56 protein-coding genes and 1 tRNA gene (1 of these 57 only partly in view) are annotated in these 57,671 nt (G+C 40.0%); 25 read left to right on the top strand and 32 right to left on the bottom strand.

Annotated features, from left to right (window positions below; genetic code table 11):
* Window positions 1-167 carry the 3' portion of a hypothetical protein gene (locus tag GSQ74_RS03910; protein ID WP_158990274.1) on the top strand. Its footprint begins 547 nt before the window's first position, so 167 of the gene's 714 nt are visible here — the last part of the coding sequence; its start codon lies off the left edge, out of view; the stop codon is at window positions 165-167.
* A 46-nt stretch (window positions 168-213) separates the two neighbouring features.
* Here GSQ74_RS03910 and GSQ74_RS03905 read toward each other — a convergent pair whose 3' ends face one another.
* From GSQ74_RS03905 to GSQ74_RS03890, 4 genes are all read right to left on the bottom strand, one after another.
* Window positions 214-1,611: an IS4 family transposase gene (locus tag GSQ74_RS03905; protein WP_256366257.1), complete on the bottom strand. Its 1,398-nt coding sequence runs from the start codon at window positions 1,609-1,611 to the stop codon at window positions 214-216.
* Window positions 1,612-1,965: 354 nt separating this feature from the next.
* Window positions 1,966-2,745, bottom strand: coding sequence for a hypothetical protein (locus tag GSQ74_RS03900; RefSeq protein WP_158990270.1), 780 nt, complete (start codon window positions 2,743-2,745; stop codon window positions 1,966-1,968).
* 315 nt (window positions 2,746-3,060) lie between these two features.
* Window positions 3,061-3,137 (bottom strand) — tRNA-Arg (locus tag GSQ74_RS03895).
* An 84-nt stretch (window positions 3,138-3,221) separates the two neighbouring features.
* Window positions 3,222-4,073 carry a ThuA domain-containing protein gene (locus GSQ74_RS03890; protein WP_158990268.1) on the bottom strand — a complete coding sequence of 284 codons (852 nt, stop codon included), beginning with the start codon at window positions 4,071-4,073 and terminating at the stop codon, window positions 3,222-3,224.
* Between the two features lie 479 nt (window positions 4,074-4,552).
* On the opposite strand from GSQ74_RS03890, the gene GSQ74_RS03885 reads away from it, so the two are divergent.
* Window positions 4,553-5,413 (top strand): N-acetylglucosamine kinase, encoded by an 861-nt coding sequence (locus tag GSQ74_RS03885; protein ID WP_158990266.1) that lies wholly within the window; start codon window positions 4,553-4,555, stop codon window positions 5,411-5,413.
* Window positions 5,414-5,544: 131 nt separating this feature from the next.
* Here GSQ74_RS03885 and GSQ74_RS03880 read toward each other — a convergent pair whose 3' ends face one another.
* Window positions 5,545-6,234 carry an NUDIX domain-containing protein gene (locus tag GSQ74_RS03880; RefSeq protein ID WP_158990264.1) on the bottom strand — a complete coding sequence of 230 codons (690 nt, stop codon included), beginning with the start codon at window positions 6,232-6,234 and terminating at the stop codon, window positions 5,545-5,547.
* A 121-nt stretch (window positions 6,235-6,355) separates the two neighbouring features.
* Between GSQ74_RS03880 and pfkA the strand changes: the two genes are divergently transcribed.
* Genes pfkA through gap form a run of 3 tightly spaced genes read left to right on the top strand, consistent with a single transcriptional unit; the run spans window position 6,356 to window position 9,193 of the window.
* A complete protein-coding gene (gene pfkA, locus GSQ74_RS03875; RefSeq protein WP_158990262.1) occupies window positions 6,356-7,342 on the top strand; it encodes a 6-phosphofructokinase in 987 nt (328 codons plus the stop codon).
* On the top strand, window positions 7,343-8,191 hold the full coding sequence (locus tag GSQ74_RS03870; RefSeq protein WP_158990260.1) for a hypothetical protein: 849 nt from the start codon (window positions 7,343-7,345) through the stop codon (window positions 8,189-8,191).
* A 6-nt stretch (window positions 8,192-8,197) separates the two neighbouring features.
* Window positions 8,198-9,193, top strand: coding sequence for a type I glyceraldehyde-3-phosphate dehydrogenase (gene gap / locus GSQ74_RS03865; protein ID WP_158990258.1), 996 nt, complete (start codon window positions 8,198-8,200; stop codon window positions 9,191-9,193).
* A gap of 164 nt (window positions 9,194-9,357) precedes the next feature.
* Here gap and GSQ74_RS03860 read toward each other — a convergent pair whose 3' ends face one another.
* A complete protein-coding gene (locus GSQ74_RS03860; RefSeq protein WP_158990256.1) occupies window positions 9,358-10,299 on the bottom strand; it encodes an NADP-dependent oxidoreductase in 942 nt (313 codons plus the stop codon).
* A 179-nt stretch (window positions 10,300-10,478) separates the two neighbouring features.
* Between GSQ74_RS03860 and GSQ74_RS03855 the strand changes: the two genes are divergently transcribed.
* From GSQ74_RS03855 to GSQ74_RS22850, 5 genes are all read left to right on the top strand, one after another.
* On the top strand, window positions 10,479-11,756 hold the full coding sequence (locus GSQ74_RS03855) for a cellulase family glycosylhydrolase (RefSeq protein ID WP_158990254.1): 1,278 nt from the start codon (window positions 10,479-10,481) through the stop codon (window positions 11,754-11,756).
* 17 nt (window positions 11,757-11,773) lie between these two features.
* Window positions 11,774-12,382, top strand: a complete 609-nt coding sequence (locus tag GSQ74_RS03850; RefSeq protein ID WP_158990252.1) for a Crp/Fnr family transcriptional regulator — start codon at window positions 11,774-11,776, stop codon at window positions 12,380-12,382.
* A gap of 83 nt (window positions 12,383-12,465) precedes the next feature.
* Window positions 12,466-13,392 carry an NAD-dependent epimerase/dehydratase family protein gene (locus GSQ74_RS03845; RefSeq protein ID WP_158990250.1) on the top strand — a complete coding sequence of 309 codons (927 nt, stop codon included), beginning with the start codon at window positions 12,466-12,468 and terminating at the stop codon, window positions 13,390-13,392.
* 112 nt (window positions 13,393-13,504) lie between these two features.
* Window positions 13,505-15,205, top strand: a complete 1,701-nt coding sequence (locus tag GSQ74_RS03840) for a M3 family oligoendopeptidase (RefSeq protein ID WP_158990248.1) — start codon at window positions 13,505-13,507, stop codon at window positions 15,203-15,205.
* Window positions 15,206-15,295: 90 nt separating this feature from the next.
* Window positions 15,296-15,418: a hypothetical protein gene (locus GSQ74_RS22850; RefSeq protein WP_256366256.1), complete on the top strand. Its 123-nt coding sequence runs from the start codon at window positions 15,296-15,298 to the stop codon at window positions 15,416-15,418.
* Between the two features lie 153 nt (window positions 15,419-15,571).
* Here the strand turns inward: GSQ74_RS22850 and GSQ74_RS03835 are convergent, their stop codons facing one another.
* Complete coding sequence (locus GSQ74_RS03835; protein WP_158990246.1) at window positions 15,572-16,231, bottom strand: phosphatase PAP2 family protein; 660 nt, start codon at window positions 16,229-16,231, stop codon at window positions 15,572-15,574.
* Between the two features lie 80 nt (window positions 16,232-16,311).
* On the opposite strand from GSQ74_RS03835, the gene GSQ74_RS03830 reads away from it, so the two are divergent.
* A complete protein-coding gene (locus GSQ74_RS03830; RefSeq protein WP_158990243.1) occupies window positions 16,312-18,207 on the top strand; it encodes an amino acid permease in 1,896 nt (631 codons plus the stop codon).
* Complete coding sequence (locus GSQ74_RS03825; RefSeq protein WP_158990241.1) at window positions 18,204-18,458, top strand: SemiSWEET transporter; 255 nt, start codon at window positions 18,204-18,206, stop codon at window positions 18,456-18,458. Before GSQ74_RS03830 ends, GSQ74_RS03825 begins: the two co-directional genes overlap by 4 nt.
* Before the next feature lie 236 nt (window positions 18,459-18,694).
* Here the strand turns inward: GSQ74_RS03825 and GSQ74_RS03820 are convergent, their stop codons facing one another.
* On the bottom strand, window positions 18,695-19,495 hold the full coding sequence (locus tag GSQ74_RS03820) for a phosphatase PAP2 family protein (protein WP_158990239.1): 801 nt from the start codon (window positions 19,493-19,495) through the stop codon (window positions 18,695-18,697).
* A gap of 91 nt (window positions 19,496-19,586) precedes the next feature.
* Window positions 19,587-21,530, bottom strand: a complete 1,944-nt coding sequence (locus GSQ74_RS03815; RefSeq protein WP_158990237.1) for a KUP/HAK/KT family potassium transporter — start codon at window positions 21,528-21,530, stop codon at window positions 19,587-19,589.
* Between the two features lie 189 nt (window positions 21,531-21,719).
* Between GSQ74_RS03815 and GSQ74_RS03810 the strand changes: the two genes are divergently transcribed.
* The 9 genes from GSQ74_RS03810 (at window position 21,720) to GSQ74_RS03770 (ending at window position 29,221) form a co-directional block, all read left to right on the top strand.
* A complete protein-coding gene (locus GSQ74_RS03810; protein ID WP_158990235.1) occupies window positions 21,720-22,217 on the top strand; it encodes a T9SS type A sorting domain-containing protein in 498 nt (165 codons plus the stop codon).
* A 146-nt stretch (window positions 22,218-22,363) separates the two neighbouring features.
* Entirely contained in the window at window positions 22,364-22,975 is a 612-nt protein-coding gene (locus GSQ74_RS03805; protein ID WP_158990233.1) for a fumarylacetoacetate hydrolase family protein, read from the top strand.
* 2 nt (window positions 22,976-22,977) lie between these two features.
* Window positions 22,978-24,702, top strand: a complete 1,725-nt coding sequence (locus GSQ74_RS03800) for a M23 family metallopeptidase (RefSeq protein WP_158990231.1) — start codon at window positions 22,978-22,980, stop codon at window positions 24,700-24,702.
* Window positions 24,703-24,704: 2 nt separating this feature from the next.
* Window positions 24,705-25,163 carry a thioredoxin-dependent thiol peroxidase gene (gene bcp / locus GSQ74_RS03795; protein WP_158990229.1) on the top strand — a complete coding sequence of 153 codons (459 nt, stop codon included), beginning with the start codon at window positions 24,705-24,707 and terminating at the stop codon, window positions 25,161-25,163.
* A 28-nt stretch (window positions 25,164-25,191) separates the two neighbouring features.
* Complete coding sequence (locus GSQ74_RS03790; RefSeq protein WP_158990227.1) at window positions 25,192-25,515, top strand: hypothetical protein; 324 nt, start codon at window positions 25,192-25,194, stop codon at window positions 25,513-25,515.
* Window positions 25,516-25,752: 237 nt separating this feature from the next.
* Window positions 25,753-26,310, top strand: coding sequence for an RNA polymerase sigma factor (locus GSQ74_RS03785; RefSeq protein ID WP_158990225.1), 558 nt, complete (start codon window positions 25,753-25,755; stop codon window positions 26,308-26,310).
* A 50-nt stretch (window positions 26,311-26,360) separates the two neighbouring features.
* The gene (locus GSQ74_RS03780; RefSeq protein ID WP_158990223.1) at window positions 26,361-27,263 is read left to right on the top strand and encodes a hypothetical protein; all 903 of its coding nucleotides are present in this window, start codon (window positions 26,361-26,363) and stop codon (window positions 27,261-27,263) included.
* Between the two features lie 2 nt (window positions 27,264-27,265).
* Window positions 27,266-27,757 (top strand): hypothetical protein, encoded by a 492-nt coding sequence (locus GSQ74_RS03775; protein ID WP_158990221.1) that lies wholly within the window; start codon window positions 27,266-27,268, stop codon window positions 27,755-27,757.
* A 276-nt stretch (window positions 27,758-28,033) separates the two neighbouring features.
* Window positions 28,034-29,221, top strand: a complete 1,188-nt coding sequence (locus GSQ74_RS03770; RefSeq protein ID WP_158990219.1) for an aspartate aminotransferase family protein — start codon at window positions 28,034-28,036, stop codon at window positions 29,219-29,221.
* Here GSQ74_RS03770 and mtgA read toward each other — a convergent pair.
* The 13 genes from mtgA to GSQ74_RS03705 form a co-directional block, all read right to left on the bottom strand.
* On the bottom strand, window positions 29,218-29,898 hold the full coding sequence (gene mtgA, locus GSQ74_RS03765) for a monofunctional biosynthetic peptidoglycan transglycosylase (RefSeq protein ID WP_158990217.1): 681 nt from the start codon (window positions 29,896-29,898) through the stop codon (window positions 29,218-29,220). The genes GSQ74_RS03770 and mtgA overlap by 4 nt on opposite strands.
* Before the next feature lie 219 nt (window positions 29,899-30,117).
* Window positions 30,118-30,726 carry a YdeI family protein gene (locus GSQ74_RS03760; protein WP_158990215.1) on the bottom strand — a complete coding sequence of 203 codons (609 nt, stop codon included), beginning with the start codon at window positions 30,724-30,726 and terminating at the stop codon, window positions 30,118-30,120.
* 257 nt (window positions 30,727-30,983) lie between these two features.
* Entirely contained in the window at window positions 30,984-31,793 is an 810-nt protein-coding gene (locus tag GSQ74_RS03755) for an energy transducer TonB (RefSeq protein ID WP_158990213.1), read from the bottom strand.
* 84 nt (window positions 31,794-31,877) lie between these two features.
* Window positions 31,878-32,276, bottom strand: coding sequence for a biopolymer transporter ExbD (locus GSQ74_RS03750; RefSeq protein ID WP_158990212.1), 399 nt, complete (start codon window positions 32,274-32,276; stop codon window positions 31,878-31,880).
* Complete coding sequence (locus tag GSQ74_RS03745; protein ID WP_158990210.1) at window positions 32,273-32,983, bottom strand: MotA/TolQ/ExbB proton channel family protein; 711 nt, start codon at window positions 32,981-32,983, stop codon at window positions 32,273-32,275. Before GSQ74_RS03745 ends, GSQ74_RS03750 begins: the two co-directional genes overlap by 4 nt.
* Window positions 32,980-34,098, bottom strand: coding sequence for a hypothetical protein (locus tag GSQ74_RS03740; protein ID WP_158990208.1), 1,119 nt, complete (start codon window positions 34,096-34,098; stop codon window positions 32,980-32,982). Before GSQ74_RS03740 ends, GSQ74_RS03745 begins: the two co-directional genes overlap by 4 nt.
* A 250-nt stretch (window positions 34,099-34,348) precedes the next feature.
* Window positions 34,349-36,184, bottom strand: coding sequence for a hypothetical protein (locus GSQ74_RS03735; RefSeq protein WP_158990206.1), 1,836 nt, complete (start codon window positions 36,182-36,184; stop codon window positions 34,349-34,351).
* A gap of 31 nt (window positions 36,185-36,215) precedes the next feature.
* On the bottom strand, window positions 36,216-39,332 hold the full coding sequence (locus tag GSQ74_RS03730; protein ID WP_158990204.1) for a tetratricopeptide repeat protein: 3,117 nt from the start codon (window positions 39,330-39,332) through the stop codon (window positions 36,216-36,218).
* A gap of 230 nt (window positions 39,333-39,562) precedes the next feature.
* Window positions 39,563-39,970: a PleD family two-component system response regulator gene (locus GSQ74_RS03725; protein ID WP_254060806.1), complete on the bottom strand. Its 408-nt coding sequence runs from the start codon at window positions 39,968-39,970 to the stop codon at window positions 39,563-39,565.
* Window positions 39,971-40,472: 502 nt separating this feature from the next.
* Window positions 40,473-40,835 carry a PleD family two-component system response regulator gene (locus GSQ74_RS03720; RefSeq protein WP_158990202.1) on the bottom strand — a complete coding sequence of 121 codons (363 nt, stop codon included), beginning with the start codon at window positions 40,833-40,835 and terminating at the stop codon, window positions 40,473-40,475.
* A gap of 195 nt (window positions 40,836-41,030) precedes the next feature.
* Window positions 41,031-42,233, bottom strand: coding sequence for a hypothetical protein (locus GSQ74_RS03715; protein WP_254060805.1), 1,203 nt, complete (start codon window positions 42,231-42,233; stop codon window positions 41,031-41,033).
* Window positions 42,234-42,403: 170 nt separating this feature from the next.
* Window positions 42,404-42,883 carry a PepSY-like domain-containing protein gene (locus tag GSQ74_RS03710; protein ID WP_158990198.1) on the bottom strand — a complete coding sequence of 160 codons (480 nt, stop codon included), beginning with the start codon at window positions 42,881-42,883 and terminating at the stop codon, window positions 42,404-42,406.
* A 101-nt stretch (window positions 42,884-42,984) separates the two neighbouring features.
* On the bottom strand, window positions 42,985-44,301 hold the full coding sequence (locus GSQ74_RS03705) for a gluconate:H+ symporter (RefSeq protein WP_158990196.1): 1,317 nt from the start codon (window positions 44,299-44,301) through the stop codon (window positions 42,985-42,987).
* A 242-nt stretch (window positions 44,302-44,543) separates the two neighbouring features.
* Between GSQ74_RS03705 and GSQ74_RS03700 the strand changes: the two genes are divergently transcribed.
* Together GSQ74_RS03700 and GSQ74_RS03695 are read left to right on the top strand one after the other, a co-directional pair.
* Complete coding sequence (locus GSQ74_RS03700; protein ID WP_158990194.1) at window positions 44,544-45,074, top strand: VOC family protein; 531 nt, start codon at window positions 44,544-44,546, stop codon at window positions 45,072-45,074.
* A 55-nt stretch (window positions 45,075-45,129) separates the two neighbouring features.
* On the top strand, window positions 45,130-46,356 hold the full coding sequence (locus GSQ74_RS03695) for a multidrug effflux MFS transporter (protein WP_158990192.1): 1,227 nt from the start codon (window positions 45,130-45,132) through the stop codon (window positions 46,354-46,356).
* 57 nt (window positions 46,357-46,413) lie between these two features.
* Here GSQ74_RS03695 and GSQ74_RS03690 read toward each other — a convergent pair whose 3' ends face one another.
* The 6 genes from GSQ74_RS03690 to GSQ74_RS03665 form a co-directional block, all read right to left on the bottom strand.
* Window positions 46,414-46,953, bottom strand: a complete 540-nt coding sequence (locus GSQ74_RS03690) for a hypothetical protein (protein ID WP_158990190.1) — start codon at window positions 46,951-46,953, stop codon at window positions 46,414-46,416.
* 225 nt (window positions 46,954-47,178) lie between these two features.
* On the bottom strand, window positions 47,179-47,571 hold the full coding sequence (locus tag GSQ74_RS03685) for a hypothetical protein (protein ID WP_158990188.1): 393 nt from the start codon (window positions 47,569-47,571) through the stop codon (window positions 47,179-47,181).
* A gap of 42 nt (window positions 47,572-47,613) precedes the next feature.
* Complete coding sequence (locus GSQ74_RS03680; RefSeq protein WP_158990186.1) at window positions 47,614-47,769, bottom strand: hypothetical protein; 156 nt, start codon at window positions 47,767-47,769, stop codon at window positions 47,614-47,616.
* A 466-nt stretch (window positions 47,770-48,235) separates the two neighbouring features.
* Window positions 48,236-49,231 carry an MlaD family protein gene (locus GSQ74_RS03675; protein ID WP_158990184.1) on the bottom strand — a complete coding sequence of 332 codons (996 nt, stop codon included), beginning with the start codon at window positions 49,229-49,231 and terminating at the stop codon, window positions 48,236-48,238.
* A 17-nt stretch (window positions 49,232-49,248) separates the two neighbouring features.
* Window positions 49,249-50,022: an ABC transporter ATP-binding protein gene (locus tag GSQ74_RS03670; protein ID WP_158990182.1), complete on the bottom strand. Its 774-nt coding sequence runs from the start codon at window positions 50,020-50,022 to the stop codon at window positions 49,249-49,251.
* Window position 50,023: 1 nt separating this feature from the next.
* On the bottom strand, window positions 50,024-50,845 hold the full coding sequence (locus tag GSQ74_RS03665) for an ABC transporter permease (RefSeq protein ID WP_158990180.1): 822 nt from the start codon (window positions 50,843-50,845) through the stop codon (window positions 50,024-50,026).
* 201 nt (window positions 50,846-51,046) lie between these two features.
* Between GSQ74_RS03665 and GSQ74_RS03660 the strand changes: the two genes are divergently transcribed.
* Window positions 51,047-52,279, top strand: coding sequence for a sodium:proton antiporter (locus GSQ74_RS03660; RefSeq protein WP_158990178.1), 1,233 nt, complete (start codon window positions 51,047-51,049; stop codon window positions 52,277-52,279).
* Between the two features lie 59 nt (window positions 52,280-52,338).
* On the top strand, window positions 52,339-52,608 hold the full coding sequence (locus tag GSQ74_RS03655; RefSeq protein ID WP_158990176.1) for a hypothetical protein: 270 nt from the start codon (window positions 52,339-52,341) through the stop codon (window positions 52,606-52,608).
* Here GSQ74_RS03655 and GSQ74_RS03650 read toward each other — a convergent pair whose 3' ends face one another.
* From GSQ74_RS03650 to GSQ74_RS03635, 4 genes are all read right to left on the bottom strand, one after another.
* Complete coding sequence (locus GSQ74_RS03650) at window positions 52,609-53,775, bottom strand: MFS transporter (RefSeq protein ID WP_158990174.1); 1,167 nt, start codon at window positions 53,773-53,775, stop codon at window positions 52,609-52,611.
* A gap of 93 nt (window positions 53,776-53,868) precedes the next feature.
* Window positions 53,869-55,860 (bottom strand): type I pullulanase, encoded by a 1,992-nt coding sequence (pulA, locus tag GSQ74_RS03645; RefSeq protein ID WP_216846673.1) that lies wholly within the window; start codon window positions 55,858-55,860, stop codon window positions 53,869-53,871.
* Window positions 55,861-55,927: 67 nt separating this feature from the next.
* A complete protein-coding gene (locus GSQ74_RS03640) occupies window positions 55,928-56,626 on the bottom strand; it encodes a DsbA family protein (protein ID WP_158990173.1) in 699 nt (232 codons plus the stop codon).
* A gap of 77 nt (window positions 56,627-56,703) precedes the next feature.
* Window positions 56,704-57,588 carry a carbohydrate kinase gene (locus GSQ74_RS03635; protein ID WP_158990171.1) on the bottom strand — a complete coding sequence of 295 codons (885 nt, stop codon included), beginning with the start codon at window positions 57,586-57,588 and terminating at the stop codon, window positions 56,704-56,706.
* Between the last annotated feature and the right edge of the window lie 83 nt (window positions 57,589-57,671).

Below are 57,671 nucleotides of genomic sequence, written 5' to 3'. Positions count from 1 at the left end.
AACAATTAGCCTGGATCGATAACCATATGACTAACTACCATTTATATAGCCGACTGAGCAAACTAACACACGGTAACCGCTACAAAGGCTGGAAAGATGGCTCGGAAAAGCTAAAATATACTAACCCGTTGAAGAATAAACAGCATTGGGATATTTTGGAGTATTAGATTTGTTTTCGCAGGGTCTCTTTGGAATTTAAGTTAACCCACAAAATCAAGGGCTGTTATTCGCGTGTTTGTAACCGATAGCAATGGTTTGAAAGAAGGAATAGCCTTTCCAAAGTATTTGCCAGCCGGGTAGCCCTTTGCTTTTGTAGCCCTGATGCCCACCCATCCGACCTAATAATAACACCCACCAAAGTACAGAATAGGGTTCGCATAATTGTCTGTCAATTGGCATCAGGTATTTATCTGCAAGTGTTTTCGCTAACGCTTGCTCGTGTTTATCTGTTACAATTATTTCGAAGGGTGTATGATGTTCCAGTTTTGAAATATACCTGCTTCTTAGTAGAACAACAGCCGTTATTGCCAATAAACCGATGCCGGTAAGCAGTGATTTACGAGAGTTGAACTGCCGTTTTTCAATGCTGCACCCCGTTTTATAGCATTTGTGAAAGTCTTCAACCGTCCAACGCCTCGAATATATCTCGGGTACTTTTTCTGCATCCGCCTTATTACTAATTTCTTTGTTGGTGAGTAAAAACCACTCTGCCGGACGAGTACCTTCCGGGCAACCCCGTTCCCTGATCCATACACAATTTATAGGTTCATTAATACCTCTGAACTTAAAGGAGTGATAGCTCATATCGCATTCAGCTCTGTATTCCCTTCCTTTCTCATTTCTTAACGTCCTGTTAATGGTAATTGAATCGGCCAACGATGGCATAAGGCTGAACATCCTGAACAATTCAGGGCTCTCAGCTTTATCTTTTTGCGAAGTGGTTAAGATACTACGGTCATGCCTTGCTCTAATGATAAAGTATTGGTCTGTCTCGACACATTTATTGATCACATCTATAATATCCGCTTCACGATCCATTACATGGATCAATCCACGCCCCGTTTCTTTACTAAAACGGATACCCGTTTCTATGCCTTCCAGCCATTTATTTGACTCTTTCTCAGCAGTTGGTTTACTTTTCCACTTTGAAGCCTTCCCGAAATCACTTCGTTCGCGATGAATGATCTGTTGATGCAGCAGCCCTAAAGGCAGATAGTTCTCATCCAATAATAGGCCGTGGTGTAGTAAAAAGCCGTTTGACCGCTCGGTTTGTGTATAGCCTAAGTCGAGGTTCCGGCTATTATAATCGGTCAGCATCGTATCTTGCACCAATATCCAGGGATCATCAATGCTTTGCTCTTTCGAATAAGCGATCAAACCTGTTTGATACCCTGAAATAAAGGTGGAATGATGCACTGATTTATTATTCATTAACCGGTAAAAACCTTTTAATTGGTGTTGATTCTTGAAAAGATCGGGAAAACTTAACGATGCGTTAGATGTGTTTATTACCGAAATCACCTTGTTATATCGGTCTTTTCTGTCCAAATGGCCGAATTGAATTCCCTGAATCTGTAAAGTTATACACCTTGATTCTTCAAATATCCCCATTAGGGACACTAAGATAACTTTTTTATTTTATGGGTTAACTTAAACTTTGGAAAGGCTATGCCTTTTTTCGGTCCTTAATGATCGGCTACAAATACGCTAATAACAGCCCGTGATTTTATGGGTTAACTTAAACTTTCAGAAGACCCTGCGGGGACTGAAAATTTTGCGGGGACTGAAAATTTTTCAGCCCTTAATAGTTAATAGATTCATATAAGCCCTTTATTGCCGCATCTATACACCACTGGAGTGGGTCAAAAAATTATATTTCAAGGCCGTTATCCTATGAGTAGTTTATAAAGCACATACGGCATGCATACGCCAGCAATAGGGCAAATGCCTAACATTACCGCGCAACTATTTTACACGCATGGGCTGTTTCTTTGCCTTTCTGCCCCCGTACCATCGCATTATTATTGTAAAGATTAAAATACCTAAAATGGAAAAGCTGCTACCTATGTTTTTGCCACCGTTTTGCCATAACAAGATGATAGCGGAACATATATATAAGAATACGCCTGCTATACCTATGCCGCGTAATATTTGTTTCTTTAGCTTTTGTTTCTTTCGTTTTTTTTGCCACGCCTTATTATAGGCTTTGTTGATCATTTTTACATCAGCTTCTTTTTGTTTTATTATTTCTTCAACCCGTATGTTTATTTGCGGCCATTGCCAATGGTTGTGCAGGTTGAAAGCCCGGTAAGTATTTAAAAAAGCGTGCAGATCTTTTTCCCGTTCATCCTCGCTACGGTTGTAATATGGGTAATCATCTTCGTATACATAAAAATTGTCATGTTCAAATGATGTTAAGGGTTGGTTTTGTAAGGTGTAAACTAATTTTGACGCATCCTGAAACCTTATCTCACCATAAAACAACAGCTGATATATAAGGCCCAGTATTACCCGGGCAGGTATATAACTTTCCTGAAGGGGGATGTTGCGGTCTAATATTTCTATCAGCTCGTTCATAGTGCTGCTTAACGATAGCTCGATAAAAAAATAATCGGGGTCGTCGGTGCTTTTTATAATATCATCAGCCCAGGCAATAACTTCATCCCGGCTAACCAGCCAGCGCACCAGCCCCAACCGATATACTTGGAGCAATAATGTAAAATCTCCTGATTTAGGTGCTACCATGATTTATGTAAAGTAGTTAAATTTGTTAAAATATCGCGGATATCTGTTTCATTTTCCGCACAAAAAGCTGTAGAAACACTTCATTTTACATCAAAAACGGGCAAAAAATGATCAAAAATCAATGATTTTTAATTGTTTTTTACCATAAAACAGGTGTTTTCACATCAAAAATCACTGAAAAAGTGATGTAATAATGGCGTTTTCAGGAGGATTTCGGGCGTTTTTGGGGCTAAAAGTGTACCAGGTGTTTCACTTGTTTCGTGGTACAGTAAATAAAAAAGCCTCAAGTGTTAAATTTGAGGCTTTTGATTTAAGTGGTGATCCCATCTGGATTCGAACCAGAGACCTACAGATTAGAAATCTGTTGCTCTATCCAGCTGAGCTATAGGACCCCGCAATGCTTGCTGCTGCAAAGATGCAAATTTCTTGCAAAAAACTAAATTTTAAATACAAGTTGTTAATTAACGGGTTATAAACTACTTACCTATCTTTTCACCTTCGGCTACCCAAAACAAAGTATTTATAATGAGTTTATCTTCTATTGTATTATCTAAAGTATGCGATAATTCTTTATTGGTATGGTGGTCGTAGTCCATATCGTTATGGCCCATATTCATGTATACCATCTTGTAGTTTTTATTGGACCATACAACCGGATAATATCCACTATGCCATATTTCGCTTTGTTTGGGGCCTGTGCCCAGCGGGAAACTAGTTGAATCAATAGATAGCAGTATAGTAATATCAGGATTAGTACGCAGGTCTTTTTCCCAGCGATACCATTCGTTGGGCTGTGATTTCCATAGTGTTGGCAGGCCCTTAGTAACCGGATGATGCGGATCTTCGACCCTTAAAAATGCTGATGTAGGGTGCCAGGTATTACTTACATACTGCCCCGAACCTAAAAATACGTTATGGTACCAATCCCAATTCGCTGGTACATCAGACGGGGTTAGCGCGAATGCCGAGAAGTGAAACCCTATCCAACCGCCGCCGTTTTCCATATATTTTTGGAATGCTGCGCGTGCTGCCGGGTCTTCGGGGCGGGTGTCTAAAAATATTACTGCCTGGTAATGTGAAAGGAATTCGGCATTCATATTACTCCAGTTTGAGGTGGAATCGTAGGCGAAATTGTACTTCTTCGCCATCTTTGGGAACCACTTGTTAGCCTCGTGCACAAAACTGATGTGCGCCAGATCATTTTTGCCAGTATAAAAGGCTATTACATTAAACTTTGGCTTTTTGCCCTGTGCTTTAGCGCTTGTAAACGCAACTAATAACAGGCAAAGGCTTACTAATAATCTACTTATTTTTTTAGGTGACAACATAATTACAGGTAATGGTTTATGGAAGTAAATATAGGGGCTTATATAACCGAAACCATTTTTAACAGGCCCTACAAATACCCTACTGCAAACACAGTGCTAAAATAAATATCAAAGCATTCTGATGAATAATAAACCAATTGATAATTTATTCCATTCAACCCAAACAACTGATATTATATTTTGTCATAACTAAACAATTTCCGTTTGCTTAGGCTAAAAATATCAAGCCAAATACATATAATTGTATTTTAATAAAAACTGACCTGTACTAGTAAAACCAATTGTGAGCTATCTGAAAATCGATTTTGCAAATTGATGTTTGTTTTTAATAGCGATATTGTTGTTTTAAGTAACAATTTTATTGCTGATACCTATTACGAATATTTTTTTAGCTCCAATTTTTAATTTTAATAATACAAAGTGTTCTTTTTACAATAAGTAAATCATACTTTTAACCGATTTTTTTAAAAACATAATTTATGATCATAATTGCTGACGGTGGCTCAACTAAAACAAATTGGTGTTTAGTTACCGAGGAGGGGAAAAAAGTTTATTTTAATACAGAGGGTTATAACCCATATTTCTCAGACGAAGAATATATTATCCAGTCGTTAAAGGAAAACTTACCTACAGATCTGGATTTAACCGCCATAACAGAAGTGAATTATTACGGCGCCGGATGTTCAACTGCTGATAAGCGCCAGATTGTTGAAAATGCAATGCAGGCTGTTTTCACCTACTCGAAAATTAATGTAGGGCATGATTTACTTGCTGCCGCAAGAGCATTATTAGGTAATACCGAAGGTTTTGCCGCTATTTTAGGTACAGGTACCAACACTTGTATTTATGATGGAAAAGATGTAGCCAGCAATATTGATTCGGGTGCTTATATTTTAGGTGATGAAGGAAGCGGCTGCTATATCGGTAAAAAATTATTAACCGATTATATCCGTGGTTATATGCCTGAGGCTGTTCGTAAAAACTTTTGGGATACTTTTCAGCTTACACCTGATGATATAAACGAGCGTGTTTATACCCAGCCACGTGCAAATCGTTTTTGCGCAAGCTTCAGCAAGTTTGTTTATGATAACATTGTAAACATCGAATATTCAAGAAACATCGTTCGTACATCGTTCGAAGATTTCTTCCGCAACCTGGTAACACATTACCCTGATTATCAAAAATATACTTTTAACTGTATCGGTTCTGTGGGCTACAATTTCCGCAATGTGCTGGAAGAAGTTGCTACCGAAAACGGTATGGTCGTAGGCCGCATCATCCGCTCACCTATAGATGATCTGGTTAAATATCACTTAGAACTTGCTCCGTCGCATTCGTAGTTAGTTAACCAGAGATTAGAGACTGGAGATTAGTTTTCATGAAAAGAGCGATGAATAAATTCATCGCTCTTTTTTGTTTTTATAAAAGTTGAACATCCAATGCCTAATCTCTAACCTCCAGTCTCTAATCTCTAACTCGCTATTTCATTCTGAAATATCTTAGCATACTTGCGCCTGTCGAATTTATACAACTTGGCTGCACGGTATGATACGCCTTTTTGTTTCTCGGCCAGCTCCTTTAAAAAGCCATAGCTCAACATCTTTTTACGGAAGTTTCGCTTGTCGAGCTTTTTATCCAGCACCGCCTCATACAATAGTTGCAGCTGGGTAAGCGTAAATTTCTCAGGCAATAGCTCAAAAGCTATTGGCTCGTAATTTAATTTGGCGCGTATTTTTTTAAACGCCCTATTAAATATTACGGTATGATCGAATGCCAGTTTAGGCAATTCGTTTACCGGATGCCAGAATGCTTTGCTGGCAACCTGGGTTATCGGGTTTAATTCTTTTTGGCCGATGATACGTATCAATGCGAAATAGCCGATAGAAACCACCCTACCCTGCGGATGGCGGTTAACATCGCCAAAAGTGTGAAATTGCCTTATAGATATGTCGCGAAGCCCGGTAAGCTCATATAATATGCGCTCCGCGGCATCGTCAATGCTTTCATCGTGCTCAACAATATAGCCTGGCAATGCATAACTATCTTTAAAAGGTTCTTCGTTACGCTCAATCAATAAAACCTTAAGCACTCCGGCATCAAAACCAAAAATCACGCAATCAATAGAAAATACGGAGTCGAAATGAGGAAGTTGTAAGTCCAAAAGCTGTAAATTTTTAAATAAAATTAAATATATAGGGATATTTTCTAATCCAAAAATAAAATAAAATTTAATTGTGTAATTTATACACACTATCTTCGTCTTTATAATTGGTTTTGTAAAGATGCATAAAATTTCAAAACTTGCGGTTCTCACTTCCGGCGGCGACGCCCCCGGCATGAACCCTTGTATACGAGCAGTAGTAAGAACAGCCATATATAACAATCTTGAGGTTGTTGGGGTAAGGCAGGGTTATAAAGGACTTATTGAAAACGATATGTACGATATGGCTCCACGATCAGTAAGTAATATACTTAGCCTGGGCGGTACCATATTAAAAACAGCCCGCTGTTTAGAGTTCCGTACCGATGAAGGTATGGAAACTGCCTATCAAAATATAAAAGCCCAGGGAATTGACGCTATAGTTGTTATTGGCGGCGATGGAACTTTTACCGGAGCCTTGCGCTTCTCAAGGAAATATCCTGACATAGCCGTAATGGGTGTTCCCGGTACTATTGATAACGATTTGTGTGGCACAACCTACACCCTTGGTTTTGATACCGCTACCAATACCGTTATCGAGGCGATAGATAAAATACGCGATACTGCCGATGCGCATGATCGTTTATTCTTTATCGAAGTGATGGGGCGTGATTCAGGCGCGATAGCGCTACGTGCGGGCATTTCCTGCGGAGCGGAAGCTATTTTACTGCCGGAGAAAGAAACTGCAATCAGCGAGTTGATTGACGGTTTAAAAACAGGGCACCTTAACAAAAAATCATCAAGTATTGTGATTGTTGCTGAAGGCGATAAAAATGGTGGTGTTTATGATATTGCCAAACGTGTTGAACAAGAAGTAAAACATTACGATATTAAAGTTACCATATTAGGCCACCTGCAACGCGGTGGCAGCCCATCAAGCTTCGACCGTATTTTGGGTAGCAGACTTGGTTTTGCGGCGGTAAATGCCTTAATTGCGGGCGAAACACAAAAAATGGTGGGTTTAGAGGCCAACCACATAGTACTAACCAGTTTAGAAAAAGCATTGAACCAGCAGGAATTCAGGCTGGAATCGGACCTGCTACTAATGGCCGATATATTATCGATATAAATGATTGCAGTTGTATATAGCGGATCGCACTACGCGCATTGGCGTTTGGCTGATAAAGGCAGAACTATTGCTTCCTTTAAAACCAATGGCATCAATCCCTATTTTAATGATGAAAAATTCATCGTACAACTGCTTAATAAAAACATCAACCTCATCCATCATGCTGAAGAAATAAAACGCATTTATTTTTTTGGCGCGGGCGCTTCAACTGCTGATTTGAAACAGGTGATCCAAAATGCACTTTCAAACTTTTTTAGAAACGGAAAAGTTATTGTTGATCACGATATTATGGCTGCCGCTATTGCCTGCTGCAAAAATACGCCAGGCATTGTAAGCATTTGCGGCAGCGGATCAAACGCGGCGTGGTATGATGGCCGCAAGGTTAAGCCAAACAACTATGGTTTGGGTTATATCCTGGCTGATGAAGGATCGGGCAACTGGTTAGGCCGGGAACTTATAAAAGGTTTTATGAACGAAACGCTGCCTGTGCCACTCCGCAAAAAGTTTGTACATAAGTATGATGCTGATCGCAGTAATCTTTTAGAGAAGGTTTATCGCCAAAAGCAACCGGCTTTATTCCTGAGTTCGTTCAACGATTTTTACCTGGAGAACCGGGAAGATGTTTATCTACAAAATGTAATAAAAAAAGGATTTAGCAAGCTAATAAACACATATTTGTTACCTTTACATAAGCAATATCCCGAAGCTGCTGTTCACTTTGCAGGCTCAGTTGCAGCCAACTTTCAGGATCACCTTATAGAGGTTGCCACCGAATCAAAATTAACCATCGGAAACATAATTAAAGAACCTATAAATAATTTACTAACGTACTATTCTAACAAAAATTAAAAAATCATGAAAATAGGAATTAACGGCTTTGGCCGTATCGGTCGTTTAGCTTTCAGAGCTGCAATAGAAAGATCAGACATTGAAGTTGTTGGTATCAATGACCTTGTTGAGCCGGATTACATGGCTTACATGTTAAAATACGATTCAACTCACGGTCAGTTCAAAGGAACTATTGCTGTTGAAGGCGGCCACTTAGTGGTAAACGGTAAAACCATACGTGTTACTGCCGAAAGAGACCCTGCTAACCTTAAATGGAATGAAGTAGGTGCTGAAGTGATCATCGAATCAACAGGTTTATTCTTAACTCAGGAAACTGCTCAAAAACATATTGACGCAGGTGCTAAAAAAGTAGTAATGAGTGCGCCTGCAAAGGATGATACCCCTACTTTTGTAATGGGTGTAAATCATAAATTATTAAAAGCTGAGCAAACTATCGTTTCAAACGCTTCATGTACTACTAACTGCCTTGCACCTATCGCTAAAGTATTAAATGATGCTTTCGGTATCGAAGAAGGTTTAATGAGCACAGTACACGCTGTAACTGCAACTCAAAAAACTGTTGATAGCCCATCAGCTAAAGATTGGAGAGGTGGCCGCGGCGCTTACCAAAACATCATCCCTTCATCAACTGGTGCAGCTAAAGCAGTAACTTTAGTTATCCCTGAGTTGAAAGGTAAATTAACAGGTATGTCATTCCGTGTACCGGTTGCCGACGTATCAGTAGTTGATTTAACTGTTAAATTGGTTAAAGGCGCTACATACGAACAAATCAAAACTGCTATGAAAGTTGCTTCAGAAGGTGAACTAAAAGGAATTTTAGGTTATACCGAAGATGACGTAGTATCTGAAGATTTTAAAGGTGATGCACGCACATCAATATTTGATGCAAAAGCTGGTATCGCTTTAAATGATCACTTTGTTAAAGTGGTATCTTGGTACGATAACGAGTGGGGTTATTCAAACAAACTGATCGACTTAGTACAGGTTATCGGTAAGTTATAATCAAATTGCTTGTGAGGACACAAGCAATGGAAATAAAAAGACCTTTCTGTATATCCGAAAGGTCTTTTTGCTTTATCAAACTGGGATTTCTCTTATTTACTCCGTTGTTTGTGTCCTTACAAACAACTATTACCCATTAAATTATTCTATATTATTTCTTGAGCTTACGGAATCAACACAATTTTACCATGTGTATGATGCTTCTCCAACTCTATATAAGCATCCTTAACCAGGCTTAGCGGATATGTTTTTGCAATAGGTATTTCCAAGCCACCATCATTTACCATTTGTGCAAGTTCACCTAATACCTGAGCCGTTGATGCCGCTGCACTACCCTCGGCTTTTATCTTATATTTTTCAACCGCTGCAAAATCAATAATAGTATTGATCCTGTCAACAGAGATACCCAGCTTTATGGCTAATTCTACGTAACCTTTCCCGGAGGTATCGATAAATGCATCGGCTTTTGATCCGCTAAGGGCTATTTTTAAACTTTCTTCGATATTTCCATCATAACTAACAGGAATAACATCATGTTTTTTTAACCAATGATGATTAGGTGCACTGGCAATACCAATAACTTTGGCACCGCGTTTTTTAGCTATTTGAACTGCAAGAGATCCCACTCCACCTGCAGCACCCGATACGATTACAATATCTCCTTCTTTCAGCCCAACTGCCCTTACCGCGGCATAAGCTGTAGTGCCTGCCACAAACAATCCGCCAGCCTGCTCCCATGAAACCTTTGGCGGTTTTGATACTAATTGATCTGGCTTTACCACAACATATTCTGCCTGGCTGTTACGATTGTTGCTGAAGCCTATAACTTTGTCACCCGGTTTAAAAGCGGTTATATCCGCCCCAACGCTTTCTATTACACCAGCAAAATCAGTGCCTTGTCCGGACGGGAAGGTTGAAGGAAATTGTTTCTCCAGAAACCCTTCTCTGATTGACGCTTCACCGGGGTTTATTCCAGCAGCCTTTACCCGTATTAAAACCTCTCCTTTATTTGCAGCAGGTTTCGGTAATTCAACAATATGTAACACATCAACATGGCCGAAGTGCTCATAACGTACAGCTTTATATTTATCTTTATTTGCATCCATGATTAAATAGTTTTGACTATTACTTAAACCAAACGATGCTCCTATTGTTCCAAAGATTATTTATTTATGATTTACTTAGATCGGCCCCCATTTATGCTTGTTTATAGCCATAGATTGTTAAAACAGTATTAATCGGCATGGCTGCCTTTCTGTAATTTTATACACCAATTTATAACCCGGTGAATACACAAAAGCTCCTGTTTACATTTTTATTACTAACTGCATCCATAACCTGTTTTGCCCAAAGTGGTTTTGTTAGGGTTGAGGGAACACAATTTACTATCGATAGCAAAGCCTACCGTTACATCGGCGCAAATTATTGGTATGGCGGCCTGTTGGCTACCAACGGCGAAAAAGGTAAAACCCGCCTTAAAACCGAACTTGATTTTCTGAAAAAGAACAGCGTAACCAACTTACGTATTATGGTTGGTGCCGAAGGTTTAACCACCTACCCTTACCGCACGCCAAGTGAAAAATCATTACAACCTGAACCGGGAAAGTTTAATGAGAAGATAGCTTACGGCCTTGATTATTTGCTGAATGAATTAGGCAAACGCAATATGAAAGCCGTTTTACACTTTACCAATACATGGGATTGGAGCGGTGGCTTAGGTCAGTATTTAGAATGGAACGGTTATGGCACGCAGCCTCGCTCAAAATATGGCGGCTATACCTGGAACGAAAACCAGCATTATACCAGTCAGTTTTACGCTTGCCAAAAATGTATGGATGAGCTGGATGCTTACATCAAATACATTTTGCATCGCACCAACAGCATCAACGGCAAAAAATATATAAATGATCCGGCAATCATGGCATGGGAAATCATCAACGAGCCACGTGCCATGGAGCAATCGGCTACTCCTGCTTTTGAAACCTGGATGCAGCATGTATCAACATTGATTAAATCAATTGATAAAAACCATCTGCTTACCACTGGCAGCGAAGGCGATATTGCTTCGGATAATGATATATCCGTTTTTAAAACCATTCACGCCGATAAAAATATTGATTATCTCACCATTCACATCTGGCCGAAGAACTGGGGTTGGTTTAAGGATACTTCTATTGTTGCCGGTTATGCGAACACCATTACCAATGCCACCAATTATATAAACCGACATGTGGAGATCGCTAAAGAATTAAATAAACCTTTAGTAATTGAAGAATTTGGCTTGCCGAGAGATAGCCAATCATTCAGCATCAGCTCAACAACTTATAACCGGGATAATTTCTACGATTTTATATTCGGGCAGATGATACAGCACCCAATAATTGCTGGCGCTAACTTTTGGGCTTTCGGTGGTATTGCACGACCTAAACCCGGACAAATATTCTGGAAAGATGGCGATGAATTTATGGGTGACCCAGGTGGTGAAGAACAGGGTTTAAACTCTGTATTTGATACGGATGCAAGTACCTGGCGGGTAATCAGGAAATATGCAGAGATGCAATAAAATCAGCATATTTGTATATGGATGCTGCCACTGCACTTATAATATACAAGACATACCTTGAAAGATATGTAACCTTCAGTACAGAAGAATGGGAAACATTCACCCAGCACGTAACCTTTACCAAGCTCAAAAAGAAACAACATTTTGCTACGGCCGATACCGTTTGCGATAAGTTTGGTTTTTTAGTTTCGGGGTCAGTTCGCTATTATCACATCATTAATGGCGAGGATATCACCAGCTACTTTAGTTTCGAACAAGAGTTTACAAGCTCCTATAAAAGCTTCCTGACCCGAACACCCACCATAACTTACATACAGGCATTGGAAGAAACCCGGCTGATCAACATTAGTTACGATGCATTCCAAAAAATGTTGGCCAATCCTATTTTAGCACATAAAATGGAACGTTTCGGCAGGTTAGTAGCCGAGCATTATTTATGCTGTTATGAGGACAGGGTAGCATCGTTCATCACCCAATCTCCCGAAGAACGTTATTTGCAGCTATTACAAACAGGCAGGGATATTTTACAGCGGATGCCGCAACACTATATCGCGCATTTCTTGGGTATTACCCCGGTTTCTTTATCGCGTATCCGTAAGCGCATTATGGAACCGGTGGTAAAATAGCATCACACTCAATTTCTTATCTTTTGTTAACGTTTTGACTATCAATCACACGATAACTTTGTTATAACAAAAACGAAGAAATCATGCACACTATATTAGGAGCCGGCGGACCGGTAGCAAACGCACTTACACAAGAGTTATTAAACCATAACGAAACTATCAGACTGGTTAGTCGCAAGCCAATTAATCCAACAGGCAAAAACATCAGCTGGCAAAAAGCTGACCTGTTAAATTACAACGAGGTATTGGAAGCAACCAAAGGATCAACTGTAATTTATTTATGCGCGGGATTGGTTTACGACGCCAAAATATGGCAGCAGCAATGGCCTATTATTATGCAAAATGTTATCAATGCAACAAAAGCAGCAAATGCAAGGCTGATATTTTTTGATAACGTTTATATGTACGGCCTGGTTGATGGCCCAATGACCGAGGAAACACCGTACAATCCTGTCAGTGAAAAAGGTAAAGTGCGTGTGAAAATCGCCGACCAATTAATGGCTGAAGTTAAAGCAGGGAAAATACAAGCCAGCATTTTGCGCGCTGCGGATTTTTACGGCACCGACTCTAAAAATAGTTCTTTTGATATGATGGTACTGGATAAATATGCCCAAAAGCAAAGCGCCCAATGGGTAGGCGACCCTAAAGTTAAACACAACTTTACTTACATTCCTGATGCTGGCAAAGCGATGTACCTGTTAGGTCAGAATCCGCAAAGCGATAACCAGATATGGCACGCCCCTACCGCTAAGACACTTACCGGGAAAGAATTTATTGAGCTGGCTGCAAACATCTACCATGTAAAACCAAAATTTATGCGGATTAATAAGTTTATGCTGTGGATATTCGGGTTGTTTAATAAGCTTGTTGCTGGTGTTGTAGAGATGTATTATCAGTATGATCATGATTATGATTTCAATTCGGCTAAGTTTGAAAAGGCGTTTAATTTTAAACCGACCAGCTATGAGGATGGCATCAAGCACATGTCGCAAACTTTGTATAAAGCATAGTTCAACACATTCAATAGCAATGTAAAATCTTATTTTTTCGTGGTGAGCGGCTTTTCTACCTCCGCACTAATCCGCATATTTGCACATAAGCATATCTGCACATTATAAAACCATGATCCACAAAAAAACAAGAACATATATACCTGCCGACCTTGAAATGAACTGGGAAGCACTAGAACCACTTTTTAAAGAACTTTGCGATCGCCTTATTGATTCTGCTGAAGAATTAGAAAATTGGTTAAAAGACCGCAGCGAGTTAGAAGCTGCTATTGAAGAAGATTTTGCCTGGCGCTACATCCGCATGACTTGCGATACCACTAACGAAGAACTGCTGGGAAAATTCCAATATTTCGCTACCGAGATCGAGCCAAAGATTGCGCCTTATAGTAATGATCTGAATAAAAAGTTGGTTAGCAGTCAATATCTTGATGCGCTTGACAAAGAAAAATTCTTCATCTACCTGCGTGGCGTAAAAAAATCGTTAGAACTATTCAGGGAAGAAAATATCCCTATTCAAACGGAGATTCAGGTTGAACAACAGAAATACCAGGGCATCAGCGGTGCGCTATCGGTACATATTGACGATAAGGAATATACTTTAGAGCAGGCTGCCGTATTTTTAAAAGGCACCGATCGTGCTAAAAGACAGGAAGTTTGGGAAAAGATAACTTTTCGTCGCTTGCAGGATAAAGATAAGTTGAATGAGTTATTTGATCACCTGCGCGAGTTAAGACATAAAGTGGCCTTGAATGCAGGTTTTGAAAATTTCAGGGATTACATGTTCCAGGCTTTGGGCAGGTTTGATTATACCCCGCAGGATTGCTATGCTTTTCACGAAGCGATTGAAAAAGAAATTGTACCGATATTAAGAGAGCAAGCCAACAAACGTAAAGCCGCTTTAAGTTTAGATTCGTTAAGGCCGTGGGATATGGATGTTGACGTATCGGGCAAACCTGCTTTAAAACCTTTTGATGGTGGAGCAGAGCTGATCGAGAAATCAATCCAATGTTTCCGGAATATCAACAGCTATTTAGGCGAGCGCCTGGAAATCATGAAAGATAACGGCTTGTTTGATGTGGAGAGTCGCAAAGGCAAAGCTCCGGGTGGTTATAATTACCCATTGTCTGAAACTGGCGCTCCTTTCATTTTCATGAACTCAGCTAATACTTTCCGTGATCTGACTACGATGGTTCACGAAGGTGGCCACGCGGTTCATACCTTTTTAACTGCTGATCTTGAACTGAACGATTTTAAACATTGCCCATCCGAAGTAGCGGAATTAGCGTCCATGAGCATGGAGCTGATCTCGATGGATAACTGGAATGTTTATTTCGATAACGAAGAAGATTTAAAACGCGCCAAACGCGATCAACTTTTTGATGTATTAAAAACATTGCCATGGGTAGCCGTGGTTGATCAGTTTCAACATTGGATATATACCAACCCGGGCCATACTGATGCTGAACGTACCGAAGCTTGGATACAGATTTATGAGCCATTCGGCGCAGGCTTTGCAGATTGGAGCGGTTTAGAAGAAGCTGAAGCTAATCTTTGGCAAAAACAACTGCATATTTTCGAGGTGCCGTTTTATTACATCGAGTACGGCATGGCTCAATTAGGCGCTATCGCGGTTTGGAAAAACTACAAGGAAAACCCTGAAAAAGGTTTACAACAATATATGGATGCCTTAAAATTAGGTTATACCAAAACCATTAAAGAAATTTACGAAACCGCGGGTATCAAATTTGATTTCAGCGCAAGCTATGTTAAAGAACTGGCTGAGTTTGTAAAAGGCGAAATGGATAAATTATAGATTAATACACCTCCCCATCGGGGGAGGTGTATTAATCTTTGGCTAAATAGATTAAAACATAATTTCACTTTATTAGGTAGTATAATTATAATGGGATCATTCGGAATATCACAAGTTCTAATCTATATTGGCGGCACCATAATTATGGTGGTTACCATATATATGGCCATTAGCCGCAAAAAGAAGTATGATGATGAGGATATAACTGATTAACGATCTACTCCCCTTTTTGTCATTCTGAGGAACGAAGAATCTTCTGCAGCATACATAGTTCGCTATGCATATCGAAGAAGATTCTTCGTTCCTCAGAATGACAAAAAATTTTAAGACTTAGTTTTGAAAACTTCGTAAGTCTACTTATATAGATTAACCTTTATTTATCAATCCCCTATTCCATTTAGCTGATCTTAAAAACTGCACATTAGCCAGCCACGTTATTAAACACACGGTTGTTATTGTACCAATTACTGATCCTGCTGTAACATCTTCAAAAAAATGTTCGCTTAAGTACATGCGTGAGTAACCTACGCACATCGCCAAGATCAATAGCGGTAACCCCCAAAATTTATTTTTTGCCCAGTAAGAGAACAATACCGCGGTTGTAAATGCGCTTACCGTATGGCCTGATGGGAAACTATGCAACCTCAACATTTCAACCCCTTTTACAAAATGAATATGTGCCAATTGGTTCTGGAAATATAATGTCGGCCGTGGAGAATCAAAAATATGCTTTACTATTTGAGCAACAATTGCTGTTACCGCATTTATTAATATCAACATAAAAGCCCTCGCGTAGCTAAACATTACTAATATCAGCGATAAAACTACTACCGTCCAAAAGTTACCCAGGTCTGTTAAATATGGCGCGATAAAATCGCCTAAAGGAAAATTACGGCTATTCACCGCAAAGTATATTTGCTCGCGCGAAAACAGGATCTTTATTAACAAACACAGCATTAACACTAGCAAATAAGGAACAAAAAACACCCTTATTTTAAACAATACATCTTTTATGCTTATATTCATGGGTGCAAATTAAGCATATACTTATTGCCTGCAAAAAAATGATTATGTTTGAATCCATTGACCGACCCCATATTTAATTTATGTCGAATAGTATATTCCGTAAAAAATCTATCAATAAAATCATGGCCGATGTGGCCAGCGGCCTTAGCGACAGCGAACATTCAGGCAATCACCTTACCAGAGCACTTAACGTAAAAGACCTTACCCTGATGGGTATAGCGGCCGTAGTAGGCGCGGGTATTTTCTCAACCATTGGCGAAGCCTCCTTTCAGGGTGGGCCAGGTGTTACCATATTATTTGTGATTACAGCCGTTACCTGCGGGTTTTCAGCACTTTGCTATGCCGAATTCGCATCGAGAATACCGGTTGCGGGCAGCGCTTATACTTACGCTTATGCTTCTTTTGGCGAATTGATCGCCTGGATCATCGGTTGGGATCTGTTAATGGAATATGCCATTGGTAACATAGCGGTAGCTATATCATGGAGTACCTATTTTGTGAATTTACTGGAGCTTTGTCATATCCATATGCCAAGGTACCTGATAATGGATTACTTTTCCGCATTTACAGCGCACGAGCAAATACAAAAATTAACGGCAAGCCATAATTTAGCAGGGATTACCGACGCTATTAAAGAAGGTGCATTAGCCTGGGATTCCGCGCCGGGGATTGGCGGCTTTAGGTTAATAGCAAATACCCCTGCGCTGCTTATTGTTATCATTATTACCTACCTGGTTTATATTGGTATACGTGAAACTAAAAGAGCAACCAACGGTATGGTAATATTAAAAATAGCCATTGTATTAGCTGTTATCGCTATTGGATTTTTCTATATAACGCCTGCCAACTGGCACCCTTTTATGCCGAATGGTTTTAGTGGTGTTATGAAAGGGGTTTCGGGTGTGTTCTTCGCTTATATTGGGTTCGATGCCATATCTACCACGGCAGAGGAATGCGAAAACCCGCAGCGGGATTTACCTCGCGGGATGATCTACTCATTAATTATCTGTACGGTATTATATATACTTATTGCACTTGTATTAACCGGCATGGTTAATTACAAAGACCTTGCCGTTGGCGACCCATTGGCATTTGTATTTAACAAAGTTCATTTACCCGGTATTGGCGGTGTTATTTCATTTAGCGCGGTTATAGCAACCGCGAGTGTATTATTGATATTCCAACTTGGGCAACCCCGTATATGGATGAGCATGAGCCGTGATGGTTTGTTGCCAAAGGTATTTTCACGCATCCACCCTAAATTCCACACACCATCATTTGCTACTATTGTTACCGGTTTTGTGGTTGCGATACCGGCGTTGTTTATGAACCTTACCGAGGTAACCGACCTTACCAGTATAGGCACCTTGTTTGCATTCGTATTGGTTTGCGGCGGTGTACTGCTTATCCCGCGCGAAGCCGCGGTAGCAGGCAAATTCCACCTGCCATACATCAATGCCAAATTTATAGCCCCGGTACTATTTATTATTGGCGCTATATTTTTCTGGAAACCGATGATCGCTTTATTTTCAGGAGAGAACGCGCATGAGAATTTCCCGTTCTTTCTGTTTATTATCCTGTCGGCTGCACTTACGGTAATGGCATTTATTAAAAACTTATCGTTAATACCTGTTTTAGGACTTTTAAGCTGTTTTTATTTAATGACACAGCTTGGTTACGATAACTGGATACGTTTCCTTGGATGGCTGGTTATTGGCCTTGTGATATACGTTAGCTATGGCTACACACACAGCTCATTAGGCAAAACAGCTTCGCCTGCACATAAATCGTCATTATGGTTTGGTTTGGTTGGGGGTATATTATCTGTTATAGCCGTTAGTGTTTTAATGCCCGATCATAGCGCGTTAGTTTTAATATTAGATGGAATTGTAGCAGGATGCTTAGGCTTTTTGGCAGTGTATCTAATCGTATCATCTTACTTCCTGGTAACAAAAAAGGGTAAGCCCACCACATGAATACAGTAGCGATAATAGGTTATTTAGCAGCCTTCGGCACCACGGTTTCGTTTTTACCGCAGGCTGTTAAAACTATTCGTACTAAAGATACTTCGGGTATATCATTACCCATGTATTGCTTCTTTACCGCCGGGACTTTGTTATGGTTGATCTATGGTATAATGGAGCCCAGCTTACCGGTGGCTGTAGCTAATGCCATAACACTTATCTTTGCTAGTGCGATCCTTATCTACAAAATAAAATATAAGTAATTGTATTTCTGATAAATCCTAATGTCATTTCGACGAGGAACGAGAAGAAGCTGCCTTTTAAGCATGTGTGCTCGTAAGATTTAAAAAGGATGTCATTCTGAGCATAGCGAAGAATCTGTAAGTGGGTTTACGCGTGTACAGATGCTTCGTACCCCAGCATGACAAATCATTTTTTATTCATTAGGAAAGAAGCACTGCTTATCGAAATGACACCGTTATTTGAAAACTATTTATTTTTAAAACTGCGCGGCGAACGAAAGACCTGGCGTACCGTTTTGATAGGTAGGCATAACCATAGTGCTTTTGCCATTTTTGCCTTTATGTGTTAGCGCATTACGCAGGTATGGGTATACCAGGTAAGCAGCTTTGGTTGATAACACACCAAACCCGGCACCGGCAACCACATCGCTAAACCAATGATCGCGGTTATAGAGCCGGAAGATACCAGTGGTAACAGCTACGCTATAACCGATTACAGTATATACCGGTGATTTATCAGAGTATTCCTGCGCTAAAAATTCAGCACCCATAAAAGCTATGGAGGTATGCCCGGATGGGAAAGACAGGTAATCACTTTTATTTGGACGAAGGCGGTGGGTTGTATATTTGGTAATATAACCGGTTAAACCTAATATACCGCCGGATAAGCCAAGCAATGCTGTACGGTCTATAAACGTATTCTTACCTTCAACCCCGATCAGATCAAGACCGTAAACCATTACAATTGGCGTTACTAAAAAATAGCTTTCTGCTTTTGAGCTGAAGGTTGGATTTGTTTTCTGGATCTCTCCCTCAACATAATAATCTACACGGCGTATAGGGTGAATAAAGAATGATGATACGCCATATACAATAGCTATGCCCGGCGGAATAAGTGACAGCGGATTACTATGCAATTTCTTAACCGTATCGGGAGCTGTGAAAAGATCTTTCTTAACGGTATCAGCAATATTTTTTTTGGCGGTGTCGGGTGTTGAAACCTGGGCACTTGCCTCAAACGAAACAAAACAAAATAAGGCGAGTAGTATCTTTTTCAAGGTAGCGTATAGATTATAATTACTAATATCCAACTACAATCTGTAGCAAATCTGAATTTGTTAACATTAATTTAACACCGACGATATTAAATTACTTAATTCTATCAAGTTCAACGGTTTCCGGAGCGGCAAGCATCAGCGGTACTTTTTCAACAGTAACAAAGCTTAAATCCAAACCGAAGCCACGTTCTTCAGATAAACTGACCTTTTTGAGGTATACATAATAGGCCATAATGAAACGTTCGTAAAGCGACAGGTTATGCGATCTGGAGATCACTTTTTCGATCACCACAAAACGAAAATCGCCAACTATTTTATGTTTGTTAAGGGATGTGTATTTGCTGGTAATATCAACCTCGCCATTTTTCACCAATTCTTCAACCACTTTCCTAAATAGCAGGTTTATTTGCTGCTCAACCCTAAACCCAAGTTTAAAGTCGATCCGGATCAGCTTATTCGGCACTAAAAAATCAACCTCATACTCGCGTTTATAAGGTTCATCAACCACATCAACGTGTACCAGCCAATAAACATCGGCACGTTTGGGTTGTTTTTGGAGGATGGAGTAGATGATCTTCGATTCAATTTCCGAATCAAAGTTAGCGCTGGTTAAATAAACCAGCTGCGATGCGTATTTAGGTACGCTTTCATCATCGCTTAATTCTTTTATAATACTGAAATAATCTTCTATCTCAATAAACTTAACGTAACGGTTACGGATCTTGCGCGCGGTATGCCATGTCCACATTACCGAGAAAAGCACTGTACCAACACTCAGCGTAAACCAGCCGCCATGGATAAATTTAACCAGGTTACCTGATAAGAATGTAGTTTCGATAATCAGGTAAACAACAAGGAAAATAGTGATAATATAATCCGGATACTTTTTCTTTTTAAGAAACTTAGATACTAATATGGTAGTCATCAACATGGCTACGGTAATACTTAAACCGTAAGCGGCGGTCATGGCATCAGATGTTTTGAATAGCAATACCACACCAATACAACCGGCACAAAGCAACCAGTTAACGCTCGGCACATATAACTGGCCTTTTTGTTCCGATGGATAATTTATCTTCACCTTTGGCCATAAATTAAGCCTTACAGCTTCGGCTATCAGCGTAAATGAGCCGGATATTAACGCCTGGCTGGCAATAATAGTAGCAACGGTGGCAATACCAATACCGAATATCAGGAACCATTGCGGCATAATGGCGTAAAATGGATTAAACTTATCCATATCAATTACTTTACCGTTGTGCTGCATCAGCCATACGGTTTGGCCTAAATAATTTAATATAAGGCAGGTTTTTACGTAAATCCAACTGATTCGGATATTTGATCGCCCGCAATGGCCTAAATCAGAATATAAAGCCTCGGCACCTGTTGTACACAGGAAAACCGCCCCTAAAATGATGAATGCATGAGGGTCAGTAACTAATAGCTTGATGCCATAATATGGATTCAACGCTTTAAACACTGTAGGATCCTGTATAATAAATGCCAGGCCTAAAACGCCCATCATACTAAACCAGATAAACATAATTGGCCCGAAAGCCTTACCTACCAGCGATGTACCAAACTGCTGTATAAAAAACAACGCGGTAATTATTACAATAACAATTGACATGGTAGGTATATGCGGGTAAATGGGCTTTAACCCTTCAATTGCTGATGAGATGGAGATTGGCGGTGTAATGATCCCATCGGCCAAAAGCGCGCAGCCGCCAACTACTGCCGGTATTACCAGCCATCGCGCCCTCCGCCTAACCAGGGAAAACAAAGAGAATATGCCACCTTCGCCTTTATTATCCGCCTGTAAGGTTATTACAACATATTTTAAGGTGGTTTGGAGGGTTAACGTCCAAATGATAAGGGAAACACCACCCAGTGCCAGCGTATCCGTAATAGTTTGGTGACCAACAATAGCCTTAAAAACATATAAAGGTGAAGTCCCTATATCGCCATAAATTATTCCTAAACTAATTAATAAGCCCCCGAAAGTTAATTTTTGTAGATCTTTATGATTTGACACTGATATGTTTTTAAAAATGCAAAAATATTATTTTTTTTCACTAACACCCTTTTTGATTGCATTTGCGTATAACTTAATAACATTTACGAAACACATGTGTGTTAAATTTTGTTAAAAAAGAAATTTTGCGCATTTGTTTATAAAATCATGCGCGCTTTATTTATACTTTTGCAGCAATAATAATAAAGGATGAGGCGAATTTATACTAAATACTATTCATGGAAAATATGCATCGCAATGGCGGTGTTCATGAATTTCGCCCTGGCTTATGGTAGGCCAGTTATTAAAGATACCATTTATCTGCACAGTAAAAAAGTCAAAGCTAAGCAATCATACCTTAAAAATGGGTTGCCATTCTCATTGCCTCCTGTTAAGCCCGGCGTTACTTCCTATGTTAAATTCACAGTTAATCATCAGGATGATAAGCTATTAAGCGACGTAGAAGTATACCCAAACCCTGCTACCGACCAGATCAATTTAAAATACGTAGTATCCAGAAACACCAACGTAAGCATTAAAATAATGGATGTTTTGGGTAACGATCTGCTTAATGTGTTTCAGCAAAGGGTTGATCTTGGCGAACAAAAGTTTTCGTACTCCATCAGCAACAAATTGAGCCGCGGCTTTTATTTTGTTAAGATAGTAGCCGGTACCGAGTCGGTTATTAAGCGTATATCTATTTTATAAGCCCCACCTAATCCTCCCCGGTAGGGAGGACCTCAAAAAATCAATCAATATTAATAGTCAATGATTAGTCAATTGCCAACATAACTATTTTTAAAAAAGTCTCCCCTACAGGGGGAGATTTAGAGGTGGCTTATTACCTTTACGGCATGAAAATCATCGCTATTGGCCGCAATTACGCGGAGCATGCAAAAGAACTGAATAACCCTGTACCTACCATCCCAGTTATTTTTATGAAACCGGATACCGCGCTTATAAAAGATAACAAGCCTTTTTACCACCCTGAATTTTCGCAGGATGTACATCACGAGATAGAACTGGTATTGAAAGTTTGTAAAGAAGGCAAACATATCAGCGAGAAATTTGCCGGAAATTATTTTGATGAGATCGGCCTCGGTATTGATTTTACCGCACGCGACATCCAAAATAAGCATAAAGAAAAAGGGCTGCCCTGGGAACTGGCCAAGTCATTCGATGGCTCTGCTCCTGTCAGCACATTTATACCCAAAGCAGATTTTGAAGATTTGTACAATATTGATTTCAAACTGGATATAAACGGCGAAACCCGGCAAATTGGCAATACTAAGGATCTGATCTTTTCTTTTGAGCGCATCATAGCCTTTGTATCGCAATATATTACCTTAAAAAAAGGCGACCTGATTTTTACCGGCACGCCCGAAGGTGTAAGCAAGATTAGCGTTGGCGACCATCTGGAAGGTTATCTTTCAGGCAATAAATTACTTAACTTTTATGTTAAGTAAGCATGTTTAAAAAGTTACTGGCGTGTACCCTACTAGTTATTAGTTTTGGATTCACTGCTTTTGCACAGGACATTGTGCAAACCCGCCAATACCCAAAAGATTATTTTCGTTACCCGCTTGATTTGCCGCCGAGTACGGCTGGCTCATTCGGCGAGCTAAGGCCAAACCACTTCCATGCAGGGCTCGATTTCAGGACCAACCAGCGCGATGGCTACCCTGTACACGCGGCAGCCGACGGATTTGTATCGCGCTTAAAAGTGCAGTTTGGTGGCTTTGGTAATGCGGTATATATTACGCATCCCAACGGTTTTACCACCGTGTACGGCCACCTGCAAAGTTTCAGCCCTGAACTGGCTAAACTGGTGCACGATTATCAAATTCAACAAAAAAACGATTTGGTAGATTTTAACCTGCTGCCCATGCAGGTACCTGTGACTAAAGGACAGGTGATCGCCTTATCTGGCCATACTGGTGCCGTAGCCGGGCCACATGTGCATTTTGAAATACGTGATACCCAAACCGAGCAAACTATTAACCCGCAATTATTTGGTTTAACTGTGCGTGATGATATTCCGCCTGTATTAGGCACTGCCTGTGTTTATCGTTTTAACGATGGACCATTTAACGAAAAAACTCAGCGCCAGCTTTTGGGTGTGGTGGGTGCTTCGGGGCATTACCGTTTGGCTAATCCGGCTGTTATTGATGTAAGCGGCAATACTGGTTTTGGTATTACGGCTTATGACATGAACAATACTTCGGCTAACCATAATGGTGTTTATTCCATCGAACTTAAGGTAGATGGCAAAACGGTATTTACCTTCTCTGTCGAACGTTTCGCTTTTGATCAAACACATGCCATAAACGCGTTGATTGATTACCCTGAATTTTTAGAATCAGGCCGTTTTATTCAAAAATGCTTTGTGCTGCCGGGAAGCAAGATCACACTTTATCCGCAATCCATCAACCGCGGTGTGGTTACTTTTAGCGACGATTCACTGCATGATGTGCAATATGTAGTCAGGGATATAGCGGGTAATACATCAACCCTCAACCTAAAAGTAAGATCGCACAGCAAAACCATACATACTGTTGAGTTATTTAAAATGCTGGGGACATTTTTCCCTTACGACAAAGACAATCAGTTTAGCAACGATAAGGTTAAAATTAATATACCGGTGGGCAATTTGTATGATAGCATGAATTTCACCTTTACCGATCTTCCTAAAAGGCCGGGCGCATATTCGGATACCTACCAGTTAGGCGACCGCTTCGACCCGATAAATGACACTTACGACCTTTGGATAAAGCCCGACAGCACGGCACCCGGCTGGCGTGCCGATAAAGCCGTTATTGTAAATGTGGATGGCGACTGTATCGTAGGTAATTATGAAGATGGTTATGTAAAAGCTAAAGCAAAAGGCTTTGGCAGTTATTATGTGAAGTTAGATACCGAAGCGCCATACATCCATCCAATAAATATTACCGATGGCGCTAATATGGCCGCTAAACACGCTATTTTTGTTAAGATAGGTGATAATCTATCGGGCGTTAAAAACTATTATGGCTATATCGACGGGCAATGGGTGTTAATGCATTGGGATTTTAAAACCAAGGTATTAAGTTATACTTTTGATGATACCATAGCACACGGCAAACATACTTTTAAGTTAGATGTTACTGATCAGAAAGATAATACAGCTACATTTAAAGCAGATTTTTACAAATAACCATGGCAACACTTAAAGCAGGCGACAAAGCCCCGGATTTCACCTCGAAAGATCAAAACGGCGAAGAAGTTTCATTGGCAAACTTTAAAGGCAAAACCGTGATATTATATTTCTACCCAAAAGATGACACCCCGGGTTGTACTGCCGAGGCTTGCGATTTCAGGGATAATTATCAGTCGTTAATTGGTAAAGGATATGAGGTGATCGGCGTTAGTACCGATGACTCCAAATCGCACAAAAAGTTTGAAACCAAATACAGTCTGCCTTTCCCGCTTATTGCAGATGAGGACAAAAGCATTAACGAAGCTTATGGCGTTTGGGCAGAGAAAAACAATTACGGCAAAAAATATATGGGTACCGTCCGTACTACCTTTATTATTGATGCTGATGGTATTATAAAGCAGGTTATTGAGAAGGTAGATACTAAGAATGCATCGCAGCAGGTGCTGGATTTGGTATAGATATATGAAGCTTTATACACGACCCTATATGGGTAAAACGTATTATAAAGTTGTTATCCGCTTTTTTATAATTGCGGTGGCTTTTATGGCTATTATGGGGATTTATTTTACTAAGAAAGAGAAGAAAGAGAGCTTATCCTATGAATTTAATGGCAAAGTCGATAGTGTTTCTTATGACGTGAAAGGTGAAGCTACGGTCTACATTGATACAAGCTATTACTTAGGTGATCCCAATTGGGATTTCGATCACAACAGGATTCAAAAAGGAGATTCTATGATCAAGGAAAAAAACTCAATGATTATTAAACTTATAAAACCTAACGGTAAGGTCATTATCGAGGGAGAAAATTAAAATGGTTAAAGACTTAGTTTTTAAAACTTCGTAAGCCTGACAGGGCTATTCTTTCCCCTTGTCATTCAGCTTGTGGTCGGTGTTTTCACCGCACCACTATATATAATCACAAAAGTAATATGCACTATATTCGTGTAATATAAAATAATACTTATTTTCGTGCGAATAGTTTGAGTATCAGGCTGACCTCTATAAATAAAATGGCTTGATACTTTTTTTAATACATAAATTAAATATATGTCGGTACAGGTTGTTGAGGATGCGGAGATTTTAAGCAAGTTTCAGGATGAGAAAACCCGGAACGAGGCTTTTAACCTGCTGCTGAAGAAATACCAGCAAAAGATTTACTGGCACATCCGCCGTATGGTGATAGATCATGATGATGCCGATGATATTGCACAGGATGTATTTGTGAAGGTTTGGAAAAACCTGCCAACTTTTCGTGCTGATGCGCAATTGTATACCTGGATGTACCGCATCGCCACTAATGAATGCATTACTTTCCTGAACAAGAAAAAAGCGAAAAATAATGTTTCTCTGGATGATGTGGACTCTACGCTTGGCGATACTTTAGCGGCATCAAGTTATTTTGATGGCGATAAGGCACAACGCAGATTACAGGAAGCACTACTTACCCTACCCGATAAACAACGCCTGGTATTTAATATGAAGTATTATGAGGATATGAAGTATGAGGAAATATCTGATGTTGTGGGAACAAGTGTAGGTGCGTTAAAGGCATCCTTTCACCTCGCGGTGAAAAAAATAGAGGCGTTTTTATTATCAAAAGATTAATTTAAAAAAGTGATTAAACCTTTTCATCTAAATTTCATCAAACACTCGATATGAAAAGCGAAAGTGGAAATAGAGAATGGCTGGATGAATTCATGTCACTTAAACTGGTTAATCCCCTGAACCCGTTTACTGTGCCACCAGGCTATTTTGATGAATCGGAACAACAGATCATCTCGGCAATTAAGCTGGATGAGCTAAAATCCGGTAAGGGGTTAACTGTGCCTGAAAATTACTTTGACGAGTTAAGCAATAATATACAAAGCCGCATCAATTTAGAGGAATTAAAATCCAAAGAGGACTTTACCGTACCTCAAAATTATTTTGATGAATTAAGCAGCAATATACAAAGCCGTATTAATTTGGAGGAGCTTAGGTCGGAGAATGAATTTACAGTGCCTCAAGATTACTTCGACGAATTAAGCAGTAACATACAAAGCAGGATAAATATTGAGGCTTACGTAAATAATGATGCCCACGGCCATGCAGTGCCCGAAGATTATTTTAACACCTTTGAGCAACAAATAAACGCACGCGTCCTGATTGAAGAAACCGTTGGCGAGGAAACCTTTAGCGTACCTGCCGATTATTTTGATAAGCTTAACAATGCTATATTAAACAAAACGGTTAACCAGGAGATAGTTAAGCGCAAAGGAATAGTTAGAAGAATGTATGCTACCAATACATTCAAATACGCGGCTGCAGCTTGTTTTGCAGTGTTTGTAGGCACCGGCTTGTTACTAACCCGGTTTTCAACGCCTACGAATGATCATAACAATTCGTTTTTACATAAGCAATTGTCTACCGTTTCAACAAGCGATATTCAAAGTTATTTGCAGGATGATGTTGACGCGAATGATACACAACATACCGTTATTGATGAAAATACACCGGTTAACACTAACAGTTTAACCAACGCATTACAGGGTAACGCTGATGATGATACCAACAACTAATAATGACTAAATTAGCAAAGCATATATTTTTTCTTTTCTTCGTACTATGCGTTGGTAATGCGTTTGGACAGAGGGGGCCGTATAGGATGGGGCCTCCAAGACCCTCCTATTATAATAGGCCACCCAATAACCAAAACCCGGAACGACGGGTAGAGAATGTTAAAGTAAATTATTTACGTACAAGGCTAAATTTACCATCTGATCAAGCTTCTAAATTTTTTCCCTTATATCAGGAATATCAGCAGGAACTTTTTAATGTCAGAAAATTAAAAAGGCAAAATAATTTAAATGCTGCTGATGGCCAGGAGCAGGTGAATAAAGAATTGATGTACGAGAACGAGATCGTTCAGATCAAAATAAAATTCAATAACGCTTTTCTTAAAGTGCTCACACCTGATAAAGTTAGCGAGCTATACAAAAGCGAGCGCGAGTTTAATGACGAGCTGGTAAGGCAATTATCAGAGCGTAATAATCGTCCCGGCCCTCCTCAATAGGCCCTCTTATTTTAACGTTAATACGCTATTAGCAGCTGTTTAAAATGATAAAACCATTGTCATTGTTCTAAGGACGAAGCGATCGCATCTCCGCCATGTCATTGCGAGCGGGCCCATGAAGAGCCTGTGTAGCGAAGCAAACTCGTCGCGTTCAACTGCATGATACGAGTTTGCTTCGTCGTTCCTCCTCGCAATGACATGGTATTTTTGTGTTTATATAAACAACATGGAATCGTTTTTAGACAGCTTCTTAGGATTTTGGCTTACTTTTGTGCCATGCCAACATTACGCCAACTTTTTTTAGCCAACAATGCCCAAACTACTGATTTTCCGCTCCTGCTTGAATTTGAACGAGCGGAAGGTATCTACTTGTACAATAGCGAGGGAAAGGCCTATATCGACCTTATTTCGGGTATTGGCGTAAGCAACCTGGGGCACAGCAATCCTAAAGTTATAGCGGCGATAAAACAACAGGTTGATAAATACATGCACCTGATGGTTTATGGCGAGTATGTGCAAACCCCGCAGGTTAAATTTGCTGAAAAGCTAATATCCATCTTCCCAAAAAATCTGCAATCTGTATACTTTACCAACTCGGGCACTGAGGCTGTTGAAGGGGCTTTAAAATTGGCTAAACGCTATACAGGCAGGCAGCAAATCATCGCTTGTCATAACTCCTATCATGGCAGTACGCATGGCGCTTTAAGCGTTATGGGTAACGAGGAATATAAACAAGCTTATCGCCCCTTATTACCGGGCGTTAACTTCATCCGGTTTAACAATACTGACGATCTGAGTCAGATCACCGAAGAAACTGCCTGCGTTATTATAGAAACGGTACAGGGCGAAGCAGGTATACGTGTGCCTGATATTGCCTATATCCAAGCCCTTCGTGCTAAATGTACCGAAACAGGTACTTTATTAATATTAGATGAGATACAAGCCGCTTTTGGCCGTACAGGCAAGTTATTTGGCTTTGAGCATTTTGGCATAGTGCCTGATATATTATTACTTGCCAAGGCGCTTGGCGGCGGCATGCCTGTGGGCGCTTTCGCGGCATCGCATACAATTATGTCGGCATTAAAGGAAAATCCGATCCTGGGGCATATAACTACCTTTGGCGGGCACCCGGTATGCTGCGCGGCAGGCTTAGCTGCGCTGGAGGTTTTGTTAGATGAAAAACTTTGCGATCAGGTGGCGGAAAAAGAAGCGCTTATCAGGTCGTTATTAGTTCATCCATCTATCAAACAAATTCGCGGCAAAGGGTTGATGCTGGCCGCTGAATTGGAAAACTTCGATCTAAACAAAAAAATAATTGACCGTTGTATCGAGAACGGTGTAATTGTAGACTGGTTTTTACATTGCAGCAATGCCATGCGCATTGCGCCACCTTTGATCATTACGCATGACGAGATCAGGAAAGCCTGTGAAGTGATATTGGAAGCTGTAGAATTCTATAGTTAAAAATCCAGCGGGCCTAGCCTGCGCATATTTTTCAAGATTAAATATTGCCTGTGATGTACATAACTGCTCGGGTTTGTCGGCGACCATTTTAACGGGTCGGGGAATATGGAGGCAATTGCCGCGGCCTCGTGCTTATCTAAATCCTTAGCATCTTTATGGTAGTAGGTTTGCGCGGCCGCCTCTACACCGTATACGCCATCACCCATTTCTATCTCGTTCAGGTAAACCTCCATAATGCGTTTTTTGCTCCAGAACAGTTCCTCCAAAATAGTAAAATAGGCCTCGAAGCCTTTACGGATATACGATCTGCCCGGCCACAGGAAAACATTTTTTGCTGTTTGTTGCGATATGGTACTCCCACCAATCAATTTGTGGCTGTGGCTATTTTTATCGATAGCTTTCTCCATCGCCTTAAAATCGAACCCAAAGTGATCCAGGAAACGCTGGTCTTCGGCAGCAACGGCGGCACGTTTCATTGGGTCGGAAATATCATCGAAATTCACCCATTTTTTGTCTATTTTCCAATCTTTACCGTCTGATTTGCGCTCAAAACCACGCTCAATCATCAATAAAGTAACCGGAGGGTTAACAAAGCGGTATAATAGCACCCAAAAAATAGTGATACCGAAGTAAAAAATAACGAAAAGCTTAAGAAAACGGAGGATAAGTTTTAGCATATCGCGTGCAAAAATAAGAGTATTTGGTATGCGGTATGTTTGATTTTAGAATTATTTTTTTGTGGCGATATAGAAATAGAGCGTCATTGCGAGGAACGAAGCAATCTCTACGTAGGCAAGGCGATTAGAAAGGTATGAACCTGCAAAGCGACTCTGTAAAGTATAGAGATTGCTTCGTACCTCGCAATGACGATAGGTTTATCATTCTTAGTTTCCGAGCTATTTATACTTCCACATTCGTGATTTACCTTCGATTAACCAATCAATGGTAGTATCTAATCGTTTTTGTCGGGTAGCATCAGTTTTGGCTTCAATTATCCATTCCAGATATTCTTTTTTATGCGAATAGCTGAATTTTTCAAACGTTTCTTTGGCTTTAGGATGCTCATTCAGTAATGCTTCAAAATAATCAGGAACAACAAGTTCTTTCTTTTCGACAGTTGCTTTTTTAACAACCGGAGCTTTCTTTCCTGATTCGTTGTTTTGTATTGCCTGCAATACAAAATGGATGATGGTTTCATCAGAGGGAAGATCGTCAATTGTATTTATCCGTCCGAAGCTACCTGCAGCGGCCTCCCCTATTTTTAACAAGCCTTGTGGGTCGTCCAGTAATGATGCTTTCCAAAAACCAAATGCGCAATGCTGTTTAAAAGCGGCCATCTGGCAAATTGATCCTTTATATTCAAAAAAGGGCATGCCCCATTTTATAGTTTCTGTAATTAATGGCGAAGACGAGTGCACCACCTCGCGAATGTGATTAAGTATGGGTTTTGCAAATGGCGCGGCTTTTTGGATATAGTCGTGTACATCCACATTATATTGTTCCATAATTAAAGTTAGCGTTTTTTGAGAAAAAATAGACGATCAAAAAGATTGTCATTGTGAGGACATGGTGGAGATGAAAGTCGTAGAAGATTTCTCTCTACGTTTGAAATGACAATTTGGAAGGAGAATCAAGAGGTTTGGCGGCGATTGACTCACCCGACTACGCTTCGCTGGCCGACCTCTCTTCGCCTGCGGCGGAAAGAGGTGAAAAACACTTTTCTCATTGCTGTGAGGAACGAAACAATGACTGGAGGATTAATCTAGTTCACTTTGAACACAAATACTACAGTGCCTTGCTGGGTATCAGGCGCGGTTTCAACTGCGTTAATTTTGGCGCTTCTAACAGCGTTCTCGCACTTTTGTATCAGGTCATAATCTGTCATGGTAGTACCGCGGCCAGATTCAGCATAAATAACGTTACCGTTTTTATCTACATGTATATCAATAACAATCTTTCCGGTTCTCCGCTTTTCATCAGTAACTACCGGGCGGGTAACAAAGCTACGTTGTCCAAGGCTAAGGTTACCACCATTGCCTGATCCTGTGCCATTGTAGTTGTTGGTTAGCGTGCTGCCTGTAGGCTTACCCTGGTTACCGGGAGTATTGGTAGTACCATCGCCAGAGCCGGTACCGTTGTTGGTTTTACCTTTGTAAAGCGCGTTTTGGTTAACCACAGGTTTGGCTACTGTTTTAGTTGCCTGCGTTGCTACGGTATTGCTAGGCTTTTTACTATTTGTAGTTACCGCGGGGGCATCCTCGTTATTTTGGGTGACTATCTTTTTGTCGCTGTTATCAACCTGTGTTTTTTGCTCGGTAGGTGGCGCAGGGGTTGCTTTGGTTGGCAGGGTATGATTGGCCTTTTCGGCTACCGAGGGTTGATCTACACTCATGTAATCGTCTCCCATACCGGCATCTGTTGTACCATAGTTAACCAGGATGCCGCCTGTGCCTTCATCGGGCTTTGGCGGCGGGGTGAATACCATAAAATAACACATAGCCATTAGTGCCGCCAGGATAATGCCTGTTGCTAAAAATGCTTTGGGATAGTTATTTTCTTCTCTGTACTCCATGTTGGTATCAAGTAGCTAGTATCAAGTAGCTAGTACAGTAGCCTTTTGTCTTGCTACTTGATACTAATTACTTGATACTAAACTCTATTTCGGTTCTGTTGCCAGTACCAGTTTTATATTCATTTTTTGTGCCACGTCCATTACCTGCACCGCGTTTTGTATGGCTACTGTTTTATCAACGTATAACACAATGGTTAAATCAGCATCAGGTGTTTTAAATGCTGATATTGCGGATTGCAGGTCATCAACGCTTACTTGCTTTTTGTCAACATAGTATTTCAGATCGCCGGTAATAGACACATTAATGGTCTTTTTAGATTCCGACTGGCTTGTTGACGATTTTGGCAGCGTTAATTTAATAACGTTAGGATTGGTTATTGTTGACGCGATAAGGAAAAACAACAGCAGGAAGAACATAATATCGTTCATCGCTGAGGTTTGTACTTCGGCAGCAATCCTTTTTTTCCTGTTACTTAAATTCATTTGCTTGGCTCCTCTAACAGGTCAATAAATTCAATGGCGTCAGTCTCTAATTTTAATATTACCTTATCAACCATCATATTTAAAATGTGGTAGAATATATAGGCAACCATCCCCACAAACAAACCTGCGGCAGCTGTTACCATCTTCACATACAAACCACCGGATATAACACCAATACTCAGATTACCTGATTGCGCGATGTCATAAAATATTTTAATTACACCATAAATAGTACCCAAAAAGCCGAACATTGGGGCAATACCTGCAATAATACCCAGGATACCGATATTCTTATCAAGCTTGGCAACTTCCAGTTTGCCTATATTTTCAATAGCGCCTTCAATATCTTTTATCGGCCGGCCTATCCTTAACAAACCCTTTTGCAACATACGGCCAAGCGGCGAGTTACTGTTTTTGCAGATAGCAACAGCTGATTGTAAATTACCGGTAAGTATGCTCGAACGTACCTGCATTAACAGGTTAGCATCACTTTTTGAAGCTTTGCGGATGGTGAAATATCGTTCAAAAAATATAACCAAACCTAAAATGGCCAAAAGACCAATCGGTATCATGATGACGCCACCCTTAACCAATAAATCGCCGAAACGAAGGGTATCACCCGTTGTGGCCCCGCCGGTTTGTGAAAGATTCTTTACTGTGTCTGCTATCTTGTGCGCGGTATCTGTTACCTGTAGTAATAAACTCATTTTTTGGGATTATAGGGTTGTATGCTTATCTCACTAATTTTTCCGGTCTTTTGTATGGCATGCATAGCATTTATTGCATCATCAGTTGTAAAATACGTACCTAATGTTACTTTGAATAATCTACCGGGGGCATTTTTAACTATCCTGGCTTCAAAACCAAGTCTTTTATAATTTCTAATCGTTCTGTTGGCTTCTGCAATGGTTTGGAACGCACCGCCTAATAATTCATACCTAACTCTGGAAAAAGTATCAATTGGCGCTGCTGTAATAACCGGAGCTGCTGTATTAACGTTCATCGGTTTTGCCGTAGTATCAGCTATTACTTTTTTTGTACTGCTAGCAGTCGAATCCGCTTTAATAACCGGGGTTATTGTTTTTGTGGTGTCGTGTTTTACCGGTGTTTTTAATATGATTGGTGCAGGTTGTTGGATTCCAATTAGCCTGTTATATACAGCCGGGTTAAATTTATACAATGAAAATACACCGATTATTCCTAATAGAACAACTGCCGTTATGGTTATCCATATCCAGTTATTGTTTTTTTCTTCTACTTCTTCGTCTGAATATCCTCTGCCACTAAATATAAACTCTTCTTCCTGCGAAACCGATGGCTCTATGGTTTGCTCCTGTACAGGAGGTGTGCCTATTGAAACAATCGGTTCAGGGCGTGGCATTTCTTTTTCCAGTTGTTCATGGAATGAGGTACCGTCCAATTTGCTGATTTCAACCGGTTGATAGCCATAATATGCGGGATCAATGGGTAAAACTTCGGCAGGTTTAAAATGCAACCTGGTATCCTCAAAATGGAGCGTACCTAAATCAGCCAGAGGTACTTCCTTAACCATGGCCTCCTGCCTTAAATTATCAATAAATTTAGCGGTGAAGTATTTTGATGATGCCAGCGAAATTCTCTTTTTATCGGCTATATATTGCAACAGCACCCTATCATCATCGTATTGCTGGTCGAATTGTATTTTACTAGTGGGCGGATAGAATTTATTTTGCGTGTTATCATAATAGCCATCAACTTTTAACTGCACAAAATAACCAAGGCCGGGTACATTTACCTCGCCATTTTGCATTAACAGTTCGCTTAAATAATAGGCTACATCCATTTTGCTAAAAGTAAACTTAATTATAAAATTTACAAAGTTTGTTTAAAATGATAAAAACCATGTCATTGCGAGGTACGAAGCAATCGCGAACCTTGCATAGTTCGCCTTGCTTTCGTGCGATTGCCTCGTACCTCGCAATGACATGGTTTACATCTGCAGAGCCGGGGATTGCCACGTCGTTACACTCCTCGCAATGACGCTTTGTTTTTGTGCTTAGATAAAACAACATGGGCTCATTTTAAAACACTTTTTAAAAAGCAAAACCAACTCCACCGAATACATTAAATCCATAATCGGGGTAATATAGCCAGGTTGCATTTGAGCGATCAAGGATGTTATTTACTTTTACAAAAATGCTGATCTTATTGGTAGCCTTATAATTAACACCACCGCTTAAATCAACAAAAGAGCCAATTGTGGTTGGTGTAACCGTGCTTTTGGGTGTTAAAGCATCAGCATAAGGGATATCATAAGTTGTACCACGTAATAATAACGAACCTGTAATATCAACTTTACGGTTAATATGGATGGCGGTACCGGCGGTTAATTTAAACTTCGGTAAGTTCCAGGCTTGTACCTGTTGTGCCATCTGGTAATCTTTAAACTCTACACGGCCAAATACGTCCACATCGTCAGATGCTTTGTAGTCCAGCTCGCCGGTAAACCCGTTAACGCGCGAATCGCCGTTATCATAAACAACAGCAAACTTATTACCACCCGGGCCAAAATTGCTTACCATTAGCGGCATATACTTAACGCTGTTGCGGAAAATAAAGGCCTTAAAGCTAAGTCCCGGCGCTAATGTTCCTTTTAAACCAGCGCTCAGATCCAATTTGTCGACCGAATTTTTGATGTCGATATTTTGACCGATAAAAGGGTTAACGGTTGAAAAATCCAATAAGGTAGATTTATTTACATCGCCCTTGGCTTCAACAAATAAGCGTACATATTTTGGTATAACCTGTAACTCCAATTTTGCTGCCGGGAATATGTAGAAGTTGCTGCTAAAGCCAAACTGATCAACAATGTTAACACCTGCATCTATCTTATACATATCACCCTGAAATTTGATATATGGGTTTATACGCAACAAGCTATTGTTATAATTATACAGGCTATCTTTTTGGGTAGTGAGATCTAACGAACCGGCTACACCTGCATAAAATTGTTTAACGGTTTCATTTACAAAGCCTGATAATACCACATTACTTTCGCGGGCATCGTAAGCATCGCTATAGGTATAACCTTTAAGCTTTAGGGCGTAAGTAAAATCATTAGGTACATCAGCAAAGTTTTTTGCCAGGTCACCTTCGGCGCTTAGTATGCTGAAATGTTGTTTACCCGGGGTAATTTCAGTTGTTGGATCCGCCTGATCGTAACCATAAAAATAATTGCTATTATATTTATAGTCGATACGGCCGTTAAGCGAGTTGGTTGCTCCTACGCTTTTACCAAATATGCCAACCTCGTTAGTGCTTTCATTTTGTTTATTAAGGCTACCCTGCTCGGCAAGGTGCTTAAAATAACCACCTGCTTGTAGACCCTGATCAGGGCCGGTACTGAAATACCCTTCGCCGTAAGTGGTTTTCAAGTTCCCCAAACCAACCTGTATAAAGTTATTTGTTGGAATAGAATCCTGCTGGGCAGGCATTTTCATGGCATCTAACTGGCGGATGTCGCTATTTTGCTCCAATCTAATATCCAGCGGCGTATAAGTTAAAGGCGCTTTATAAGGTGTAGCATCTTCCAGATCAGGGTTACGCCTTATTTTTACCGCATCGGCCAAAACCGGTTTGTAATCGGTTGTAACTACAATCTCCTCCGACAGGCTATTGCTGTTTTTATTAGGATTATTACCTCCTGATTTTGCTGTATCCGCAGCTGAATTTGTTTTTGCTACGGCATCGCCAATTCTTTTCGCATCCGATTTTTGGGTAGATGCAGTTTTAACTGCTTTTTTTGCAGGCTTTTTAGCAACAGTTTTAGCAGCAGCTTTTTTAGTCTTGTGTTTGGTTTGCGCATTTGCCGGGGCAAAATACAGCAACGATATTAAGGTAAGCAGCGTATATATATAGCGTAATTTCATTACTTGTCTCGTGTTTGTGGTCATCATCCTGTTAATTACCATTGCCTGCAGGTTTAGTAGTTGTAGTGTCCGGTTTAACGTTTTGTGTAGTATCTGGCGCTGCTACAGGCGGCTCATAAGTTTTACCACTCAACGCAGCCAACTTTTGTTTAGCGGTTAGTAATATATCGTCGTTGCCTTTGTAGTTGTCAATTATACTTTGCAGTGTAGCTTTTGCCTGGAAGTTATCCTTTAACCCGGTATAATCATCAGCCAGTAAGATATAGGTTTTGGCGATCCAATAATCGTAGTTAGGAAAATCCTTAGCCAAATCGAAACATGTTTTTTGTGATGTTTTGTATCGATGTTTCAGGTAATCAATATAGGCTACGTTATATTTTGCCTCGGCAGCGGCAACCGTTTTGGTATTGCTTATAGTGTAATCAAATTCGTTAATAGCACGGGTGGTATCACCTTTAGCCAAATAAGCCTGACCAGCGTATAAGCCTGTTTTAAACTTATCTTCCTGTGATGACTTGTCGTTTGCACGTACTTGCTTCACATAGTTAAGTGCATCATCAGCCATACCCATTTGCGCATAGCACAATAACAGGTTATTTATAGCGAAGGTATAATCCTCTTTATACTCGGAGTTTATTTCCAGCTTTTTCAAAAACACCACCGCGTCATTATATTTTTGCTGCGCGATATAAAGCTTAGCCATGCTGATGAGTGATTTCTCGGTATAAGTGCTTGTCCAGTCGTTTAATATTACGTTGTAATCAATTACGGCATCGGCAGGTTTACCAAGAGCAACCAAACTTTCGGCCCTGATGAACCTTGCTTGTTTATTGTAGATAGGTTTGGTTGGGAACTTATCAAAATAAGCATTTACCGCATTTACGGTGCCATTCCAATCGCCACGCAGGTACAGGTTGTTCGCTGCGGTGAACATAATATCTTCCTGCTCAGCACTGGTGTAGTTACCTATAGGTGTGGTTGCCGCATAGGTTATAAAGGTTTGCGCATCGCCTTTATCGGTATATATTTTCTGGATCTGTTTCAGGGATTGCTTAGCCTCGTCTGTCGAAGAGTAATCCGCGATTACTTTTTTGAATGATTCAACAGCCAGATCATCATTACCGGCATTGTAATCTATCAAACCTATTGTCGCCAACGCCCGTGGCACATAGCTGCTATGCGGATATTTAGCGATCATGGCCTCCAGATCAGTTTTAGCTGTCGGACCATCATTTTTAAGGAAATAAGCATAAGCTATTTCAAACGATGCATCATCAGCATAATCGGAGTTAGGGAAACGGTTAAGCACTTCGGTAAGGGTGGCTATCTTATTATCCTGCGACCCCTGCAAGCCTTGTATTATGCCGCGTTGAAATAAAGCATAGTCTTCGCTTGAGTTATGCTTAGCTATGATCCTATCATAATATGTTAAGGCATCGTTATAGCTTTTTAGCACAAAATAACTATCGGCCAGGCGTGCTATGGCATCATTAGTGGTGGCGGTATCTTTTTCGTCGCCTGCTAAAAACTTCTGGAAGTAGGTAGCCGCCGTTCTGTATTTTTCGCCGCCAAATGCCGCGTAAGCCAAAGCATAATTGGCGTAGTTATGAACGTCTGTTTCCCTTGACTCTGGCATATCTAAAAACTGCTGGAAAGTCTCAACCGACTCATCATATTTGCGCACCTCATACATCGCCTCGGCCATCCAATAAGTGGTTAAAGCCGTAATTTTTGAATCTTCCGGGAATTTTAATGAACGAAGGAATATACCTATCGCGTTTTCAAATGCCCTTTCGTTGTAAAACTGCAAACCTCGGTAGTAAGCAACCTTTTGATAGGCGATACGCGCGCTTTGAGACTTGTTTTGTATCGGCTCCAAAATATCAACCGCTTCGGCATAATTGTGGGAGTTTAGTAACTCTTCGCCTAATAATATTTTAACTTCTTCGGTACGGGTTGACCGTGGGTAGTTCTTTAAGTATTTGCGTGTAGCGTTAAGCGCCTCTAAGTTAAAATCAAGCTCGTACGATAGTTTGGCGTATTGATAAAGCGCGTCTTCCTGTAACTTATAATCGAAATTTAGCTTAGATGCACCAAGGAAGGCGTTGCGGGCGCTTTGCTTGTTACCCATTTGAAGGAAAACATTACCAAGGGTATAATCACCACTTTGGCTGTAGATGTCATCGTGATCAACCAGTTTTTCCAGTTCAACAGCCGCTTTGGCATTGTTGCCGACCTTATAATAAGTATAACCAATTTCGTAGCTATCCTGTGTGCTTTGGGTTTTACCCTGATCTTCATCCTGGAAACGGCTGAAATAATTAACCGCTTTATCATAATCAGCCTTAGCAAAATAGGATGAGCCAACTATACGCAGCATTTCGGTTTCGTGCTGCTGGTGCGTGGTATTCAAGATTGGGATAGCGTAGGCAAGTACATCATCATAGCGCTTATCTAAAAAGTAAACGGCCGTGATGTAATATGGGTAGCTATCCTCGTATTTTTTAGAATTCTTTAATTTTTCAAAGTTCACCAATGCTAGATGGTAGTCTTTATTTAAATAAGAAATATAAGCGAAATAATAAGTAGCGTCTTCTGTGTATTTTGAATGGTGGTTTTTCACCTCAGCAAAAAGCTCCTGCGCATTTTTGTAATCGTTTATGGAGAAATACGCATAGCCTTTTAAAAACTTGTATTCGGTATTTTCGCTACCGCTTAACTCTCCTGCTTGTACCTTATCAAACCAGCGTAAAGCATCCTCATATTTTTGTTGTTTGAAATATGATTTACCTATCTGGAAATAAGCCAGCTTAGCTAAAGGGTTTTCGGGATATTCCTTTATAAAACGCAGGAACATGCTTTCGGCATCATCATTGCCTAATTGCAAGGCGCAGAAGGCCTCGTAATATTGAGCGTTTTCTTTTAATAACGATATTTCGGATTCAAACTGCTTTTGGGTGGTTGTTTTATATGTGGCGTTCTCTACCTGCCGGAATTGCTCGGCAGCCGATGCATATTTACCGGCATTTAGCAGATCGGTAGCTGTGCGGTAAGTTTTGTTTACCCAATAAGCTGGCGATTGCTGGGCATTTGACGACAAAACAAAGAATATGGATAATACAAAAGTGAGGTATTTGAGTTTCAACATAAGATGCGACTTACAAGTTGCTAAAATAGCGTTATCGTAAAAATGTAATCCACATTAGTAATTCACAAATGTGGATAAACAACGTTTTAACGATGCTAAATTACAGGTTGGTATTGATGTGGAAAAGTATTTTTTTAAAAGATTCCATATATGAGTTTACGGGAATCATAAAAGCGGGGCAACATTTAAATATACGAAAAATATGATTAACGTACAATGACTAAATTATTTTATGCTGCAGCTAACTGACGCTCAATAGAATTAAGCAATACATGCATATCAAATGGTTTTGCAATAAAGTCGTCGGGCGCGCCATTTTGTTTCATGCTATCAGCAATATTATGGCTTGCAGAAACTAAAATAACAGGAATATTATGGGTTTCAGCAGCTTGTTTAACGTTTTTACATAATACGCGGCCATCCATATCGCCAAGCATAATATCAAGTAATATTAAGTCGGGATGGCTTTTTTCTATTTGTTTGAATAGATCATGACCGTCGCTGAGTGTATCTACTTCATAACCTGAATCTTCTAAAATATAACGTAAAACATCTAAAATATCCTGGTTGTCATCCACCGCTAAAATCCTTTTCATTTCTATTACGTTATCGCCGAAATCATTTCCTGCTGCTTCCATATTATTATATGTACAATTCCTGTACCAAAATCATATAAATACCTTATTTTTAAACAGACAGGGGACTTTACCGCTTTATTGTGCGTATTATATACTAAATTTAACTTTTAATATATAATTTAAAGTATAAATTATCAGTGGGTGAGGCATAACCAGGGCAGTTATTCTGATTTTTTATAAGTCGGACGAAGTTTTATCCAATTTAATATTATAGGCTTTCTTGCATTTGGCGCAGAAGAAACGTCGCCTCGGTTTAACTATGGATATTACTTTTGCAAGAGAGCTGCGGTGCAATTGATAATGAAAATGAGATCCACATTTTGGACAAACGTAATCTTTGTAGGAGGTTAGATATTTATTCAAGCTTATATCGTATAAAAAATACGAATTACGCAATTTTTATTCGACTTATTAAAAAAAATCAACAATGTAACTAATTAAATACAAGCCTAGATTATGAATAACGTAATTAATTTATACTAACTACAAACCAGGCAATAATTTATTTCGATACTAAATTATTTACCTTTTCAATCAATTCGGTTAAATCAAATGGTTTGTTGATTATGGCATCGCAACCATAGGCTAAAAGCTCACTATCCCTGTTGATATAGGCTGAAAAAATAATTACCGGGATTGTATTAAATTTAGGATGCGCTTTTATTTGTCTGCATATCTCGCCACCGTTGGCTCCGGCTACACGATAATCCAAAATTACCAGATCAGGCAAAAATTCCTGAACCATTGGCAAAACATCTATGCCGCGTGTAACGCATTTAACATCAAATTGCTCATAAGCCAAGGTTTCCTGCACAATATCAAGGATATCCTGATTATCATCCAATACTAAAATACGTTTTAACATAGATTTTAAGTGACGACAAACAGGGGTGAATTTCTTATAAAGAATGATATTATCCTATAAATAAAGAGTATCAGGCTAATCTATTTGTGCTAAACAAATATAGTATTTTAAAGCACATTATTAAATATATGCAAAACAATTGCAACTATATAACAATCAAATAGTTATCTACATTTATTATATAGAAGTAAATATTTAAAAAGCCTCGCCAAGGTTTATAAGTATCGCCCCATAGTTTTTACTGAAGCCATAATCCAACGCAATATTTGTATTTGATTTTTTGTTGAACTTAATTCTGAGGCCTGCACCACCAGCCGGGTGCCAGTACACAAAACGGTTTGTATTTATCTCGCTGGTTGAGTTTATATTGGTAAAAGCAACAAAGCCTAATAGCCCATTGGCGGTAATGTCGCGGCGGTATTCGGCCTCAAAGTAAAATAAGCGCTGCCCGCGGTAACGGCTCTGCTCAATGCCCCGGCCTGATCGTTGATAAGGGTCCATGCCGATACTGGGCAGATCAAGATAAGGCGTGCCGGGTGTAAGCGAAGTCCAGTAATAGGACCAAAATGCCAGTATATTTTTAGGGCCGTTATTAGTAATTGCTATATACTTACGCAAATCGATATACAGGGATTGCCAGCTATTATCGCTACCCAACGGCACCGAGCTATAACGATATATTAAGTTGGCATAAAAGCCAGGCAGGGGGTTAAACAGGTTATTATCCTTACGGGTATCATATAATAAGTTAAGGGTTGGGCCCGAAGAAAAAGAGTTTTTATCGGCAGTTGTCCCATACTGATAACCCGTATAATTTCTGAAAGCATTTACATCTGTAGGTTTAATATCCAAATCGAGATAATAATCCAGATCGTAACCTATACCAACATAAAAATCATCATCAATACGCTTAAGCACACTTTGATAAAAGCGCACGTACTTATAATTAAGTAAAAAACCATCGCTTTCAGGTTTATTACCCGTTAGCCCCCATGTAGTAACCGGATATACCAAAAATCGAGTATCGCCCTGTATATTCCAATTGTCATTCTTTAACCAAATATTGGAATGAATAGGTATACCATATCGGCCTTTAAAATTAAAATAGGGTGTAAAACTTATGGTTGATATGCTGGTATTATCTTTATTACCCAAATAAAATGCACCGGTGGTTGATGTAATAAACGCCTTGCCAGGCCCCTGTACAACAGAACTACCAACAGGTAAAAACGAAAAATAGAAACGTTTTTTTTCTTCGCCCAAAGGGGGGCGGCTTTTGATTGTGAAAACGGAACGAAAAATATCAATCACATCACGTTGGGGGATGGTATCATCAGTAAACCGGGAGGTATCTATACTCCGATAGATGTTTTGTGCGAACAAAAGGCCAGGCATCATACAGAAAAAAAATACGAGTACCTTTTTTATCATTACTTATTAAACGGGGTTTTACAATTACTGTTTAGGGTATACATAATAACAGTTGAAGTTTTAATTAAGTATAATTAAACAAAAAAACACTCCTTTGCTGGGGAGTGTTTTTTGTAAACTTAAATATTTTTATTCGTTTACTGCCTGTTTGCAGCTACTAAATCGCCTTTACTATTAAAATATAGATTTTCGGTTTCATCAGAACCTACATTTTCGTAAGAAGTATTCCCGCTATGGTTATCAATCTGAACCATATAAATGTTGTGCATTGGTGTTTGAACCTTCGCAAGGTTATCAATGTGCCAACTTGCATATTTACTATGTTTTAAATATACCTGGGCCGGCATTGGCAGGGTTGATATGTGTTTAACATTTCTTTCGGTTTTAATCCAGTTTCCAGCTGTCGTGTAATATGCTTTATAGTGCCTCTTGTCCATATTGAACATAGCAATACAGGTATCATTTTTCATTTTCCAGTTCTTTAATTGCGCAGATGGGTATCTGGCCGAAAACGCGTTAGATACAGTCATTGGCTCCTTACTTTGAGCCATTGAGCTGTAAGACATAAACCCCATTACTAATACAAAAACAACTGTTTTTACGATTCGATTTTTCATGGCATTTTAATTTAATAATTACTAATATTCGTACATGAAACATGCCAAATACTATGTTTTTTATATTATTAAATTGTTACCCGCAATTAATTATTAAAGAATTATTTAACAACCAGATTAAGCAGTAAAACACCGGCCAGGCCAATAAATGAGACTAATGATTCCATTACCGACCAGGAACGAAAGGTATCCTTAACCGTTAGGTTAAAATACTCCTTAAACAGCCAAAAGCCCGAATCGTTAACATGCGAAAAAGCTAAGCTACCCGCCCCTATCGACAATACCATTAAATTAGGGTTTACATGGCCTTGCAGCACCAATGCCGATACAATACCGGCAGCGGTTAAACCGGCAATGGTTGCCGAACCTATACAGATCCGGATGATGGCAGCTATGAGCCAACCCAAAATAAGTGGCGACAGCGGGTAGGTTTGCAGCGCATTTGCAATTTGGGTTGTTACCCCGCTATCGGTAAGCACTTGTTTAAATGCACCCGAGCCACCGATAATAAGTAATATAAGAGCAATATCTTTTAGGGCATCGCCATAAATATCGCCCAACTGTTTCATGTTTTTTTGTTGGGTGATACCTAATGTAAAAGTTGCTACTAATAGCGATATGATCATCACTATGGCAGGATCGCCTATAAAAGACACTATTTGTAATAGTGGGCCTTTACCATGAATAACAAAAGGCAACAATGCCGTAAGCATTAGCAATATAACCGGAAGCAAGGCCGTAAAAAAGCTTTTGAAACTCCCGGGAAGTTTATCAGGTGGCAGTTCATCAGCCACGAACGTTTTTAGCGGCTGTGAAGGAATATTTTTAAGTGTTTGAGCAAATACCGGCCCGGCCAGTATAATAGCGGGTATGGCTATCATTAAGCCGTAAATAAGCGTAAGCCCCATATTGGCATGAAACATCACCACCAAGGCCGTTGGCGATGGGTGCGGTGGTAAAAAACCATGCGTAACTGACAATGCCGCCAGCATAGGTAAACCAATATAAACCGCAGGCAGTTTATATTTATAAACCACCGAAAAGATGAACGGTACCAACAACACAAAACCTATCCCGTAAAACAAAGGTATCCCCACAATAAAGCCTGTAACTACCATAGCCCATTGGATACGCTTTTCGCCAACGGCACTTACCATGGTTTCGGTAATTTGTTGAGCCGCGCCGCTAACAGCTATCAGCTTGCCTAACATAGCTCCAAGGCAAATGATGATGGCTAACTGGCCCAATGTATCGCCCAAGCCTTGTTGAACAGAAGCAATAACCTTACCCATAGGAATGCCCAATAATAAGCCAGCCAAAATGGATACGATTAAAAAGGCAACAAAGGGATTAAGTTTTGCCCAGGTAACCAGTATTACTAACAGAACAAGACAAATTAAGATAGATAGTATAGCCATTGATATTTATAAATATTTAATAAGCAAAGTTGTCAAAATAACTTCGGCAAAAGCCCCACCCAACCCTCCCCGGAAGGGAGGGCTTTAATAAAGACTGAAGCAAAAGTCTCCCCAACCGGGGGAGATTTAGAGGGGGCTTTTGCCGAAGCTTACACATCCCCCGCCTAAAGTAATAACAATTGTTGATTTTGAACTTTTTGCGGCCTACTATTTTATATTGTTGCAATGCTTAAATTGCATACATGAAAAAAACTGAAAACAATTCCCGACGCGACTTTATAAAGAAGTCGGTTACCGGGGCAGTTGCGGTCGGTGTCGGATTAAACATGTCTGACGTTTTTGCATTACCTAACCATCAAAAAAAAACAATTATGAGCGATCAACAGAAATCTCAATCAAAAAAAGTAACCGGCATTGGCGGTATATTTTTTAAAAGCGACGACCCGAAATTAATGAGGGAATGGTACGCCAAAAACCTTGGAATAGCGACTACCGACTACGGCGCCACTTTTGATTGGCTGGAAAAGGATGACCCTAAAAAAGAAGGATCAACCAGCTGGAGTCCGTTTAAAGAGGATACTAAATATTTTGAGCCTTCAAAAAAAGACTTTATGATCAACTACCGGGTAGAAGACCTTGAAGGATTAGTGGCGGATTTAAAAAGCAATGGGGTAACCATAGTAGATAAAATTGAAGACTCCCCCTACGGCAAATTTGTACATATACTTGACCTGGAAGGCAATAAAATTGAATTATGGGAGCCTGCTAAATAGCACCCATTCTATCAAACTGCAATTGTTACCTTTGTGCGCAGCTATTTATTAATACATGACCCGTAAACGTTACTTCTTTCTTATCCTGATATTGGGTCTGTTGACCGCGTTGAGCCCTTTTAGTATTGATATGTACCTGCCGGGTTTCCCGGCTATTGCCAAAGCCTTACATACCGACATTGGCCAGGTTGACCGCTCCTTATCCAGCTTTTTTATAGGCCTGGCATTAGGGCAGTTATTTTATGGGCCGATGATGGACCGTTTTGGCCGCAAGAGGCCATTATATTTTGGCTTGGCGCTTTATATTATTGTTTCGGTTGGATGTTTTTCTGCAACATCAATCAACACGCTTATCATACTTCGTTTTGTACAGGCATTGGGCAGTTGCGCCGCTGGTGTAGCCTCCATGGCTATGGTACGCGATATTTTCCCGGTTAAAGATAATGCCAAGGTTTTTGCTTTGCTGATACTGGTGCTTGGCGCATCGCCAATAATTGCCCCTACTGTCGGTAGTTACCTTACAGCGGCTTTTGGCTGGCAATCGGTATTTATTATGCTGATGAGTATTGCTATATTAATATTGATAGCAGTAATTTTCGCCTTGCCTGAGAGCTATAAACCCGACCCCTCTTTCTCCTTAAAGCCACTACCTATCATCAATAATTTTATATCCGTAATTAAAGTGCCGCAGTTTTATACTTATGCTATAACTACCTCACTGGCCTTTGCGGGGCTGTTTGCTTACGTAGCAGGGTCGCCTGCTGTATTTATGGATTACTTTCATGTAAGCGGCAAGGTTTACGGTTGGATATTCGCCTTCCTGTCAATAGCGTTTGTCGGCTCAAGCCAGCTAAACAATGTATTGCTGAAATACTTCAGGAGCGAAAGGATAGTGATCGTCGCCCTGATTGGCCAGGTTATAGTGGCTATACTTTATTTAATTGAATCACTAAACGGTTGGTTTGGATTGACCGGAACACTGGCAATGATATTCCTGATATTATGTGGTGTAGGTATCATCAACCCAAATGCTTCAGCGCTATCATTAGCGCCATTCTCTAAAAATGGAGGCACGGCATCATCATTAATGGGCGCTATGCAGTTGGGTATAGGGGCGCTGGCAACTTATTTTGTTAGTTTATTTAAGAACATTTCTCCGCTATCAATGGCGGTAATTGTTACAGCATCATCAGTTGTAGCTTTAGGCGTGCTACTTATTGGCCGAAGGTTTATTGTTGAGGAGATTAAACCGGACGCATCAGCGATGCCTGTGGGGCATTAATTTTTAATTGCGTATTCATTAAGCGCAACTAGCTGCGCTCGTCTGCTTGCAATTTCATTATCTATCCGAAGCGATATATAAGAACGTATTGACAAGCTTGCTGGCATCAGCAAGCTCTTTTACATTAGGATTCCTTTGAAATGAATAATCATCATATATAAACCTACGATAGTGTTCATTAACCTTAATGTTGAATAGCATCGGACTACAACAGTCCATTATAGCGGCCTTTTGAAGGCTAACATTCTTCTTCCTTAAGTTCGATAAGATTACATCCATACTTGGTTGGGTAAACAAACCTAAGTGTATAAGGCTATCAATAACAGAATAGGAACCAACAGCTATTGAATTTCGCTTAATAACTATTGACAGATATTCAGGAAGAGAGCCGCGACCTTTGCCTATTTCGATATATCTTGTAGCTACTGGGGCACGTCCTGTTGTTCGCTGAATAAAATACTGCTCCCACCAGAGACTGTCTTTATCGGCTTTTAAAACATTGATTTGATACTCATTAGTAGTCATCCCCGAATAGGAACACCTTACTTCAAACTGACAGAGAGACGATGACAATGGTTCAAGTATGTGATAACTCATATACATAGAATCTATCCTAAGCGTAAACGAATCATCTGAAGAACTAACAGTTTTATTGAATTTTGGTATTTTGTGTGTTTTACCAGCTAGCTTAATACTTAACTGAGCTGATGCAGAGGTTGTGATTACTAGTGCAACTAATAACCAGACAAGTGATAGGTAGGTCTTAATCATAGTTAAAAGTAGAAAAATAACTTTTTAAGTAATCACAAGATAAATAATAAGTTACTCTTTAACAGCCGTAACCCTTGTCCCCTCTTCCCCGAGTGTTTCAAACACTAAGTTTTTACCATCTATTTTTGAAATATAGAATGGGAATGTCCTTGATAAACCATCAGGCAGGTTTTCTGTATAATTGATGTTATTGCCATCCATGCGGAATTTACCATGTGTTAGCATCTTACCACCCCAAATAATGATCAGGCTATCGCTTTTAGTAAATTTGATATAAGGCGCCTGCACCTGCAGCTCATCTTGCGGTACACTACTTGGTGGTTTTTCATTAGGGTTTTCAACCTTTAAATACTTCCAGGTACCGTAAAGATCGGAAGATTTTATAGCTGGTTTACAAGATTGAATCAGCAGTATAAAGGCAACAAAGGGCAATATATATTTCATGTTAGATGATAATAATAATTGCCTAAATTAATAAAGATAGCCTTATAAATGCTTACGGGTGGCTTTAATTGTTTTAGCCTCGGCCTGTTTTACCTCATCTTTTTCGCTGATGGGTGGTTCGGTTTGTAGCTTAGTGGTATCAGGCTTTGCAGTTTGTTTTGCATCACCCTCTTTAAGTGGAGTTTCCTTCTGTTTCATAACTGCCTGTTTGATGAGTCAACAGTTTAGGGTAAAAATGGTTTGTCGCTGTTTTACCCTATCGCATATTGACCCTATCCTCCTCCTTTCCCTAGTATAGGGAAAGGTATCGCACGAGGCCCTGCTTTATCATACAAAGATTGTTTTGAGTCCTGTCGTATGATCTACCCTATCCTCCTCCTTTCCCTATTCTAGGGAAAGGTATCGCACGAGGCCCTGCGCTTTATATCGGGGGGAATTGCTTTTAAATTTCGATAAAAAACAGTGTAAAATTGATCAAAAACGAGCGAAAAACAACGCTTTTTTGACTGTTTTTGGGTGAAAAAACACGTTTTCAGGTCAAAAAAAGAGGTAATTTGGCACCTAAAATTGGCTTTTTAGTGCTTTTAAAGCAGTTTTTGGCCCCAAAAGTGTACCATTTGTACCAGGCGTACCATTCGTTTCGTGGTACAGTACGGTTAACAAATTATTGTTTGCCGACTTTCTTTAGGCTATCTGCTTTTGCTTTAGCCCGGTCTTTAAAGAAACCTTTTAAGAAGAAGTTATGCTGTGCGGCCTCCAGGTCATCATTCAGCTTAACTGAGCTTTGTTGCAGGTTATCAATGCTGGTTTGCACTTTAGCTGCACTGGCTTTGTCGTTTAATAAAACGCCCAAAACATTATCGGTGCTGTTTAACTTATTGCTGGCGGTATTAAGGTTATCAGTTAAGGTTTTGGCGTTGTCGGCAGCGGCTTTTAGCTGTGCAACCGCGCCTTGTATCCTGTTAAACGTAACAGTATCGGTAAACATCTTATCAGCAAGGCCGCCTTTAGTACTTAGTTTGCTGCTGAATTTGGTCAGGTTATTAGCCATTACCGCCGCGCTTTGTGTAGCAATTTGCAGGTTATGCATCGATTCCTTTAGCTGTACGCCCATCATACTATCGGCTAAAAGTGTGCCTACTGTTCCTTTGCCTTGTAATATTTTATGACTCAGTAATTTAAAATCGCTGGTTATGGCTAACAGGTTCTCGTTATTTTGCTGTACGGTTTTGATAATATCATCGGTAGAAACAATCTTCGCAGACTGCAATATGTCACCCTCACGAATAATAGGTGCTTGCGGGCTTCCGCCATCAATAACAATGATCTTGTTACCGATTAATCCGTCGGAACCAATGTGTACCTGCGCGTTATCATGAATATACTGGCGTGAATTTTCGTCAACACTCATTTTAACATCAACCTGCGATGGGCCGGTAAAATGTATATCGCTTATAGTACCCACTTTTACGCCTGAGAACCAAACGTTATTGCCTTTTTTCAAACCGGCAACATCATCAAACACGGCGCTTATATGTACGCTTTTTGAAAAGCTTTTTGACTGACCGCCTAATGTAAATACGCCTAGAATGAATACAATTAACCCAACGGCTAAAAATAATCCGACTATTACCGCGCGCCTGTTTTCTCTTAAATCCATAATATTATGGTAAATATCTATTTTATAAAATTATAATCAAAAAATGGTTTTATCCGGGCATTATCCGTATCAAAAACATGTTCAAACGAACCTTCCCGTTGAAATTTCCCATCAAGTAACATAGCAATCCTATCGCCTGTTTGTTTAGCACAGGTTAAATCGTGCGTAATAATGATGGATGATGTTTTATAACGCTCCTGTACCTCATTTATCAGCTCGTTTATCTCGATGCAAGTAATCGGGTCAAGACCTGCTGTTGGTTCATCATACAGCATTATTTCAGGGTTCAATATCAACGTACGGGCAATACCAATACGCTTGCGCTGCCCGCCTGATAGCTCCGATGGCATTTGGTTGATGGTTTGCGATAAGCTTACCGCTTCCAAAACCCGTTCAACTGATGTATCAATCTCCTTGCGACCAATCCCTCTGCGGTTACGCACTAGCGGAAACTCCAAGTTCTTCCTAACCGTCATACTATCATACAAAGCACTGTTCTGAAAAGAAAACCCGATTCGTATACGCAATGCCTGTAATTCCTTAGTAGTTAGCTGGTCAATCTTCTGCCCTAATACCTCAACAGTACCAGCATCAGCCTGTAATAAGCCTGATATTACTTTAATCAATACCGATTTACCTGTACCCGACCGACCCAGCACCACCAGATTTTCGCCCTGATATAATTCCAGGTTGACACCACGTAATACTTCATAATCGCCAAAAGCTTTTTTAAGCCCATGCACACGTATTACCGCGTTTTTATGATCTATAGGTGCTTTTTGCTTTTCCATATTATCTGAACCAGCTGGTTATTTGCACAATGGTAATTTCTTCAATAAATATTAAAAACATAGCTGTAACTACAGCGCCGTTGGCTGCTTTCCCCACTCCCTCAGTGCCACTGCTTGAATTATAACCTTGATAGCAACCTACAATACCAATAGTAAACCCAAATACAATGGATTTAATTAAAGCGGCTGTAAAGTCAATAAAACTTAATGGATCGAAAACCTGGCCTATATAAGTACGGTAACTGGTACCCTCATTTACATACACGTTTAAAAAGCCCCCAAGGATGGATATTAAACCAGTATAGGTAGCCAAAATAGGAATGGTTAACGTGGTAGCTAATACCCTTGTACAAACCAAAAACTTAAAAGGGTTTGTACCCGATACTTCCATGGCATCAATTTGCTCGGTTACCCGCATGGAGCCTAATTCGGCACCAATACTTGAGCCTACCTTACCCGCGGCAATAAGCGCGGTTACCAGCGGTGCAAGGGCACGCATAATGGCTATAGATACTAACGATGGCAACCACGATGTTGCACCAAACTCAGCCAGTGAAGGGCGTGATTGTTTGGTAAATATCAACCCGACAATAAAACCCGTTAGTGATATTAGCGTGAATGACCGAACACCTGTTTCATAACATTGCCTTATAATTTCTTTAAACTCATAAGGGGGCAAAAAGGCTTCTTTAAAAAAGCGGATTATGAAGCTATTGATATTATAAAGACTGGCAAAAAAATCAGTCAGGCTTTTTCTAATGCCTGCAAATCGTTTTTGCTTCACGGGTTCTGGTATTATGGGTGTGGTATCAGTTGTATCCATCAATTGGGGACAAAGGTATTAATATGCGAGTAATGATTAAGTAATCTTACAAAAAATTAACCCATATTGTTTGACACGAGTGTATATTTTAACAATTATTATAAAAATATGATAATTGAATATTGACATAATATTAAGATTTACCCACTATACTCCATATTAAAGTATTTATAGTAAATTGGGGAGTCTAACATTTACGCATTGGAAATATATCAAATAATATCCGTAATCATTTTCCTTACTGCCGTTTTTGCCTATGTTAATGAGCGGTGGATTAAATTGCCGGGAACTATTGGGATAATGATATTGGCTATGTTTTCATCGTTGCTTATTGTTTTAGTCGGCAACTTAATACCAACATTTTCAACAGAAGCACATAAGCTTGTAGCCAATATTAATTTTGAACAGGTGCTGATGAAAATAATGCTTGGCTTTTTACTATTTGCCGGGGCGTTGCATATTGATGCTAATAAACTTAAAAATGAAATATGGCCTGTAATTATCCTATCTACAATTGGCACATTTATTTCAACCTTTTTGGTAAGTATCATGGCTTATTATCTCTTTCAGGTGTTTCAATTCGCCATACCTTACATCTATTGCTTATTATTTGGAGCATTAATATCGCCCACCGACCCTATTGCGGTTATGGGGATACTCAAAAGAGTCGGCATACCAAAATCGCTCGAACTTAAAATTGCTGGTGAATCATTATTTAATGATGGCGTGGGCGTAGTAATCTTTTTAACAATACTGGAGATTGCCACAAATGGCATGGACAAATTCTCCATAAGTAGTACAGCCTTGCTTTTTGTAAAAGAAGCCGGTGGCGGAATAGTTTTTGGTGGCGCAATAGGTTATTTAGCTTATTTTTTGATTAAAGCGATAGACAATTATAGTGTTGAAGTGCTTATTACCCTAACCGTGGTAATGTGCGGGTATGCGCTGGCGGATCATTTTCACCTTTCGGGGCCATTGGCTATTATTATTGCCGGTATTATTATTGGCACAAAGGGTAAGCGCGAAGGTTTTTCTGAAATTACCCGCGACCACCTGCTAAAGTTTTGGGATATGCTGGATGAAATATTTAACGCGATTTTATTTTTGTTGATGGGCCTGGAAATGCTGGTGATAAAAATTGATCCAACTATTATGCTCATTGGCTTTATAATGATATTTGTAGTTTTATTTGCTCGATATATTTGTGTGTTATTGCCAATAGTTGTTTTGCGGTTTTGGATAAAATTTGAAAAAAATGCTATCGCGATGTTAACTTGGGGCGGATTAAGGGGCGGCCTTTCGGTAGCCATGGCATTATCATTACCCGAAGCTATGCACAGGAATGAATTTGTATTGATTACCTACCTCATCGTAATTTTTTCAGTAGTTGTGCAGGGCCTCACCATTGGAAAACTAGCAAAAAAAAGCAATTAATCACCTGCAGTATAAAACCATTCGCGCGCAGATTCCTTAATAAGAATAAATTATCTGCTATGAATTTTTATCAGCAAAAATGGATCGACACCCTGAATCATGCTCATTTACAGGGTTGGAAAATCAGCCCACAGGGTGATGATATATTTATTGAGATGCCCAACATAACCGACATTAAATTGATCAGGGATAATATACCAACCGCGCTTGGGGCCATGTCTTTAGATATAGAAGAAGGTAAACAGCGTATAAAGTTTATATTCCACAACGGGCACGAGCAATTTGAGTATTTGCTAAACCCCGACGAGGACGATTTAGACAAGGAATAGTTACAATTTGGCTTTGGTTGATAAAACAACTACGCAAGTGCCCATAAAAGCAATAAATACAAATGATGCCCTTAGCGTAGCTAAACCCGCAATAAACCCAATTATTGGCGGGCCAAACAGAAACCCGATGAACCCTATAGTTGATACCGCTGCTAAAGCCACACCAGGAGTCATAGTTTTTGACCTTCCTGCAGCGCTATACACCATGGGTACTACTGACGAAACACCCGCTCCCACCAATAAAAAACCAGCCATGGCTGTATAAAAATAGGGGAATATAACAGCAATTAATAAACCCGTAACGGTTAATGTACCACTGGTTTGTAAAATACGCCTCAAACCGTAACGGTGGGCAAACCAATCAGCAATAAAGCGACCACCGGCCATGGTACACATAAATGCGGTGAAACCTATACCTACCAAAGCTGTTGGGGCTAATACCACCTTTTTAAAATAGATAACACTCCAATCAAACATAGCCCCCTCACAAATCATGGAACACATAGCGATTATACCCAGCGTGATTAACGATTTATCAGGCATTACGAATACCGGGCCACTATTGGTTACTTTATCATCTTTAAGGTATTTGGCAGTTAAAATGATCGTCACTATCACAATCCCGGTTATCAATATAAAGTGATGCAGCGGCACAATTCCGTTAGCTATCATAAATGTACCAATGCCCGCACCTGTAAAACCGGCTAAACTCCACAAACCATGAAAGGATGCCATGATAGGCTTTTTATACATAACTTCGGAAGCAACTGCCTGGGTATTAACAGCGATATTTACCGTATTACTTGCAAAACCAAAACATATTAAACAACCTATTAGCTGCACTACATTTTGCGCCAGGCTTAAGCTGATTAATGCAAGGCTATATACAACAAGTGCTATGATGAGCAATCTTTTACTGCCGATAATGGTAATGATCCAACCGGAAAACGGCAAGGAACACATTAACCCAACCGGAAGCGAGAACAACACGGCGCCCAGGCCTGCATCAGACATGCCCATTGTTTGTTGTACCGTAACAATACGCGATGCCCAGCTGGCGAAACATAATCCTGCAAGGAAAAACATTACACCAACAACCAACCTTAGGGTAAGTTTCGATCTTTTATATTGAACTTCTATTATGTTATGTGTTATTATATCTTCCATCTACTAAGTGTAACAAGTACACTTTGCAAAGGTATTTAATAATATTTATATAGAAAGTAAAGAAACGGTAATGTTTTATATCATCGTTTTCAATTAATCATGCAAAATATAAGCGGTAATACCTGGAATAATAACTGATGAACCGCTCACCAGTTTGCCAGCATCGTCTACCTTATTGCCATCACTTACCAAAGTCCAGTTACCAGCCGGGATGTTAACAGTTTTTGCATCCTTGCTGCCATTCAATACTACTAATATCGTTTTCCATTTATCGCCATTGGCGTTGTCGGTTAATTGATAGGCTATGGTTGATGGGTCACCAGTTTCGATAAAATTCAAATGCCTGCGGATCATTCCGGCAGTTGGCATCCTGAATGCAGGATGATCTTTACGCAAAGCGATCATTTGCTTATAGTAGTTAAATACGTCGGCATACTTTGTTTTGCGGCTCCAGTCTATTTCATTGATATTATCGGGCGAGTTGAATGAATTTGCTACCCCTTGTTTAGTACGCAACAACTCCGCCCCTGAATGCAAAAATGAGATCCCTTGCGAGGTAAGTACAATCGCGTTGGCCAGCTTATCCATCTTGATCAGGTCAGCTTCTGATGCATCCGGGTTTTCAATCTTCAAGCGATCAAATAACGTATTATCATCATGACAGGAAGCATAGGTTATCGTACCATAAGGTTGCTTTGCCCATGGAGCTTTGGAATCATCAACTTTACTGTAATCTATCTGCGGGTGCTGCACCGATGCCACAACTCCAAACATCACGCTCATCTTTGAGTTTTGATCGCCGCTTACAAAGCCTTTAGCTTTTACATTGCTAAAACCACCTTTTAACCCATCGCGAATATCATCGCTGAAAGCAGCTACCTCATGCAATTTCAATACGTTCTTTTTAACAGCCCGTTTATCTTCAGGATAAGGGCTTTCCCCTGCTGTCCATCCTTCACCATAAATTACAATACTTGAGTTAATGGCGTGCAATGTATCGCTAATCGCATTCATGGTTTTAATATCATGTATCCCCATTAAATCAAACCGGAAGCCATCTATATGATATTCACGGGCCCAGTATAATACCGACTCCATCATAAACTTGCGCATCATCGGCTGCTCTGATGCGGTTTCGTTTCCACATCCTGTCCCATTAGAGTAACTACCATCGGGATTGTGACGGTAGAAATACCCCGGTGCGAATTGTGTAAAGTTAGAATGATCAATATCAGCTGTATGGTTATAAACCACATCCAATATCACCCGTAATCCGTTAGCGTGCAGGGCTTGCACCATCTCCTTAAATTCTTTTATCCTTACATTACCATCGTACGGATTGGTCGAATAACTACCTTCGGGTACATTATAGTTTAGCGGATCATAGCCCCAATTGTATTGCTTTTCATTAGGCTTGGTTTCGTCTATCGAGTTAAAATCAAAAGCGGGTAATATGTGTACATGCGTAATACCCAATTCTTTTAAATGAGCCAATCCTGTTGATTGGCCATCCGGACTTTTGGTATTGGTTTCGGTTAACCCTAAAAATTTGCCTTTATTTTTTATTCCTGAATTTGGATCGATGGAAATATCGCGGATATGTAGCTCGTAGATAACCGCATCTGTTAGTTTTTTAAGCTTAGGGCTTTTGTCCTTATTCCAACCTGTAGGGTCAGTTGCTTTTAAATCAACCACCATACCACGATGACCGTTTACGCCTACTGCTTTCGCGTAAATATCAGGCGCCTCTAACAACCATTTATCATCCTGCATCACCTGGAAGGTATAGTATTTATTTTTGACATTATGGTTGATAACCGTTTGCCAGCTGCCTCCGCTTTTTTTAACCAGATCGATTTCTTTTACGGGCGATCCACCTTCGCCGGCATCATACAAACGCAGTTTTACAACCGAAGCTTTCGGCGCCCAAACTTTAAATACAGTCTTTTTAGCTGAGTATTTAACACCCAACTCCCCATTATAAACAGGATATTTTTCTGGCTTGATAGTGGTTTGTGCTAATGTAATGGATGTAAGCGCCATAAATACCATAACGCCTGCTACTCCGGATTTTAAAATGCTCATAATTGGTTGTTAAGCGAATGAGCAAGTTTAATAAAAAATGTTTGAATTGGGAACGATTTCGGTTATGTTAACAATTTCCATCAGGGCCACAGCTATCGCCCTCAATAATATCGAGCTTCGGGTTTTCCTGTTGCCATTCGGTAAATGCTTTTTCAATGGTTTCCTCAAAAACGGGAACAGCTTGTGCACCCGAAATACCATACTTCCTATCCAACACAAAAAATGGCACCCCACGAACGCCGAGGCGCTGCGCTTCAATAATATCTTCTTTTACCTCGCCGGCATAAGCATCGCTTTCCAAAGTTTGTTTTACTTCGGCAGCATCAAGACCAATCGCTGTACCTAATTCAATTAGTGTGTTTATATCATCGGTATTTTTACCATCGGTAAAGTAGGCTTTGAATAATTGTTCTTCAGCGGCATCACCCAAACCGTGTTTCTTAGCCAGGTGACTAAACCTATGTGCGTTAAAACTATTAGCTACTATCGCTTTGTCGAAGTTATAAGTTAAACCTGCCTCTGCCGCCATACCGGTAACATGGGCATTCATTTCTTCGGCTTGCTCTAAAGTCCAGCCTTTTGCTTTCGCGAGGTATTGATTGATGTTGGTGCCGGGACTGGTAACCATATCCGGATTAAGCTGAAAGCTTTTCCATTCAACTTCTATTTCATCTCTGTGGGGTGATTGTGCCAATGCATCCTCAAACCTTCTTTTGCCGATATAACAAAACGGGCACATCACATCCGACCATATTTCAACCTTCATATTTTTGCTGTTTATCTACACAAAAATAGGTTAAGCATACAGCTTTATAGTAAGTGAAAAGTAAAAAAGAAGGGCTCTTAGCTTTGCATTATGCGGTTGATCTCCTGCTCATCATAAATCGGGTTTGCACCGCGTTTACTGGTAACAAAAGCACCTACGGCGCATGCTTTTACAAGTAGTTTTTCCATTGGTTCGCTAGCTAAAATGCCTGCTACAAAAGTAGCCAGGAATGCATCACCTGCACCTACAGTATCTACCACATCAACCTTAAAGCCGGGATGTTCATAGTAATCGTGATCATGCCAGATGATGGCACCGTTTTCGCCACGTGTTATGCAAATAGTTTTTGGATGAAACTTAGCGCGGAATTCAGCAATAATGTCTTTCAACGAAGCACTGCTGCTACCACCGATTAACAGGCGGGCTTCTTCCTCATTCATTTTTACAACCGTGGCACGGGCCGCAAGGTTTTCTATAGTACTAAGCGTATAATGTGGGGCACGAAGGTTAACATCGAATATTCTTAATGCCTTGGTTTCGTCTAACAGATTCAGCAATGTATTGCGGGTAACATCGGTGCGGCAAGCCAAACTACCAAACACAATGGCATCTGAATTTACAGCGGCATAAGTAAGCGTTTCTGTAGTTTGAATATTATCCCATGAAACAGGTTGCGGAATGATATAAGTAGCCTGCCCTTTGTCGTCAAGCTGTACGGTAACCTCGCAGGTTGGTAAGGTTTCATCCCGCTGAATCGTATTTTCTGAATAAAGCCCGTTTTGCTTCAAAGCGTCTACCAGTTTATTGCCTGATTCGTCTATTCCTACACGACTTGCGAAGCCAACATTAACATGCTGTTGAACCAGATGTCGCGCTACATTCATTGGTGCGCCACCGGCTATTTTCTCGCTTCCAAAAGTATCCCATAAAACCTCGCCGAAGCATAGTACTTTCTTATTCATATATATCTGCAATTAGCAACGAGGTAAAGGTAAAGGGTTTTTATTATGTTTGTTAAACTAAACTTTTATTAATGCTTGGTGGC

It is taken from the genome of Mucilaginibacter sp. L196, from assembly GCF_009765905.1.
Lineage (GTDB): Bacteria > Bacteroidota > Bacteroidia > Sphingobacteriales > Sphingobacteriaceae > Mucilaginibacter.
The sequence above is the reverse complement of the archived record's forward strand: the minus strand, read 5'-3'. Positions and strand labels throughout refer to the sequence as shown.

Excerpts from the sequence above, each read along its gene's own strand:
- GSQ74_RS03850 (WP_158990252.1), top strand. The coding sequence starts at position 11,774 with ATGGATGCTGCCACTGCACTTATAATATACAAGACATACCTTGAAAGA.
- GSQ74_RS03695 (WP_158990192.1), top strand. The coding sequence starts at position 45,130 with ATGACCCGTAAACGTTACTTCTTTCTTATCCTGATATTGGGTCTGTTG.
- GSQ74_RS03750 (WP_158990212.1), bottom strand. The coding sequence starts at position 32,276 with ATGAATTTAAGTAACAGGAAAAAAAGGATTGCTGCCGAAGTACAAACC.
- GSQ74_RS03685 (WP_158990188.1), bottom strand. The coding sequence starts at position 47,571 with ATGAAATATATATTGCCCTTTGTTGCCTTTATACTGCTGATTCAATCT.
- GSQ74_RS03730 (WP_158990204.1), bottom strand. The coding sequence starts at position 39,332 with ATGTTGAAACTCAAATACCTCACTTTTGTATTATCCATATTCTTTGTT.
- GSQ74_RS03845 (WP_158990250.1), top strand. The coding sequence starts at position 12,466 with ATGCACACTATATTAGGAGCCGGCGGACCGGTAGCAAACGCACTTACA.
- bcp (WP_158990229.1), top strand. The coding sequence starts at position 24,705 with ATGGCAACACTTAAAGCAGGCGACAAAGCCCCGGATTTCACCTCGAAA.
- GSQ74_RS03785 (WP_158990225.1), top strand. The coding sequence starts at position 25,753 with ATGTCGGTACAGGTTGTTGAGGATGCGGAGATTTTAAGCAAGTTTCAG.
- GSQ74_RS03770 (WP_158990219.1), top strand. The coding sequence starts at position 28,034 with ATGCCAACATTACGCCAACTTTTTTTAGCCAACAATGCCCAAACTACT.
- GSQ74_RS03635 (WP_158990171.1), bottom strand. The coding sequence starts at position 57,588 with ATGAATAAGAAAGTACTATGCTTCGGCGAGGTTTTATGGGATACTTTT.
- GSQ74_RS03700 (WP_158990194.1), top strand. The coding sequence starts at position 44,544 with ATGAAAAAAACTGAAAACAATTCCCGACGCGACTTTATAAAGAAGTCG.
- GSQ74_RS03760 (WP_158990215.1), bottom strand. The coding sequence starts at position 30,726 with ATGGAACAATATAATGTGGATGTACACGACTATATCCAAAAAGCCGCG.
- GSQ74_RS22850 (WP_256366256.1), top strand. The coding sequence starts at position 15,296 with ATGGGATCATTCGGAATATCACAAGTTCTAATCTATATTGGCGGCACC.
- GSQ74_RS03670 (WP_158990182.1), bottom strand. The coding sequence starts at position 50,022 with ATGGAAAAGCAAAAAGCACCTATAGATCATAAAAACGCGGTAATACGT.
- GSQ74_RS03870 (WP_158990260.1), top strand. The coding sequence starts at position 7,343 with ATGATTGCAGTTGTATATAGCGGATCGCACTACGCGCATTGGCGTTTG.
- gap (WP_158990258.1), top strand. The coding sequence starts at position 8,198 with ATGAAAATAGGAATTAACGGCTTTGGCCGTATCGGTCGTTTAGCTTTC.
- GSQ74_RS03825 (WP_158990241.1), top strand. The coding sequence starts at position 18,204 with ATGAATACAGTAGCGATAATAGGTTATTTAGCAGCCTTCGGCACCACG.
- GSQ74_RS03705 (WP_158990196.1), bottom strand. The coding sequence starts at position 44,301 with ATGGCTATACTATCTATCTTAATTTGTCTTGTTCTGTTAGTAATACTG.
- GSQ74_RS03885 (WP_158990266.1), top strand. The coding sequence starts at position 4,553 with ATGATCATAATTGCTGACGGTGGCTCAACTAAAACAAATTGGTGTTTA.
- GSQ74_RS03740 (WP_158990208.1), bottom strand. The coding sequence starts at position 34,098 with ATGGATGTAGCCTATTATTTAAGCGAACTGTTAATGCAAAATGGCGAG.
- GSQ74_RS03735 (WP_158990206.1), bottom strand. The coding sequence starts at position 36,184 with ATGAAATTACGCTATATATATACGCTGCTTACCTTAATATCGTTGCTG.
- GSQ74_RS03690 (WP_158990190.1), bottom strand. The coding sequence starts at position 46,953 with ATGAGTTATCACATACTTGAACCATTGTCATCGTCTCTCTGTCAGTTT.
- mtgA (WP_158990217.1), bottom strand. The coding sequence starts at position 29,898 with ATGCTAAAACTTATCCTCCGTTTTCTTAAGCTTTTCGTTATTTTTTAC.
- GSQ74_RS03755 (WP_158990213.1), bottom strand. The coding sequence starts at position 31,793 with ATGGAGTACAGAGAAGAAAATAACTATCCCAAAGCATTTTTAGCAACA.
- GSQ74_RS03640 (WP_158990173.1), bottom strand. The coding sequence starts at position 56,626 with ATGAAGGTTGAAATATGGTCGGATGTGATGTGCCCGTTTTGTTATATC.
- GSQ74_RS03840 (WP_158990248.1), top strand. The coding sequence starts at position 13,505 with ATGATCCACAAAAAAACAAGAACATATATACCTGCCGACCTTGAAATG.
- GSQ74_RS03665 (WP_158990180.1), bottom strand. The coding sequence starts at position 50,845 with ATGGATACAACTGATACCACACCCATAATACCAGAACCCGTGAAGCAA.
- GSQ74_RS03675 (WP_158990184.1), bottom strand. The coding sequence starts at position 49,231 with ATGGATTTAAGAGAAAACAGGCGCGCGGTAATAGTCGGATTATTTTTA.
- pfkA (WP_158990262.1), top strand. The coding sequence starts at position 6,356 with ATGCATAAAATTTCAAAACTTGCGGTTCTCACTTCCGGCGGCGACGCC.
- GSQ74_RS03725 (WP_254060806.1), bottom strand. The coding sequence starts at position 39,970 with ATGGAAGCAGCAGGAAATGATTTCGGCGATAACGTAATAGAAATGAAA.
- GSQ74_RS03720 (WP_158990202.1), bottom strand. The coding sequence starts at position 40,835 with ATGTTAAAACGTATTTTAGTATTGGATGATAATCAGGATATCCTTGAT.
- GSQ74_RS03890 (WP_158990268.1), bottom strand. The coding sequence starts at position 4,073 with ATGTTGTCACCTAAAAAAATAAGTAGATTATTAGTAAGCCTTTGCCTG.
- GSQ74_RS03810 (WP_158990235.1), top strand. The coding sequence starts at position 21,720 with ATGAGGCGAATTTATACTAAATACTATTCATGGAAAATATGCATCGCA.
- GSQ74_RS03905 (WP_256366257.1), bottom strand. The coding sequence starts at position 1,611 with ATGGGGATATTTGAAGAATCAAGGTGTATAACTTTACAGATTCAGGGA.
- GSQ74_RS03780 (WP_158990223.1), top strand. The coding sequence starts at position 26,361 with ATGAAAAGCGAAAGTGGAAATAGAGAATGGCTGGATGAATTCATGTCA.
- pulA (WP_216846673.1), bottom strand. The coding sequence starts at position 55,860 with ATGAGCATTTTAAAATCCGGAGTAGCAGGCGTTATGGTATTTATGGCG.
- GSQ74_RS03830 (WP_158990243.1), top strand. The coding sequence starts at position 16,312 with ATGTCGAATAGTATATTCCGTAAAAAATCTATCAATAAAATCATGGCC.
- GSQ74_RS03860 (WP_158990256.1), bottom strand. The coding sequence starts at position 10,299 with ATGGATGCAAATAAAGATAAATATAAAGCTGTACGTTATGAGCACTTC.
- GSQ74_RS03835 (WP_158990246.1), bottom strand. The coding sequence starts at position 16,231 with ATGAATATAAGCATAAAAGATGTATTGTTTAAAATAAGGGTGTTTTTT.
- GSQ74_RS03805 (WP_158990233.1), top strand. The coding sequence starts at position 22,364 with ATGAAAATCATCGCTATTGGCCGCAATTACGCGGAGCATGCAAAAGAA.
- GSQ74_RS03655 (WP_158990176.1), top strand. The coding sequence starts at position 52,339 with ATGAATTTTTATCAGCAAAAATGGATCGACACCCTGAATCATGCTCAT.
- GSQ74_RS03790 (WP_158990227.1), top strand. The coding sequence starts at position 25,192 with ATGGGTAAAACGTATTATAAAGTTGTTATCCGCTTTTTTATAATTGCG.
- GSQ74_RS03680 (WP_158990186.1), bottom strand. The coding sequence starts at position 47,769 with ATGAAACAGAAGGAAACTCCACTTAAAGAGGGTGATGCAAAACAAACT.
- GSQ74_RS03775 (WP_158990221.1), top strand. The coding sequence starts at position 27,266 with ATGACTAAATTAGCAAAGCATATATTTTTTCTTTTCTTCGTACTATGC.
- GSQ74_RS03800 (WP_158990231.1), top strand. The coding sequence starts at position 22,978 with ATGTTTAAAAAGTTACTGGCGTGTACCCTACTAGTTATTAGTTTTGGA.
- GSQ74_RS03900 (WP_158990270.1), bottom strand. The coding sequence starts at position 2,745 with ATGGTAGCACCTAAATCAGGAGATTTTACATTATTGCTCCAAGTATAT.
- GSQ74_RS03715 (WP_254060805.1), bottom strand. The coding sequence starts at position 42,233 with ATGATGCCTGGCCTTTTGTTCGCACAAAACATCTATCGGAGTATAGAT.
- GSQ74_RS03710 (WP_158990198.1), bottom strand. The coding sequence starts at position 42,883 with ATGAAAAATCGAATCGTAAAAACAGTTGTTTTTGTATTAGTAATGGGG.
- GSQ74_RS03745 (WP_158990210.1), bottom strand. The coding sequence starts at position 32,983 with ATGAGTTTATTACTACAGGTAACAGATACCGCGCACAAGATAGCAGAC.
- GSQ74_RS03650 (WP_158990174.1), bottom strand. The coding sequence starts at position 53,775 with ATGGAAGATATAATAACACATAACATAATAGAAGTTCAATATAAAAGA.